Source organism: Enterobacter sp. BWH52 (genome assembly GCF_001037565.1).
GTDB lineage: Bacteria > Pseudomonadota > Gammaproteobacteria > Enterobacterales > Enterobacteriaceae > Enterobacter > Enterobacter hormaechei_C.
In genome coordinates this window covers 833,379-891,049 of sequence record NZ_KQ089854.1, presented here as the reverse complement: position 1 = coordinate 891,049, position 57,671 = coordinate 833,379, and the positions used below count along the sequence as shown (strand labels likewise).

Genomic DNA, 57,671 nt, shown 5'->3' with positions numbered 1-57,671 from the left:
TTGCGATCGTTGGTGATATACCGTGCGTTGTTCAGGTCGCTGTTCAGCACATAATCGCGGCTGGCAACGTTGAGTACACCGCCATCGGTCAGCACCATATTGTGCGTATCAACCTGACCCAGACCCAGCGCCAGCTCTGCACCGTTGTCCACGGTAATGGTGTTGGCATACAGCTCAGCTGTCTCTTCAGTCAGTGCCGCACGGCTGTAGCTATCCAGATACAGGCTATCGGTTGCTACCGCGCCGTTGTCGCCGATGTTCAGGCTAGACGCATTGGTCAGGGTGATGGAATCCGCCAGCAGGCCGGAGTTTTCAACATTGACCTGAGACTGGTTGTTCACCGTCAGCGCGTCGATGTTGGAGATCTTACGGGTATCCCACTCGGAACCGTTATCCAGCGCCACGTTGAACAGGCCGCTCTGATAAACCTCTTCACCTGCAACGTGACCGTTGCTATCAAAGGTAGAATCAGGCCAGATGCTGTTTGGAGAAAGTGCATGCCAGTCTACATTGCTGTAGCCTTCACCATACATCTGCGCCGTGCCGATGGCCTCAACGCTGGACTGCGCGGCACCCACCCATTTACTGCCGTTGGTCAGCGTGACATCCAGCTTGTCGGTATCATCCCAGCCGTTGGTAGTTGGGTTATAGATGCCGTCATCGGTGGTATCCGTTGCCGGATCGCCATTCTCGTAGAAGTTGTTATCAAAGGTGCTGGAGAAAAGGATGTCGCCGGTAATGGTAGAGTGATCGAAGGTAGCGGTGGTCTGCATAGCGTTATCAGACGCGCCAGCCACAACGATCAGCGCCGCATCATCCGCAGCCGTGGCGTTGGTTTCACCGTAGTCGCTCGGCTTCGCCGTTTGACCGTAGAAGCCGCTGGTACCCAGATCGCTGTACGCACCGGAGGTCAGCACAGAGTCTTTCACCACCAGCGTATCGGTAAAGACATTGCTGCTGTTAGCAACGCCTTCAACACCGTCGTATGGCGTGTTATCCAGATCCTGGTAACCCTGCGTCAGCGTGATACCCGCAACGTGGGAATTGTTCTGAATAACGATATCAGATTCAACGTCCAGCGTGATGGCGTTACCCAGATCATAGGTGTCCAGATAATGCGTTTCAGTGGTTTCGCCATTGACGACATCATACGCGTAATGCTCGTAGGTATCGTTGATGGTGGAGTTATCAACGGTCAGGCTAAAACGATCATACTGGGTATGAGCGGTGCCGTCAGTATCTACGCCATCTGCACACGTCGTGGTCATACACTCTGAGGTGATCATGCCATTAATGGTGCTGTTAGAAATACTCAACGCGTTCGCACGGCCATTGACACCATCATCCAGATAGTATGTCGAAATAACTCCGTTTACGGTTGATTTATTGACGACCGGATAAATGTCACCATCATGTGTGGCATCTGAATAATTCCAGTCAGCATAACCATAATACCAGGGCGTGGACGCAGTATTGTCATATCCAAAAGTATTATATGTCGTGCCGGATATATCTTTCGCATTGGCCTGAGAAGCGATAGCCAGTGTGCAGGCTAATGCAAGTTGTGATACAACCAGTTTCTTTTTCCATGTTTGCATTGGGTCATCCCTCCTCAGGGACGTAAGCAAGTTTGTCCATCAAATCATTTAGCAACATTAAATTGCGGAAGGAATTATGCAGTTTCACTTCGAAAAGGTTCAATGAATGATTCCATTAAGTCCGTATTCAGACAAATAAGCTTATAAACCCACGGCAATATCAATCATTATGAATAAATATTATAAATTCAACTGATTGCAAACTACTTTAGTTGCTTCGACACATATAATAAAAAGCAATTAATCATTTATATTTATAATCCCAAACCAATATAGAAGCCTCACCAATATTACACGCCACGCTGAACATCAGAATAAGATTTATAATATAGACTAAATACATGCAGCGTATATTAGTCGATTTCGAAAATCTAAAAGACAACTTTAGTAAAACACCGCTCCCTGCTTTCAGGTACACTATACCTCTTTGTTCCACAAACATCAGGCATACCATGACCGATTTAATTGCACGTCCCCGTCGCCTGCGCAAGTCACTCGCACTGCGCGCCATGTTTGAAGAGACAACACTGACCTTAAACGATCTGGTGTTGCCGATTTTTGTTGAAGAAGAGATCGATGACTACAAAGCCATCGACGCGATGCCGGGCGTGATGCGCATTCCTGAAAAGCATCTGGCCCGCGAGATCGAACGCATTGCGAATGCGGGCATCCGCTCGGTGATGACGTTCGGTATCTCCCACCACACTGACGCGACCGGCAGCGATGCCTGGAAAGAAGACGGCCTCGTGGCACGCATGTCGCGCATCTGCAAAGAGAGTGTGCCGGAGATGATCGTCATGTCCGATACCTGCTTCTGCGAATACACCTCTCATGGCCACTGTGGTGTGCTGTGCGATCACGGCGTGGACAACGATGCGACCCTGCTGAATCTGGGCAAGCAGGCGGTGGTTGCCGCCGCCGCGGGTGCGGATTTCATTGCGCCTTCTGCGGCAATGGATGGGCAGGTACAGGCGATTCGCCATGCGCTGGATGCCGCGGGCTTCACCGACACCGCCATCATGTCCTACTCCACCAAATTCGCCTCCTCTTTCTACGGTCCGTTCCGTGAAGCAGCGGGCACGGCGCTGAAAGGCGATCGTAAAACCTATCAGATGAACCCGCTGAACCGCCGCGAAGCGATTCGTGAATCTCTGCTTGATGAAGCCCAGGGCGCTGACTGCCTGATGGTGAAACCGGCTGGCGCGTACCTGGATATCCTGCGCGACATTCGCGAACGCACCGAACTGCCGCTGGGCGCATACCAGGTAAGCGGTGAGTACGCGATGATCAAATTCGCCGCGCAGGCGGGTGCCATCGACGAAGAGAAAGTGATCCTCGAAAGCCTGGGGGCGATCAAACGTGCGGGCGCGGATCTGATCTTCAGCTATTTCGCGCTGGATCTGGCCGAGAAGAAAATTCTGCGTTAATCCGCTTTAGCGCCGGGTGGCGACTTCGCCTTACCCGGCCTGCTCTCTGCGCTAATCTTCACCAAACTGCAATACAAACGACATCTCCTCCTTCTACTGTCTGGGCAAGACGGCAGGAGGAGTGATCAATGTTTAGTCTCGACAGCGTTCTTGATGACCTTTGGCCTCAGGCGAGGCCCGCACCCTGGCAAAAAAGTCTGTTAAAAAGACTGCTTCACGAAGACGAATTTCAGCAGTTTGCTGCCAGCCACCGTCACCTGAAAGGGCTGGATATGGTGGATCAGGTTCTGGAACACCTTGATATTCACTGCTCCGTTTCCGCCCGCGATCTCGAACAAATCCCCGAACACGGCCCACTCATTGTGATAGCGAACCACCCCACTGGCACGCTGGATGGGCTGGCGTTGCTGTACGCCGTTTCCCGCGTGCGCCGCGACGTCAGGGTTGTTACCAACAGGATGCTGTCCCACCTTGAGCCCCTCAGTTCATTGTTTATTCCCGTGGATAATATGGGCGGCAGAACCGCAAAAGCTTCGCTGATACAGATGGAGCAGCACCTGCAAAACGCCGGTGTGCTGATCTTCTTTCCGGCGGGCGAAGTTTCCCGCCCAACGCGCAAAGGCATACGCGATAAAAAATGGCATCCGGGCTTTATCAAGCTGGCTGGCAAATTACGGGTGCCGCTACTTCCGGTACATATCCAGGCGCACAACAGCCTGCTGTTTTATGCCAGTACCCTGGTCTCGCCAACGGTATCCATGCTGCTGTTGATGCAACAGATGTTTCGCCGCCGTCACAGTCAGTTGCCGATCAAAATCGGCCAGCAGATTGCCTGGAATGACCGGTTTAGTTCTACCCTTTCATCGCGTGAGATGGCCGAGCAGTGTCGTCAGCACGTGATACGTCTTGGCAAGGGATTGCCTGGCGTCTTTAAAACCCAGTGCGCCATTGCCCGCCCGGAAGACAGGGCCACGCTGAAGCGCGAACTGGCGCAGGCCGAGTGTCTGGGAAAAACGAGCGATGGTAAGGCCATCTATCTTTGGCAGCGCAACGGGCAGGAAGAGGCGCCTCTGCTGCGCGAGCTGGGGCGGCTGCGCGAGATTGCCTTTCGTGCCGTGGAGGAAGGCAGCGGGAAGCGGCGGGATACGGACAGCTACGATGATGACTATCTGCACCTCATTTTGTGGGATGACGATGACCTGGAGATTGTCGGCGCGTACCGCTTTATGCCAACGGCCATGCAGGTGGAAAAGCGCGGCGTCGAGGGGTTGTACAGCTACAGCCTGTTCCACTACGACGAAAAAATGCAGGACATACTGGAGCACGGCATTGAGCTGGGGCGTAGCTTTATACAGCCGCGCTACTGGGGGCGTCGCGGTCTGGACTATCTGTGGTCAGGTATTGGCGCCTATCTGGCACGCTATCCTCATTACCGTTACCTGTTTGGCCCGGTCTCCATCTCCGGGGGGTTACCGCCTGCCGCGCGGGATCTGCTGGTCGCCTTTTACCGCTTGTGGTTCCCGGCGACGCATCCTCTAGCCGCCTCGCGCCAGCCCTATCCCGCATCCCTGCCAGACGTGCTGGCGCAATTTGGCGGGGTGGATTACGTGGATGACCTGACAAAGCTCAAATCCCTGCTCGGCAACCTGGGCTGCGGCATCCCGCCGCTCTACAAACAGTATTCCGAGCTATGCGAACCCGGCGGCGTGCAGTTTGTCGATTTCGGCAGCGATCCGGCGTTCAATAACTGTATCGACGGGCTGGTGCTGGTGGATTTGTGTTATCTGAAGGCGAACCGCTATCAGCGGTATATAGAGGCGCACTTAATACCCTCCCCCCTGCCCTCTCCCTAAAAGGGAGAGGGTGAAAACCGCACCGGTCAGTCCCCTCGCCCCTTTGGGGAGAGGGTTAGGGTGAGGGGCTCAAACCGCACGGTAGAACGGCTTATCCCCCAAAATCGTCGCCCGCTGCATAATCCTTCGCTGCGGCAGATAATCCGCATTGGCGTAATGCTGCGTGACGCGGTTATCCCAGATCGCCAGATCGTTCTCCTGCCAGCGCCAGCGCACCTGAAACTCCGGTTTGGTGATATGCGCGAACAAGAAGCCGAGCAGCGCCTCACTCTCTTTCTCCGCTACGTCCACGATACGCGTGGTAAACCCTTCATTCACAAACAGCGCCTGCTTTCCGGTCACCGGATGCGTACGCACCACCGGGTGCAGCAGCGGGGGATGTTTTTCGACCGCATCCAGCCAGCGCTGGTGCTCCTCTTCCGTTTTACGGTACTTATATTCCTGGAATGATTTTTTGAAGTCATGCTCCGCCCGCAGGCCGCTCAGTAGGGTCTGGAGCGGCGCGGAGAGCGCCTCAAACGCTGCGATCCCGCTGGCCCACAGCGTATCGCCCCCCGTCTCAGGCAACAGCTTCGCCGCAAGAATCGCCCCGGCTGGCGGTGTGTCGATAAAGGTCACATCGGTATGCCAGTTATCGTTATCCGGCGGGTTATCGTTGTGGGTGTCGAGGACGATAATCTCCTCCACCCCTTCCGCATGCGGATAGACGGGGTGGATATGCAGGTCGCCAAAACGCAGGGCCAGCGCGCGCTGCTGATGCGGGGTAATGGCCTGTTCACGCAGGAACACCACCTGATGACGCAGCACCGCGTGGTACAGCTGCTCAAACTGGTTATCGCTCAGCGGACGGGTTACGTCCAGGCCCGACACTTGCGCGCCAATGTACGGCCCCAACGGGATAATCGTCAGACGTTCACTCATTGTATTTCTCCATGCCAGGGCGTCAGGCGACGCTGTAGCGCGCGCAGTCCCAGTTCTAATCCAAAGGCGATCGCGGCGATCACTGCGATCCCTGCCAGTACCACATCAGTCGCCAGGAACTCTCCCGCCGACTGCACCATAAACCCAAGGCCGCGTGTGGCGGCTATCAGCTCTGCCGCCACCAGCGTAGACCAGCCCACCCCAAGGCCGATGCGCAGCCCGGTCAATATCTCCGGCAGCGCGCCCGGTAAAATGACGAACAGCAGGACCTGCGCGCGGCTGGCGCCGAGCGACTGCGCCGCACGTATGCGTACCTGCTGCGCACTCTTTACGCCAGCCAGAGCCGACATCGCGACCGGCGCAAAAATCGCCAGGTATATCAGTAAGATCTTTGACGTCTCCCCGATACCAAACCAGATCACCATCAGGGGCAAGTAAGCCAGCGGCGGGACGGGACGGTAAAGCTCTATCAGCGGGTCGAGAATGCCGCGTACCGTCGGGCTCAGTCCCATCGCGATCCCCACCGGAACGCCAATAATGACCGCCGCCAGCAGCGCCACCAGAATACGCGTCAGACTGGCACCTAAATGCTGCCAGAGCGTGGCATCCATAAAGCCCTCCGGCCCGGCGATAGTAATCAGTTTTTCCAGAACCTGGCCTGGCGGGGGCAGAAACAGCGGGCTGACCCACTGCTGCGCGGCAACCGCCCACCATACCGCCAGCAACACCACCAGCGTGCTGACGCTTAAAGTGAGCTGGCGAGAGAACGGCCAGCGTAAGGCAAGGCGCGTCCGCCGCGTTTTTTCACTGAAAACAATGCTCATGAGAACGCCTCCCGTTGCTCAAACACGCGGCTTAAGACGTATTCACGCTGTTCAATAAACAGCGGATCGGATTTGATGCTGCGTACCGGTTCTCCCGCCACATAGCGCCGGGCAAACTCAAGCGGCAGGCGCTCCAGCACGCGTCCCGGCCCCGGTGAGAGCAGCACCAGCTCCGTCGCCATAAACACGGCCTCTTCGATATCGTGGGTGATTAACAGCACCTGCTTGCCGGTTTCGTGCCACAGGCGCAGCAGCAGGGTTTGCATCTGCTCGCGGGTGAAGGCGTCCAGCGCCCCGAAAGGTTCGTCCAGCAACAGCAGCTGTGGGTTAGCCGCCAGCGCACGGGCGATCCCGACGCGCTGACGCTGCCCGCCTGAAAGCTGCCAGATAAAGCGTTTTTCAGCCCCCTCCAGCCCGACCTTTTTCAGCATATCGCGCGCCGTATTCAGGCGCTGTTCACGCGCTACACCGGCCAGTTGCAGACCAAACGCAACGTTTTCCTGAACGTTTCGCCACGGGAGTAACCCTTCGTTCTGGAAAACCACGCCGCGCTCTGCGCCCGGCCCCGTGACCCGTTTCCCTTCCAGTTGGATCGAGCCGTGCTGATACGGTACAAACCCGGCGATCAGGTTCAGCAGCGTCGTTTTCCCGCAGCCGGACGGTCCCAGCACCACCAGCAGTTCACCGCTGTCCAGCGTCAGGTTGATCGCTTCCAGGGCGGGTTTGCCGCCGTAATCGGCAGACAGGTTTGTAATGTTCAGCATTGCAGCCCCCTTATTTCACAAAGCGATCGGTCACGAACTGGCTGTAATCCGCCGCCACCGCAGGCACTTTGCCCTGCTCTTTCAGGAACGTCGCAGTGTCAACAATCGCTTTGCTTACCGGCCCGTTCAGCTGCTGGACCTGCTGAGCAGGCGTCAGATAGGTGTTGCCTTTTACCAGCCCCGGCACGTCAGCTTCCGGCACGCCGCTCAGACGTGAGAGTTTCTCCAGGTTGGTGGGCTGTTTCAGCCATTCATCCGGGTTGCTGATGTATGGCTGTTGTGCGTCGATGGCGCTTTTGGCGAAGGCTTTCACCACTTCAGGGTGTTTCTCGGCAAAGTCCTTACGTACCACCCAGACATCAAGGGTTGGCGCGCCCCACTGCCCCACTTTTTCGGAGTCGGTCAGCACGGTGCCCTCTTTTTCCAGTTCGTTGACGGCGGGCGCCCAGACGTATGCTCCGTCGATGTCGCCACGCTGCCAGGCGGCAATAATGGCCGGAGGTTGCAGGTTGATGATCTGCACCTGGCCGGGCTTAATGCCCCAGTGTTTCAGCGCTGCCAGCAGGCTGTAATGCGTGGTGGAGATAAACGGCACCGCGATGCGTTTGCCGATCAAATCTTCGGGTTTCGTGATGCTTTTCTTTACCACCAGCGCTTCGGAATTTCCGAGCTGCGACGCCAGCAGGAAAACTTCAATCGGCACCTGCTGGCTGGCGGCCACCGCCAGCGGGCTGGAGCCCAGGTTGCCAATCTGCACGTCGCCCGAGGCTAACGCCCGCACAATCGCCGCGCCGCTGTCGAACTTGCGCCAGTCGACGTTCGCCCCGCTCGCTTTGGCGAAGGTGTTATCCGCCTGCGCGACTTTCGCCGGCTCAGCGGAAGTCTGATACGCGACGGTGACGTCCACCGCCTGCGCCTGAAATGCCCACAGCGCCAGTGCGCCGAGAAGTGTGATCCGCGATGAAATTGCCATAATGTCTGCTCCCTTGTTGTTATGAGAGCAGTATTTCCGGCGCGAGAATTTTGATAAAGGAATAAAAAAGAATCGCTAATGACGATTCGTTTTTAGAAAAAAAGCGGGAAAGGATAGTGAATTTTGTGCGGTTGTTTCGCCGGGTAAGGCGCAGCCGCCACCCGGCAAAGACCTCAGCGCTGAACCGTCAGCGCAGCAATATCTTTCGGCGTGGTCCGGCAACATCCCCCGATTAATTTAGCGCCAGCCGCCAGCCACTGCGGTAAATACCCCGCCAGCGTCTCGCACGCTTCACCGTGGTGATGCCAGGTTTTGCTCACCGCATCATAATGCTCGCCGGAATTCGGATAGACCACCAGCGGCAGCGATGTCAGGCTGTGCAGATGCGTCAGCGCCGAGGTGGTGTTTTCCAGCGCGATACAGTTGATCCCCAGTGCGACAACCTGCGGGTAGTTTTCCAGCGCAGAAACGACATCCCGCAGCGGCGTTCCGTCACTCAGGTGCTCGCTGTCACGCAGGGTAAATGAGAACCATGCCCGGGCGCGGGGATACGCCGTCAGCAACGCCGCCAGCGCCTTAATCTCAGTGAACGAAGGCAGCGTTTCACAGGCCAGCAAATCCGCGCCCGCATCCAATAGCGCCTCTACACGCGGGCGGTGGAAGGCGGTGAATTCTTCAGCGCTACGCACGTAATCGCCGCGATACTCGGAACCATCGGCCAGATACGCGCCGTAAGGGCCCACAGATCCCGCCACCAGCAGCGTGCCTGCATTTGCGTTCTCAGCCAGGTACGCTTCCCGCGCTTTGCGTGCCAGCTCTACGCTTTTGCCAATCAACGCCCGGGATTGCGACTCGTCCAGCCCGCGAGCGGCAAAGCCCGCGGGTGTCGCCTGATAGCTGGCGGTGATCGCCACCTGTGCCCCCGCGCGGTAGTAGTCGAGGTGTACGTCACGGATCAGCTCCGGGTTTTCCATCAGCACTTTAGCCGACCAGAGGCTGTCGGCAAGGTTACAACCGCGCGCTTCCAGCTCCGTTGCCATTGCCCCATCCAGCACGACAAACGGCTGGTTTTCAAGGAGGGCGGTAAGCGGATTATTCTGCGACATGTTCAGGCTCCTGCGTGGTCAGGTTTCGGGTCAGATAGTACGCACCATAACACAGGGCGACAAACGGAAGCCCGCAATAAAGGGCAATACGCTGGCTGGGGTCAAACCACAGGCCGACGCAGGCCACCAGGCAGAGGATAAAGCCAAGCACGGGCACCAGCGGATACCATGGCGCGCGATACTGCAACGCCGAAAGCGGTTGCCCGGACTGCACGTGACGGCGACGAAACACAAAGTGCGACGCGCAGATGCTGATCCACACTGCCACCACCGCAAAACCGGAAATGGCTGACAGCGCCACAAACACCGTATCCGGCGCGACCACGCTGGAGAACAGCGCCAGCACGCCGCCCAGCATGGAAACGGAGAGCGCCGTCAGCGGCACGCCGTTTTTGTTGACGCGGGCAAAGCAGCGCGGCAGCGTTTTCTCGTTAGACAGAGACCACAGCATACGGCCAGAGGCGTACAGGCCCGAGTTCGCCGCCGAGAGGATCGCCGTCAGGATCACGAAGTTAAAGATATCCGCCGCATACGGAATGCCGACCTTTTCAAACACCAGCACAAACGGACTTTTCTCCACGCCAGCCTGCTGCATGGGGATCAGCGCCGCCAGCACAAACACGGTGCCAATAAAGAAGATGATGAGCCGGGCGATGGTGGTGCGAATAGCAACCGGAATAACCTTGTGTGGGTTTTCCGTTTCCCCTGCCGCGATGCCGATAAGCTCTGTACCTGAGAAGGCAAAGTTGACCGCCACCATGGTCATCAGGATCGGCAGACCGCCGTGCGGGAACCAGCCTTCGGCAGTAATGTTGCTCAAGCCCGGCGCCGGTGAACCATCCTGCATCGGGATAAAACCGAAGATCGCCGCTCCGCCGAGAATAATGAAGGCGATGATGGTGATGACTTTCACCAGCGAGAACCAGAATTCCCCTTCGGCGAAGAAACGCGTGGAAATCACGTTAAGAGCAAAAATCACCACGCAAAAGACGACGCACCACGTCCAGACGGGAACCTGCGGGAACCAGTACTGCATACAGAACCCGGCTGCGGTAAAGCTCGATCCGAGCGCCACCGTCCAGGTCAACCAGTACAGCCACGCCACGGTATACCCTGTCGCCGGGCCGAGATAACGAGCGGCGTAGACGTGGAACGCCCCGGTTTCCGGCATCGCCACGGAAAGTTCCCCCAGGCATTGCATAACCAGCCAGACCACCAGCGCACCGATAAGATACGCCAGCAGCGTGCCCGCCGCGCCAGTTGTCGAAATGATGTATCCGGTATTGAAGAATAACCCTGTGCCGATAACGCCACCCAGCGAGAGCATAATCAGGTGGCGGGTTTTCATGGTGCGCTTAAGCTGCCCGTTTTGTTGTTCTGTTTGCATATTACCTTCTAAACGTATGGACATCTAAACATCCAAAGAAGGGTGTTATACCGCGATTGTTAACAAAAAGCCACCCGGCACGACTTCGGCGCAATTACTGGTAAATCCTTAAATCAGTTCTATAGTCGACACAGTTTCTTCTTCACCAGGACTCACTATGCGATTTAACGGACTGACCAAAGGTTTCTTTATTCTCATCCTGGCCCTTGTAACCTGGGCTTTCTTTGACGTGCTGTCACCCTATTTCTCGGCGATTCTGTGGGCCGCGATCCTGACCATCATTTTCAACCCGGTGAAAAACAAGCTGCGTACCGCGCTGGGCGATCGCAACGGGCTGGCTTCCCTCCTCACACTCGGCATTATCTGCCTGATCGTGTTTATTCCGTTGATGGTGATCCTTTCCTCGCTCGCGGTGGAACTGAACATGGTTTACACCAAGCTGCAACAGAACAACACGCAGTTCCCGGAAGTCATCGCCGGTATCTTCAACCGCCTGCCGGACTGGGCCAGCGGCTTCCTGGCGGATCACAACCTGACCAACGCCGCGCAGATCCAGAAAAAGCTTTCCGATGTCGCGTTACAGGGCGGACAGTATCTGGCGGGTAGCGCGTTCCTGATTGGTAAAGGGACGTTCGGCTTTGCTATTAGCTTCGGCATTATGCTGTACCTGCTGTTTTTCCTGCTCAAAGACGGGCCCTATCTGGTGCGCCAGATCCTCGACTCGCTGCCGCTGTCTGACTTCGTCAAACAGCACCTGTTCGCGAAGTTTGTCGGCGTCTCGCGAGCTACGGTAAAAGGTACGGCGGTCGTGGCGGTGGTTCAAGGTACGCTTGGCGGTATCGCCTTTGCCATCGTCGGTATTGACGGTAGCGTACTGTGGGGAGCGCTGATGGCGTTCCTCTCCCTGGTGCCCGCCGTCGGCTCGGCTATCGTCTGGGTTCCCGCCGCCATCTTCCTGTTTGCCACTCACCAGCTGTGGCAGGGTCTGTTCATTGTGGGCTTCTTTGTCATTATCGTCGGGCTGGTGGACAACCTTTTACGTCCGCTGCTGGTGGGCAAAGACACCAAAATGCCGGACTACCTGATACTGATCACCACGCTCGGCGGTATGGAGCTGTACGGCATTAACGGCTTTGTGATTGGGCCGCTGATTGCCGCCCTGTTTATCGCCTGCTGGAACCTCTTCTCCGGCCGCGACCACGCAGGCAACGCCGAGGAGCTGGACGCAGATTTTATCGAAGAAGGAAAAAATCCTCCGGATCTCTAACTAAACGCGTTTTGACAGGCGGCCCGGTGCCGCCTTTTTTTTCGCGATAAATCAGGGGTTTTCTATAATCTTTAATGAACGCTCTTCCACATTTGTCGTAGAAGGATCCAACAGGTGCGAATCGCCACGATCACAAACTGGGCCTATGGTGTCACGGTGTGCCTGACCATTGCTTCCGGTATCGTCATGCTGATGGCTTCCCATGCCGACAACGTAGAACGTCAGGCTGTTAAGCAACGACAAATTTTTGACCAGCTTACGGAAGAGATTGAAGCAGAAACCTGGATGCTCTCCGACTTAGCGCGCCTTTACGCCATCAAAAAAGAGCCCGATGTGCTGAAAACGTACCAGGCGAAAGAAGGCGAACTGAAGAATATCGAGCGCAAGCTGGGCCAGTTAAAAGATACGGGCGCAACGGGCGAAGAGCTGGCGCTGCTGTACGAAGGGCTGAAGATTGTCGATGACCTACAGGATGAACAGCAGGCAGCAATTGCCAGCGTCGCCAGGGGTGAGGAACAACAGGCCATTGCGTTACTCTTCGGCAAAATCTACGAACTTGAAATGGAACGCGCCCAAAGCAAGATTGACCATTTTCGTGTGCTTCTGGATAAGCGCATTATCGCCGATGTCCAGGCAGCGACCAACACGTCAAAAACCCTGCGTACCGCCTCTGAAATGATGGTCGGCCTGACCGCCCTGCTCTTCTTATTCGTGATGGGTTTTATTCTCAAGCACCGCGTGCTGCGCCCGGTGGTGCGCCTCAGTGATGTGGTTCACCGGCTGGCCTCACAGGATTACGCCGTCGAAACGCCAAATTTCAACCAGGTCGATGAGATAGGCGATATGGCGCAGGCCATTCGCATTTTCCGCGAGAACGGGCTGGCAAGGCAGCGGCTTGAAAAAGAACGCGACGCAGACTGGGCCATCCGCGAGCTGCTCGCGCGAATGACCCAGCGCTTGCAGGGCTGCGAGAACGTTAGCGACGTGATTGAGGTGGCAGAGCTGTTTGCTCCCAACATTGCGCCGGGTGTCGCCGGGCGTCTGTATATTCTGGATCGAAACCCGTGGGAGATGCGCTGTGCGGCGGAATGGTTATCTCCCCAGGGAGAAAAAAATGCTTTCCACCCCGATCAATGCTGGGCCATACGCCGTGGTCAGAGCCACCCACCGGTCAACGGCGAGCCGGATATCGGTTGCCAGCATCTGCCTGAATCACAAAAAGACAGTTCACTCTGCGTGCCGCTCATTGCGCAGGGGGAAGCCATTGGTTTGCTGTCGTTTCAGAACATCACGCCTGAAACGGCACCGTCCCGCGCCTATCTCGAATTAATGGCGGAAGCCCTGGGTCTGGCGCTGGCCAACCAGCGTCTGCGCGATGCCCTGCTGGAAAAAGCGCTATTCGACCCGCTCACCGGCTTGCGTAACCGCCACCACCTTGAAGATACCCTGCGCACTCAGATAGCTCAGGCGATGCGCAATGATGAACCGGTGAGCTGCATGATGATCGACATCGATCACTTCAAAAGCATTAACGATCGCTTCGGCCATGAGGCTGGCGATCATGTGATTAAGAGCGTGGCGACAATTGTTCAGCGTGCCGTGCACGATGCCGGCCTGGCCTTCCGCTTTGGTGGCGAAGAGTTTCTGGTGCTACTTACGGGTGCGGATGAGGAAGCGGCTCACGCCTGCGCAACGGAGATTTATAACGGCGTCCATACGCTGTCGCTACGTTATGGGCTTGCTGAGATTGGCCCGGTAGATGTGTCGATCGGGATCGCCAGTTACCCGCAGCACGCCCAAAGCGACGACCTGCTGCGCGCGGCAGACGTTGCGCTTTACCGGGCGAAAGAGCTGGGGCGCTCGCGGATCGTCAGTTTCAGTATGCTGGAGGCGGGTTAAGCGAAACTCAGTGCCAACGACGTCAGAGGTACGCGCACTCTCTTATTCCCTCACATTGAGGGTGCGTTATCATTCTTTGTACAAATAAATTCATCTTAACGATGCCACCATTGATAAAAAATGGGGGTGCGTAAATATATCAATAAATCAAAGCGATCATTTTTTAAACTCGGGTGGTTTATTACACTAAGTTTTTATGTTTTAAAAAACGTAAGCTTCAGCCAGCGGTCTGCAATCACGGGGCAAAATACAGCTATCATTTTGATTTTTATGATTTTAATCAAGTAGCGTTTGCAAAAAGGCGTGGCGTTCAACAAAATAGACAAACTTATAGGATAAATAACTTATAATTCTTATACTTCTGTTAAAAAGAGGAGGCCAATATGCGAATAATCCTAATGCTGTGCTGCTTTTTGGTACAAAGTTTAAGCTGGGCTGGCGAACTGCCAAAGCCTGTGGGCAAACCCATCTTAACCATTAACGGTAATATAGAAAATACGAACGAAAATGGAAATGCCGTTTTTGATATTGCCAGCCTTGAAAAACTGGGCATGGTGAGTTTCCAGACGACCTCTCCCTGGTATAATGGCCGCACGAAGTTTGAGGGTATCCCGATGCGCAAACTCATGGAGTATGTGGGTGCAAAGGGTTCTGTCCTGAATGTGATTGCACTCAATGATTACACTACCGTCATCCCTCTCAGCGACTTCCAGAAATACAACGCCATCCTGGCTTTAAAGGTCAATGGCGAATATATGCGCATCCGCGATAAAGGTCCGTCATTCATCGTCTACCCTTATGACAGTCTTCCTGAACTCAATAATCAGATTTATTACTCGCGATCGGCATGGCAGGTCAGCAAAATGAAGATTGAATAGTAGTTCAGGAGAACATAATGAACAGGATACTGGTTGGTATCATTTTTTCTCTTTTTATCACTACGGGATATATAGCATTTCTTGTTTACGATCGTCAGCAAGAGTTGCAAAAATTGACTCACTACACTGAGTCCTGGTCTGTAGCCCAACTGGTATCTGAATATTACCGATTTGAATCATGGATTGGACTGTACGCAACCGAGACTGATGACGTTACGGTAGACCAGGTTCGCATGCGCCTGGAAATCATGCTGAGCCAGAATGATTTATTGAAAGAGGGCGGCCTGGGTCGTTATATAAACAGCGAAAAAGCGCATCAGGCGCTCGCCTTACGCCTGGAAAATATACTGAACTATCTGGATGGTCATCTTGAGAAAATGAGCCGTTCAGAGTTAAAGCTCTATCTGAACAATATGCATTCACTGGATGCCCCGCTAAGCCAGCTTTCATCCACGGCTTTAACAAAAGATGTTAATACAATCAATGAAACCAACCTTAAAATACAGGTTCTGTATTATATTTACTCGGCACTTTCGCTGTTGCTGGTTATTTTAAGCTTCATACTGGGCTTTTTGATTATCTATCAAAATAAAAATATCCTGAAAGCCCATATGCAGGTGAAAACGCTGGCTGAAGAACTTCAGCTATCCAAAGAAACCCTGCAAATCCAGAATACAAAACTGGAATACGATGTTTATCATGACTCCCTTACCGGCATGAAAAACCGTCTTTTCTTTTGGGATGATCTCAATAAACTTAATCTACAGGCTGAGAAAAAACATATTTCGGTCACGGTGATGTTATTCGATTTAGACCGGTTCAAAGAGGTGAATGATACCTACGGTCATGATACCGGGGATTTACTGTTACGTGAGGTATCCACGCGCCTTAATGCTTTGGGCCGCTTTTCAGAGACATTTTATCGTTTGGGCGGCGACGAATTTGCGTTTCTCTCCAGTGGCTTAACCGAAACCGCAGCCGTCTCACGCGCGCGAGAAATCAGTGATAGCATCAGCAAGCCCTATACAATCAATAATCAACTCATAAAAATAGCCACCTGTGTAGGTATTGTTTTATCGGATAACGAACGACGTTCAGATTACCTTTATAAATTTGCCGATCTGGCGCTCTATGAAGCCAAGAAAGAAGGTTCTCAGCAAATCAAAGTATTCCGCCAGCGAATGCTACAGAAGTTGCAGGAAAGCAGAACCCTTGAAAATGATATGGCAAGAGCAATAGAGAATGATGAATTTGTTGTTTATTACCAGCCTATTGTGAATTCCGTCAGCAAGGAAATTTACGGCTATGAAGCGCTGATTCGCTGGATGCATCCTGTAAAGGGAGTGCTCTCCCCAGATAGCTTTATTTTCGCCGCTGAAAAAACAGGCATGATCAACGAGATAGGTAAAACCGTACTTAAACTGGCCTGTAGGGAAGCGGTCTCCTGGACTGTTCCGGCCAGGATCTCCGTCAACGTCTCGCCTGTTCAATTGGGCAGCAAATCATTTATTAATACGGTGCAGTCCGTTCTGGCTGAAACCGGGCTCCCGGCTAACCGTCTTGAGTTAGAGGTCACGGAGTCATCCCTCTTCAGTGACAGAAATAACCCCATTGCGATTCTGAAAAAACTCCGCGCACTGGGCGTAAGAATCTCCATTGATGATTTTGGCACGGGCTATTCGTCGCTCTCCAGACTCAGCGAACTGAATTTTGATAAAATCAAGATCGATAAATCTTTTGTCAATCCGATATCTACGCAGGAAGATGCGCTTAATATTGTGAAGCTGATTACCGGTATGGCTAAAAGCCTTAATATGGGCGTCATAGCTGAGGGCGTTGAGACCGAAGAGCAGCTTGAGCGGCTTCAGGCTCTGGGTTGCGAGCTTGTGCAGGGATATCTTTTCAGCAAACCACAGCCTCAGGTCGACAGTAAAATCAAGAGCGGCCAGGAATGAGTCCCTCTCCTCAGCCCGATACCAACCGGGATCACATTTTTCACCCTTGGGTATTCACTGACAATAAACAGGTGTTATCATTCACCCCGTAAATATCTATCAACTCAATCCGAGGCTTTGATGCTGGAGAATGTAATCATCCGATAATCAGCTTCCCGACCATTCCAGGCCGGACTGATTATCAATGCGCTGAAACCGTATGCGGACACCGCTGTGTGTTTGCACGTTTTGCCCATGATGATTAAACAGGTTTTCCAGTATGAATTTATCCCGTCAGGAACAACGTACCTTACACGTTCTCGCCAAAGGTGGCCGTATTGTGCACGTCCGCGATACCTCCGGCCGCGTCACCGCCGTTGAATGCTATAGCCGCGAAGGAATACTGCTGGCTGACTGCACGCTCGCCGTTTTCAAAAAGCTCAAAACCAAAAAGCTGATCAAATCCGTTAACGGTCAGCCCTACCGCATTAACACCACCGGGCTGAACAACGTTCGCGCTCAGCCTGATAATCGTTAAGGAGAGGATGATGGATATCCCACGTATTTTTACTGTTAGCGAAAGCGAACACCGCATTCATAACCCCTTTACGCCAGAGAAGTACGCGACGCTGGGCCGCGTGTTACGCATGAAGCCAGGCACACGCATTCTCGATCTCGGCAGCGGCTCGGGAGAGATGCTTTGTACCTGGGCACGTGATTACGGTATTACCGGTACCGGCATCGACATGAGCCCGCTCTTCACCGCGCAGGCCACACTGCGCGCAGAGGAACTTGGCGTCAGCGAACGCGTCCATTTCATTCATAACGACGCGGCCGGCTACGTCGCGAATGAAAAATGTGACGTGGCGGCCTGCGTTGGCGCAACCTGGATTGCGGGGGGCGTAGCCGGGACAATGGATCTGCTGGCAAAAAGCCTCAAGCCCGGGGGAATAATGCTCATCGGCGAACCGTACTGGCGTCAGGTACCCGCGACGGAGGAGACAGCCCAGGCCTGCGGCGTCTCGTCGATTACAGACTTTCTCACTCTGCCCGGTCTGGTTGCGTCTTTCGATCAACAGGGCTATGACCTGGTTGAAATGGTGCTGGCTGACCAGGAAGGCTGGGACAGGTACGAAGCCGCAAAATGGATGACCATGCGGCGCTGGCTGGAGGAAAACCCAGACGATGACTTCGCGCAGGAGGTTCGGGCGGAGCTGACGATAGCGCCTGAACGTCATGTGACGTACACGCGGGAGTACTTTGGCTGGGGAGTGTTTGCGTTAATGGCGCGATAACATAACGCTGGCGGTATAGCCTTTAGGGTTATGCCGCAGTTCAACAGACAGGGTTAAGCATTCAGCCAGAAAGTGCAGCATAGATGGGTTGAGTTGTTTGAAGTGGTCAACCAAAACTGGCCACGGCTTTAGAGTTTTTCCAGTATCGGTTTTCCGATTCGTTTGGGGGTAACCCACCGTTATAGTCATGCGGCCTTACCGACCTGTAATACCCGACGATATAGTCTGTGATCGCATGAGCTGCTTCGCTAAAGTTTATATAGCCTGTCACTGGCACCCACTCGTTTTTCAGACTTCTGAAGAAGCGTTCCATCGGGCTGTTATCCCAGCAGTTTCCGCGTCGGCTCATACTTTGCCTGATCCGGTAACGCCACAATAACTGCCGGATCTGCCTGCTTGTGTAGTGGCTACCCTGGTCACTGGGGAACATCACTCCCGCTGGTTTACCTCGGGTTTCCCACGCCATTTCCAGCGCTTTGATGGTTAGCTTGCTGTCCGGTGAGAATGACATTGCCCAGCCTACCGGTTTCCTGGCGAACAAATCGAGAACAATGGCGAGGTAAGCCCAGCGCCTGCCTGTCCAGATATACGTCACATCGCCGCACCACACCTGATTAGGCTCTGTCACTGCGAACTGTCGCTCAAGGTGGTTTGGGATAGCAATGTGTTCATGGCCACCACGTTTATACCGGTGGGTGGGTTGCTGACAACTAACCAGTCCCAGTTCTTTCATGAGTCTGCCGGCAAGCCAGCGTCCCATTCTGAAACCTCTCAGGGTTGCCATAATGGCGATACTCCTCGCGCCAGCAGAGCCATGGCTAATGTTATGCAGCTCCAGAACCTGGCTACGTAATACAGCCCGCTTGCCGTCTGGCTTTTCGGGGCTTTTCACCCAGTATTTGTAGCTGCTGCGATGAACCCCGAACACCTGGCAGAGTGTGACCACAGGATACTGCGCTCTGAGTTTTTCGATTAACGAGAACTGTTCAGGGAGTCTGACATCAAAAGCGCGGTAGCCTTTTTTAATATGTCGTTTTCCATTTCAATGCGTTGTAGCTTTTTCTTTAGCTCACGTATTTCAATCTGTTCCGGGGTTATAGGGGAGGCTTTAGGTATTTTACCCTGTCGTTCATCCCGTAACTGCTTTACCCATCGCGTCATGGTAGAAAGCCCCACGTCCATAGCACTGGCCGCAGCTGCAACGGTGTAGTTCTGATCAAGGACCAGTTGAGCGGATTCGCGTTTAAACTCTGCGCTGAAATTTCTTTTTTCATTGGGACACCTGTATTGTTCTGAGATGAGCATATCACCTCTGTTCAGGTGGCCAAATTCAGTAAACCACTTCACACAGCGTTGCGCTGCATGGGGCTATTCTGGTGCTGAGCCTTTCGGTGGTTCAACTTCTGTTTGTTCTCAACCATCCTCAAGCGGATGTATGGAAACAATGGTCACAATGGAATATCAATGTACTGGTGACTTGAAGAAATAAGATTTGGGGGCAGAATGCCCCCTTATTCTTTGGGATAAGAAAATTCAGCAGTGACTAAATACGCCCCTGATTTAGCAGATTGGACGTCATACGCGAAGTTATACCGCTCTCCAGGTGTAAACTTAAATCCGAATACAGGAAGACACTCACCCTTCGGTACATAAACAGGCTTGTCATCAAAAATATTGTGAAGAGAGTCGCTATTATCACTGTTGATTTGGATAGCAGTGATCCGTTCCTGTGGCTCCAGTGGTGACACCACACAAACTTGATTATCTTTGATAAATGCCGTTGTAGATTCACGATCTACCATTCGATCACCAGGCCCAGGGCATCCCGTTAAGAGGAATACAACACCCAGCAACATTTTGTTTTTCATGTTTAACGCCCCTTCCCTGTTACGATTTTCTGGTAAAGCGAAGGGACATCCTGCAATTTGTCTACGCCCCTGTACATCCCCATGCGCCCTGGTCTCTGATAGTAAGACCACTTACTGATCCCATAAACCAGCAGTAACCAGTAATCAGCTAAAATAGAGGCTTGCTGCTCAAGAGAGTAATCAGTGAGCTTTTCTTTATCCAGCCTGTAGGTATATTCAGCAGCCCAGCTAAACGCACCCCGCATTCTCACCCATTGCCCGTGCTGGTGTTGCCACACATGCCCCAATTCATGGATGAAAACATATTTATCTTCAACGAAAACTGAGTTTGCGGAAAAGTCTTCCCTGTACATCTGTTTTCTGTACCACAACTCCCCGTTGGGAGTCATCGCGTAGTTCTGTTTCTGGAGGCCGAACGGTAAATAGCTGTCGCAATGAATCCAGACACGGCTATACACTATCGAATCACCGAACACTCTGCGAGCCATTGCAATCTCGCCTAAGGTCATCCGGCGTAATGTTCCTTCCTCTGCCTGTGCGCTCATAAACTGTCCTCCTTGTATGATTTATATCAGGGTATCCAGAGAGCAGGAAATGCGCAACTAACAGATTTTGGACAATAGAAGCCAATTAGCGGCGTGTTCGGTAGTTTAAAACATGTTGTTAGCCGCTCGCGCCAACTTGATTTCCTCTCGCTCTTCCTGCTTCTTAGCAAGCCAGGCTTTCCCCTCTGGTGTTGCCAGGAATTTACGGGCGTGAATCTTACGGTTGTTGCGCTTAGTGGCTGCTGTATTCGTGGCTTTTGACATGGTATCCCCTCCGCTGAATCTGCCAGCGTTCAACGTACAGCAGAGAGACAGTACAACGAAAGTTACAATGGTGCAGATAATAGATGATCATTACGTGCCGTGTTGGGCACATAAGAAAAGGCGGCGCATAGCGCTACCGCAGGGTGTAATCCCTTCGCAGGGAGGATAAAGCCTTAGCACGTTCTCTTATCAGGTGATCGTTATACTCCGGTGATCGAAACCGTGGCAGAGCCGGATTCTTTCCCGATCCGGTTAGTCTTCCCAACATTACGCCTGTTTATTCTCTGTGACCTTTCACAAGGTGTAGCATCATTGAGCGCCGCACGAAGCGCGGAACGTATCGCTAATGGTTCAAGTGATGTGTTTAGAGAGTCCGGCAACTCTTTCAGCTTCAAGGGATGGCAAAATTTCTAATGCTGTTCGGGCTTGAGCCTGGTAACTACCCGCCAGTACGTTGTACAATCCTTGAGCCGATACAACGCAAAGGCGTTTACCAAGTGTTATCAAGGATGATAATGAAAGATACAATCCTTTAGGTTTTTGACGATAAGTGATTGATTTTCTTAGATGGTGCCGATAATAGGAGTCGAACCTACGACCTTCGCATTACGAATGCGCTGCTCTACCAACTGAGCTATATCGGCCCTGAAAGGCCGGTTACGAGCGTAACCACGGGGCAAAAGAGTAGATCTAACCGGGTGATGCGTCAATGCCCTTTTGAATCAAACGGCTATTTTTGCATCACCCGCGATTATTTACGCACGAATGGTATCATCACCAAAGCCGATCCACTTGTAGGTGGTCAGCGCTTCCAGCCCCATCGGACCGCGGGCGTGCAGCTTCTGTGTGCTCACCGCCACCTCCGCGCCCAGACCAAACTGGCCGCCATCGGTAAAGCGCGTCGAGGCATTGACGTAAACTGCAGACGAATCCACTTCATTCACAAACCGATCGGCATTGCGCAGGGTGCGCGTCAGGATCGCGTCAGAATGCTGGGTTCCGTGTTCACGAATGTGCGCAATAGCGTCATCGAGATCCGCAACTACCTTCACGTTCAGATCCAGCGACAAATACTCATCGTCGTACTGCTCCGCGTTAACCGGAACGACCTTCGCCGGACCGTCTTTCAGCAGGGCGAAAGCCTTCTCGTCCGCATGCAGCGTGACGCCACTTTCCGCCATCTGCTTGCTCAGCGCTGGCAGGAAGGTACTGGCGATGCCCTGATGCACCAGCAGCGTTTCCACCGTATTACAGGTGCTTGGACGCTGTGTTTTAGCGTTGACGATAATCTTCAGCGCAGGTTCTACCTCCGCGGTGTCATCCACCACGATATGGCATACGCCAATACCACCGGTGATCACCGGAATGGTAGATTGCTCGCGGCACAGCTTGTGCAGGCCCGCACCGCCGCGTGGGATGAGCATGTCGATGTATTTGTCCATGCGCAGCATATCGTTAACCAGAGCACGGTCGGGGCTTTCAATCGCCTGCACGGCACCCGCCGGTAAACCACACTCCTCCAGCGCCTGCTGAATGACGTTTACCGTCGCGGCGTTGGTGCGCCAGGTCTCTTTCCCGCCACGCAGGATCGCGGCGTTACCGGTCTTCAGGCACAGGGAGGCGACATCCACCGTCACGTTTGGACGCGCTTCGTAAATCACCCCAATGACGCCAAGCGGCACGCGACGACGTTCAAGGCGTAACCCGCTGTCGAGCACCCCACCGTCAATCACCTGCCCTACCGGGTCGGCGAGGTTGCACACCTGACGGACGTCGTCGGCAATACCTTTCAAACGCGCCGGGGTCAGCGCCAGACGGTCGAGCATCGCTTCGCTCAAGCCGTTGCGACGCGCTTCCAGCAGATCCTGCTCGTTGGCGAGCAAAATTTCCTGCGACTGAGATTCCAGATAATCAGCGATTTTTTCCAGCACGCGGTTTTTCTCGCGGCTGGAAAGGAGCGCCAGTTTATACGAGGCGGCTTTCGCGGCTGCGCCCATTTGTTCCAGCATGTTCTTGCTCCTTAACGAATAATCATGTCGTCGCGATGCACGGCAACCGGGCCATATTCATAGCCCAGGATAGCGTCGATCTGCTGGGAATGGTGGCCAGCAATCCGACGCAGCGCGTCGCTGTTATAACGGCTTACGCCATGAGCGATGTCGCGACCTTCAAGGTTACGGATTCGGATCACTTCACCACGCGAGAAGTTGCCTGTCACGCTTTTAATTCCTTTTGGAAGTAACGAGCTTCCTCTTTCCAGAATAGCGGCGGTCGCGCCTTCATCCACGATCAATTCGCCAGCCGGGGGCGCACCAAAGATCCAGCGTTTTCGGTTTTCCAGCGGGGACGCCTGGGCGTGGAAGCGAGTGCCCACAGAGATGCCTTCCATCACATCACCGATTACGCCCGGACGGCTGCCTGCGGCGATGATGGTGTCGATACCGGCCCGGCACGCCACGTCCGCGGCCTGTAGCTTGGTGCCCATGCCGCCTGTTCCCAGACCAGAAACGCTGTCACCCGCGATGGCGCGCAGCGCATCGTCAATGCCGTGAACGTCTTTGATCAGTTCAGCCTGTGGATTAGAGCGCGGATCAGCGGTAAACAGCCCCTGCTGATCGGTCAGAAGCAGCAGCTTATCGGCCCCTGCCAGGATCGCCGCCAGCGCAGAGAGGTTATCGTTGTCGCCCACTTTGATTTCAGCGGTGGCAACAGCGTCGTTTTCGTTAATGACCGGAACGATATGGTTATCCAGCAGCGCGCGCAGCGTATCGCGGGCATTCAGGAAACGTTCTCTGTCTTCCATATCCGCACGCGTCAGCAGCATCTGCCCGACGTGAATGCCGTAGATGGAGAACAGTTGTTCCCAGAGCTGTATGAGTCGGCTTTGTCCCACGGCGGCCAGCAGCTGTTTGGAAGCGATCGTCGCGGGGAGTTCGGGGTAACCCAGGTGTTCACGCCCGGCGGCAATCGCCCCGGATGTCACAATTACAATACGATGCCCTGCGGCATGCAACTGAGCGCACTGACGTACAAGCTCAACGATATGGGCACGATTCAGGCGGCGCGATCCGCCTGTTAACACACTGGTACCGAGTTTTACCACCAGCGTCTGGCTGTCACTCATGATTCTCTGCCGTTCAACAATAAGGGAAAATGATGTCAGTCAGACGTTTTAACAGGTGTCAGCCCCGTTGCCAACTGCCTTAGCGCATGACCCGTCACTTTGTTGCGCGGGATCAGGAAGCGTAGCGGCAGATTTTGACAATTTTATTACCGAAAAATTAAAACATACTTTTTTAGACATATTCTTACTTTGTCATAAAACTTTCACCCACGAACGATAAAACCCTTCCTGTTTTTCACGGGGTAATAAGCCGAATCTTATTACTCAGCGAATATTAGCGCGTTTTTATAAAATCAGGATTGAAAATGAAAAAGAGCACTCTGGCATTAGTGGTAATGGGCGTAGTTGCTTCCGCATCTGTTCAGGCAGCAGAAGTTTATAATAAAAACGGGAATAAACTGGACGTGTACGGCAAAGTAAAAGCAATGCACTACATCAGTGATGATGACGCTAAGGATGGTGACCAGACTTATGTTCGTTTCGGCTTTAAGGGTGAAACGCAGATTAACGATCAGCTGACGGGCTACGGACGTTGGGAAGCTGAGTTCGCGGGTAACAAAGCTGAAAGCGACTCTTCTCAAAAAACACGTCTGGCATTTGCCGGGCTGAAACTGAAAGACTTCGGCTCACTGGATTATGGCCGTAACCTGGGCGCGCTGTATGATGTCGCCGCATACACCGATATGTTCCCGGAGTTCGGCGGTGACGGCCTGGCACAGACCGATAACTTCATGACGAAACGCGCCTCCGGTCTGGCCACATACCGTAATACCGATTTCTTTGGCCTGGTTGACGGCCTGAATATGACCCTGCAATACCAGGGCAAAAATGAAAACCGCGACGTGAAGAAGCAAAACGGTGACGGCTTCGGTACCTCCCTGAGCTATGACTTCGGCGGCAGCGATTTTTCTGTGATTGGTGCGTATGCCAGCTCCGACCGCACCAACGAGCAAAACCTTCAGGCACGCGGCGAAGGTAAAAAAGCAGAAGGCTGGGCAACCGGTTTGAAATATGATGCCAATGATATTTATCTGGCCACTATCTATTCCGAAACCCGCAATATGGCCCCTATTTCCGGTGGCTTTGCAAATAAAGCGCAAAACTTCGAAGTGGTCGCGCAATATCAGTTTGACTTTGGTCTGCGTCCATCTCTGGGTTACGTGCAGTCTAAAGGCAAAGATATCGAAGGTATCGGCGATGAAGATATCGTGAAATACATCGACGTAGGTGCGACATATTATTTCAACAAAAATATGTCTGCGTTTGTTGATTATAAGATCAATCAGATTGATGACGATAATAAACTGGGCGTAAGCAGCGATGATATCGTTGCGCTGGGCATGACCTACCAGTTCTGATGTTGTGGTAATAAAAAAACCGGCGCTGAGCCGGTTTTTTTGTGCCCGGTGACGCTGTGCTTACCGGGCGTACGGGATAGTACATTTTTCAGACCGGGTAAGGCGTAGCCGCCACCCGGCGCTGGGACATCATCAGGCTCTCAGTTTCACCGCTTCGCTGGAAAAATCGTCCGCAGGCTCCAGCTTCAGATCCAATGTTGCCAGCAGGTCGCGAGCTCTGCCGTGAAATTCTTTTAGCGTATGCTCCAGGCGATCGATCACTTCCTGATCTTTGATGCTCGTCGCCTGCCAGTGCCCGTCTTTATTAAACAGGCCAAACTGATAGGTATAGGTAAAACGGTTTTCCTGCGCTTCCATTTCCATCCACCAGCCCCAGAACTCACGTTTTTCGGGTGCAGGCTTCACGTTGACGCAAACAGCCAGGCAGTCGAAAAAAAAGCGATTCTCTTCACACTGCTCTTCTCGAATATACGGGCCAAGAGCCATGAACTTCTTAATCAGTCTACTTTTCGGGTGTCCACTCGGTAACGTCATTGCGATCTCCTTTTGTGAAGCACTGTTTTACCAAACCAACGAAATTTAGCAAACTATTAACACAATCTCTGCGTGATCCAGCGTGTGATCTCTTTCAGCGCTTTGTCAAAATTCTGGTACACCGGGCTGAAGGGCACCTCCAGCAATTTACCATCAGAAGATGACGACGTGATTAAGCGTGACTCCTCTTCCGGGCTAAACGGATCGTTCTTCCAGAAACCGGACATCATCGGGGTTGGGCAGCGGCGGCCGAGTAAGCCCTGCGTTTTTAATGAATAACGATTAAGTTCAATGCGCAACGCTTCGTCTGAAGCATCATGCATGCCAAGTCGGCTCGCCAGTACGTCCAGATACATCTCAGGAACGCTACCCTGACGCGCAGGATCGCTTAACAGAGCATGCACCACCGGACCAAGACAGGCGACGGCCTTCAGGCGTGAAGATTCAAGGTAGGCAAGCCGTACCGCGACGTTAGCGCCGAAGCGGAAGCCAAACGCGCCAACCCGGGTGTGATCAACCCAGGGGATATTCTCCAGCGCTTTTAATGCATGCTGGTGCAGCAGGCTGGAGTCTTGCGTAAGTTTCCATTTGGATGAAAAACCAATGGAAGGCATATCAAGCGTCAGCATGGCGATTCCGTTTGGGGCAAAGTAGCGCTCATACAGGCTGTAATAGTCAATTTGTAACGAGTCCAGTCCACCGCACATCAGAACCGTCGGGAACGGCCCTTCCCCCTCCGGCATATGCAGGAATCCGGTCACCGGGCTGCCGCCGGGAATGGCGAACTCAATTTCACGCATCCGGCCAGGCAACCGCTGCGCAGCCTCTTCATAAGCCCGGTTTGCCAGCGCCTGCGCCTGCTCTGCCAGTTCGTCGCCTTTAAGATGCGGATATGCAGCGATGCTGTAAAGGTTTGCCGCATGCAGCCAGTGCTTGCCGCTGAGAGTGGCATCTTCTTCCTGGCTCGCTTTTTGCTGCCAGAGCATGGCCTGCTTTGACCATTCGTAGATCCAGTTTCCACCACGGTAGCCCACTACCGTATCGTAGAGATCGCTGTCGGTACGCTCGGACTCGCTCATCACGATACGCGCCTGCACGTCGAGGATTTCACGCGGATCGATGCCGCGCCAGATCCACATCAGGCGGTTAATCATTCGATACCAGTGGGGCACGTTTTTACCGTCTAACGCTGACTGAACGGCAGGCATTGTCCCCGGATTAAACCGACGCACCAGCGTCGACGTTTCAGGGTGCTTGAAACGGGGTTTGAAGAGAGTTTCGGTGAGATTCGCCTGCGTCATTGCGTTGCCTCCATGGATACGTCATATGAAGACCATTGTAACGCGTGGCAGGGTAAAAAGAACAACGCCCGGCATAACCGGGCGTGTAAAGTTACGTACTGAAATTAACGGCCAGAGATAGGCGGTACGAAGACCACGCCCATATCCCATGGCTGTTCAATCCAGGTATCCTGCGGGATATCAATGACGTAATCATCAACCAGTGGGCGACCCGCTGGTTTCGCGAAGATAGTGACGAAGTGCGCTTTTGGATACATTTCGCGGATAGCCACCGCAGTACCGCCGGTATCCACCAGATCGTCGATAACGATAAAGCCTTCACCGTCGCCTTCCGCGCGTTTCAGCACTTTCAGTTCGCGCTGGTTGTCGTGATCGTAGCTGGAGATACATACGGTATCGACATGACGAATACCCAGCTCACGTGCCAGCAGCGCCCCCGGTACCAGACCGCCACGGCTGACGGCAATAATGCCTTTCCACTGTTCGGAAGGCATCAGACGCGCAGCCAGTTTGCGTGCGTGAATCTGCAACATGTCCCAGGTGACGACGTATTTTTCGCTCATGTGAAGTGTCCCAGCCTGTTTATATACGGCTTAAAAAAAATGAGGGTGAACCAGGTTGCGCGAGATTATAGAGATCTGACGCACTAAAAACCAGTGTTACGCGCCATGAGCCTGAGTTTTTACATGCTTAATGCTACCAGCCACGGGAGAAAGTGGTATTCTCAGTTGCATCTCGCAAGCCTGACTTGTGGTAATAATCAACCTGCTAACCCTGTGACCTGCAACATTGTTTTGCAGCGCATCGACAAGGAGACCTATCGTGTCTGAACTGTCTCAATTATCTCCACAGCCGCTGTGGGATATTTTTGCCAAAATCTGCTCCATTCCGCACCCTTCCTATCACGAAGAACAGCTTGCCGAACATATTATGGGCTGGGCAAAGGAAAAAGGTCTGCACGCTGAACGCGACCAGGTTGGCAATATTCTTATCCGCAAACCTGCCACCGCAGGTATGGAAAACCGTAAGCCAGTGGTATTGCAGGCGCACCTGGACATGGTACCGCAGAAAAACAACGACACCGTTCACGACTTCACAAAAGACCCGATTCAGCCGTACATCGACGGCGAGTGGGTGAAGGCGCGCGGCACGACCCTGGGCGCAGATAACGGTATTGGTATGGCTTCCGCGCTGGCCGTGCTGGCTGACGACAGCGTTGAACACGGTCCGCTGGAAGTGCTGCTGACCATGACTGAAGAAGCGGGCATGGATGGCGCGTTCGGTCTCCAGGCAAACTGGCTGCAAGCGGACATTCTGATCAACACCGACTCCGAAGAAGAAGGTGAGATCTACATGGGCTGCGCGGGCGGGATCGATTTCATCTCTACCCTGCCGCTGTCCCGCGAAGCGATCCCTGCTGGATTCGAGACCTTTAAGCTGACGCTGAAAGGGCTGAAAGGCGGTCACTCCGGCGGTGATATTCACCTGGGCCTGGGCAACGCCAACAAACTGCTGGCGCGTTTCCTGGCGGGCCATGCCGCTGAACTGGATCTGCGTCTGGTGGACTTCAACGGCGGTACTCTGCGTAACGCGATCCCTCGCGAAGCCTTCGCTACCTTGGCAGTGCCTGCGTCGAAAGCGGACGAGCTGAAAAACCTCTCCAGCGTGTATCTGGAGATCCTGAAAAACGAACTGTCTGCAAAAGAGAAAAACCTGACGGTGGTGCTGGAGTCCGTTACGACGGATAAAGCCGCGCTGACCGCACAGTCTCGTGACACGTTCGTCCAGCTGCTGAACGCAACGCCAAACGGCGTTATTCGCAACTCTGACGTGGCGAAAGGCGTGGTGGAAACCTCCCTGAACGTGGGCGTGGTGACCATGGGTGACGACAGCGCAGAGATCATCTGCCTGATCCGTTCCCTGATCGACAGCGGTAAAGAGTACGTTGTGAGCATGCTGGAATCTCTGGGTACCCTGGCGGGCGCGAAAACGTCTGCAAAAGGCAGCTACCCGGGCTGGCAGCCGGATGCAAGTTCTCCGGTCATGGCACTGGTGCGTGAAACTTATCAGCGACTGTTCAACAGCACCCCGAACATTCAGGTTATTCACGCGGGTCTGGAGTGTGGTCTGTTCAAGAAACCGTATCCGGATATGGACATGGTCTCCATTGGGCCGACCATCACGGGTCCACACTCCCCGGATGAACAGGTTCATATTGAAAGCGTCGGTCACTACTGGACGCTGCTGACTGAGCTGCTGAAAGCAATCCCTGCGAAGTAATTCGTCGTCTGTTGCCCGGTGGCGCTACGCTTACCGGGCCTACAATTAGCGTAATCTACAGTCCCAACACCAGCTGACGCTCCAGCTGCGGATCCAGCAAGGTGACGTGCAGCCCCACCAGCCTCACCCCTCGCCCGCCCCGCCGTTCTTCCCATGCCTTTTTTGCCGTCGCGATAAGATCCTCTTTGTTGAGGCGTGGCCAGACGTGTTCCTGCGTCGTTTGCTGAAAATCGTTAAATTTCAGTTTGATGCCCTGCCGGGCAATAAGCAGATCCGGTTTGACCTTCAGTAAGCGTCGTTCAAGTTCAGGATAGAGTTGTTCCGTAATAATGGTTTCACATTCGGTCCAGTCATGGATATCTTCACTCAGCGTGCGTTCAACGCCGACCGATTTACGCAGCCGTTCGTTGTTCACATCCCGGTCATCAATGCCCTGACTGCGTTCCCACAGTACGCGGCCAAACTTGCCAAAACGCTTAAGCAGCAGCGCCAGATCGCTGCGCTGAACGTCTTCGCAGGTGCGTAGCCCCATACTTTCCAGCTTCGCGGCGGAGACTTTGCCCACTCCGGGGATTTTGCTGAGCGGCAGCGTCTTTAAAAACGCCGAAACCTCTTCCGGAGTGATAACGTACTGGCCGTTGGGCTTATTTAAATCGGAGGCGATTTTGGCGAGAAATTTGACCGGCGCGACACCCGCCGATGCCGTCAGGTTCAGCTCGTTGAAAATAGTCTGGCGGATCTCCTGCGCCATCAGGGTGGCGGAGCCGTGGCAGTGCACGCTGTGGGTGACATCCAGATAGGCTTCATCCAGCGATAACGGTTCAATCAGTGAGGTGTAGCGGGAAAAGATCTCCCGAATGTGGCTCGATGCTTCTTTATAGGCATCAAAACGTCCGGGCAAAAGAGTGAGATGCGGGCACAGTTTCAGCGCCATCGCTGTCGGCATGGCGCTGCGCACGCCGTATTTGCGAGCAGGATAGTTGGCGGTGCTGATGACACCGCGCTGTACCCGGCTGCCGCCAATGGCAATGGGAATATCCCGCAGCGCCGGGTTGTCACGCATCTCCACTGCGGCAAAAAAGCAGTCCATATCGACGTGGATTATTTTGCGCATAGTAAGCCCTCACTCGTTACTGGATAAGTATACAGTAAACAAATGAGGGTTGAGAAGTGTGCATGGAAATTGTCGGGTGGCGGCGTTGCCTTACCCGACCAGGAAGACTAAATAATGCGTTGCTGCTCGCGAGCCATCCGCTTTTTCCGCGCATCGCACGGTTCCGGACAATCGCACACTTTTTCCATTCCGATGGAAGAGATGCCTCCGCAACTGCCCTGAATGCTTTTACGCTTGATGATCCAGCCTAAGGACATGCCGAAGATCACCAGCACAAACACCGCAAAGGTCGCCAGAAAGGTCAGCATAATCAGCCTCCGAAATCATCGAGCATGATGTTCTCATCTTCCACGCCAAGATCTTTTAGCATCTTAATCACGGCCGCGTTCATCATTGGTGGACCACACATATAGAACTCGCAGTCTTCCGGTGCCGGGTGCTGTTTGAGGTAATTTTCATACAGCACGTTGTGGATGAAGCCCGTATAGCCTGTCCAGTTATCTTCCGGCTGCGGATCGGATAACGCCACATGGAAGGTAAAGTTAGGGTTATCACGTGCCAGTTGTTCAAACTCATCGTCATAGAACATTTCGCGCAGTGAACGCGCTCCGTACCAGAAGCTGATCTTGCGCTTGCTGCCAAGTCGTTTGAGCTGGTCAAAGATATGCGAACGCATCGGCGCCATACCCGCTCCGCCGCCGATAAAGACCATCTCCGCGTCAGTATCTTTGGCAAAGAATTCGCCGAACGGGCCGGAAATCGTCACTTTGTCGCCAGGCTTGAGGGACCAGATATAGGATGACATGACGCCAGGGGGGGCATCAGGCACATTCGGTGGCGGCGTGGCGATACGCACGTTGAGCATAATAATGCCCTTCTCTTCCGGGTAGTTAGCCATGGAATAGGCGCGGAGCGCGGGCTCTTTTACCTCGGAAACAAAGCGGAAGAGGTTAAATTTATCCCAGTCGGCCCGGTACTCTTCGGGCACGTCGAAGTCAGCATACGCGACGGTGTGTGCCGGACATTCAATCTGGATATACCCACCCGCACGGAACGGGACGCTCTCCCCTTCAGGGACACGCAGCTTGAGCTCTTTAATGAACGTGGCTTTGTTATCGTTAGAGATAACTTCGCACTCCCATTTTTTCACGCCGAAGATCTCCTCCGGCAGCTCAATCTTCATGTTCTGGCGCACAGCGACCTGACACGCCAGACGGCATCCCTCTTTCGCTTCACGCTTCGTAATATGCGACAGTTCCGTTGGCAGAATATCACCGCCGCCCTCTTTCACCGTCACACGGCACTGGCCACAGGAGCCACCGCCGCCACAGGCAGACGAGACAAAAATCCCGTTGCCGGAGAGCGTGTTAAGCAGCTTATCCCCTGCCGGGGTACGGATCTGATTCTGCGGATCGTCATTGATATCAATGATCACATCCCCGGAATTGACCAGCTTCGCACGCGCCGCCAGGATCAGCCCTGACAGCACCAGTACTATCAGCGTGAACATCACCACGCCAAGAATAATTTCCATTTGTTAGCCCTTATAGCTGCACACCGGAGAAGGACATAAAGCCCAACGCCATCAGGCCGGTGGTGATAAAGGTGATCCCTAAGCCACGAAGCCCCGCAGGTACGTTGGCATATTTCATTTTTTCACGGATCCCCGCCATGGTAACAATCGCCAGCATCCAGCCGATACCGGAACCGAAGCCATACACAACCGATTCACTGAAGTTGTAATCACGCTGAACCATAAAGGAAACACCGCCAAAAATGGCGCAGTTCACGGCGATCAGCGGCAGGAAGATCCCCAGCGCGTTGTACAGCGACGGGAAGTATTTATCGAGGATCATCTCCAGGATCTGAACAAGCGCCGCAATCACTCCGATAAAGGTGATGAAGTTCAGGAAGCTAAGATCAACCCCCTCCACCAGCGCGCCATCGCGCAGCACGAAGTTGAATACCAGGTTGTTAATCGGAACGGAAAGCCCCAGCACAACGGTAACTGCCACGCCCAGACCAAATGCCGTCGATACCTTTTTAGAAACGGCAAGGAACGTACACATGCCCAGGAAGAAAGCGAGCGCCATGTTTTCAACAAACACCGCGCGCACAAATAAACTCAGGTAATGAGCCATTGTCGGTTACTCCTTTTCCTGCTGTTCAGGCTTCAACGTACGAATCAGCCAGATCAGCAAACCGATAATGAAAAATGCGCTTGGGGCCAGCAGGAACAGGCCGTTCGGCAGATACCAGCCGCCGTTCTGTACCGTATCCAGCACCGGAATGCCAAACAGCTTGCCGCTGCCAATAAGTTCGCGCAGGAAACCAACCGTCAACAGGATTACGCCGTAACCCAGGCCGTTGCCGATACCGTCCATAAAGCTCGCCAGCGGCGGCATTTTCATCGCATAGGCTTCAGCACGCCCCATCACGATACAGTTGGTGATAATCAGGCCGACAAACACCGAAAGCTGCTTCGAGGTTTCATAGGCGAAGGCGCGCAGGAGCTGATCGACCACGATCACCAGCGAGGCGATGATCGCCATCTGCACGATGATCCTTACGCTGTTGGGTATGTGGTGGCGGATCATTGAGATAAACATGCTGGAAAAAGCTGTCACCAGCGTTACCGCCAGCGTCATGACCACCGCCGTTTCCAGCTTGGTGGTGACCGCCAGCGCCGAGCACACCCCCAACACCTGAAGCGTTATCGGGTTATTGGCTAACAGCGGGCCAATCAGCACCTTTTTAACTTCTTTCAGTTCACCCGTATCAGCCATTATTCAGCGCTCCTTCATGTACATTCTTCAGGAAGGGACCAAAGCCCAGTTCACCCATCCAGAAATCAAAGCTGTGCTGCACACCGTTTGAGGTGAGCGTGGCGCCGGAAAGGCCATCAACGGCAAATTCATCGCCGGGACGCGCGCCCCCTTTTACCACCTTCAGCGCAGGCTGGCCGTTGTCGTCGAGCACTTTTTTACCAACAAACTGTGCCCGCCAGTTAGGGTTCTCAACTTCGCCCCCCAGCCCCGGCGTTTCGCCCTGATCGTAATAAGTAATGCCTTTAACCGTACGGCCGTCGGTATCCAGCGCCACAAAGGCGTACATCATTGACCATAAACCGTTGCCATAGATGGGCAACACGATTTTCTGAATGCGTTTTTGCTCGTCACGGACGAGGTAAATCTCCGCGACATTGCTGCGGCGCTTAATGCCTGCCGGATCCTGCGAGGCGTCAAGCGTGGTGCTCATTTGCGGATCTTTTAGCGCCAGCGCCTGGTTGTATTTCGCCGGGTCTTTATCCATTAACTCCCCGGTTTTTAAATCCACCAGCCGTGCGGTAATACGTTCGGCAAACACCGCTGCGACGTCATCCTTCGTCATGCCTTCCTGCATCAGCCCGGCAACGGCCAGGATGTTACGCTGTTTATCCAGCGCACGTTGCTCCTGCTGTAGCGGTTTCAACCCTACGGCAGAACCGGCCACGACAATGGAACAAACCAGACACAGTACCAGCACCACCAGCAGCGTTTTGCTGATGCTGTCGTTATTTTTGATCTCAGCCACGCGCCTTCCTCCGCTTAATGTTGGCGCGCACGACCAGGTAGTCGAACAGCGGCGCAAACAGATTGGCAAACAGAATGGCCAACATCATCCCTTCCGGATAAGCCGGGTTGACCACGCGAATCAGTACACACATCACCCCAATGAGCGCGCCGTAACACCATTTACCTCTGTCGGTAAACGAAGCCGAGACCGGATCGGTGGCCATGAACATCATGCCAAACGCAAAGCCTCCCAGCACAAGGTGCCAGTACCACGGCATGGAGAACATCGGGTTTGTGTCTGAACCAATGAAGTTGAAAAGCGTGGCGGTGAGTACCATCCCGAGCATGACGCCAGCGACAATGCGCCAGGACGCCACGCGGCCAAAGAGGATGATAGCCCCGCCGATCAAAATCATCAGGGTAGACACTTCACCGATGGAGCCTGGAATATTGCCGATAAACGCATCAAACCAGGTGACAGGCTGTCCGGTTGCATTATTGACCAGCGTTTCGCCGCCGCCAGCCGCCCACTGTGAAAGTGGCGTCGCGCCGGAGAATCCGTCTGCTGCCGTCCACACCAGGTCGCCCGAGATTTGCGCCGGATAAGCAAAGAACAGGAACGCGCGTCCTGCCAGCGCCGGGTTGAGGAAGTTGCGTCCGGTCCCGCCGAAGATCTCCTTGGCAATCACCACGCCAAAGCTGATCCCCATCGCCGCCTGCCAGAGCGGCAGCGTTGGCGGAACAATCAGCGCAAACAGAATAGAGGTAACAAAGAAGCCCTCGTTGATCTCATGTTTGCGAATAATGGCGAACAGCACCTCCCAGAAACCGCCCACGATAAAGACAGTCATATAGATGGGGAGGAAGAAGACAGCGCCCAGCGTCATCATGCTGATCCAGCCGGCATCTGCCGCAAAGCTCACCCCCAGCGACTGTGCCAGACGATAGTGCCAGTCAGACTGAATCACCTGCGCCAGCTGCTCTGCATCATACATATGGTGCAGCGCCGGAATAGTTTGCAACCCAACGTTATACATCCCCCAGAACATGGCCGGGAAGACCGCAAACCAGACCAGAATCATCATTCGCTTGAGGTCGATGGCGTCGCGAACGTGCGCCGCGCCTTTCGTTACCAGACCCGGCGTGTAGAAAATGGTCGTTGTCGCTTCATACAGCGGGTAGTACTTTTTGAGCTTCCCTTCGGTAAAGTGCGGCTCAATTTTTTCAAAGAGGTGTTTTAAGCCCATGTTTATCCTTCCTGCTCAATGCGGGTTAACACCTCGCGCAATACGGGTCCATATTCGTATTTACCTGGACACACATAGGTACACAGCGCCAGATCTTCTTCGTCCAGCTCCAGACAGCCCAGCGCCTGGGCACCGTCGGTATCACCGGCCAGGAGATCCCGCAGCAGCACGGTGGGCAGAATATCCAGCGGCATCACGCGTTCGTAGTTGCCAATCGGAACCATGGCGCGCTCACCGCCGTTGGTGCTGGTGGAGAAGTTAAACAGCTTATGACGCAGGAAGTGGCCGAGCGTGGTGCGGGTTACCGAGTATTTTTCTGCGCCAGGCAGTACCCAGCCGAACAGCTCTTTATCGCGTCCTTCAAGCACCACACTCACCTGAAGATGGAAACGACCCAGCCAGGCCATCGGGCCTGTCGCGTGCCTGCCGCTCAGCACCGAACCGGAAATAATACGGTTTTCACCCTCTTTCGTTTCGCCAGCCAACAGCGCCGTCAGGTCAGCCCCAAGCAGCGTGCGAACCAGACGCGGTTGGGTTGCCTGAGGGCCGCCGATGGCAATAATGCGTTCTGCGCACAGCTCACCCGTGGTGAACAGCTTACCGATAGCGATCACGTCCTGATAATTAAGATGCCAGACCTGTTTCGTCAGGCTTACCGGCTCCAGGAAATGAATATGCGTTCCCACCAGCCCCGCCGGATGCGGGCCGGCAAATTCATTAAAGGCCACCTGCCCTTGCGGATGACCGCCCAGCTTACCGCCGCTGGCCTGGCAGACATGCACTTTGCCCGGCGTCAGGCGTGTTAACACGGTGAGGCCGGCATCGAAAGCTTTTCGTTCCGCCAGGATAAGAGGCTGCGGATCTGCGCTGAGCGGGTTGGTGTCGATGGCCGTAACGAAGATAGCGGCCGGCACAGTGCCTGGCACGGGCGTTTTGCTATAGGGCCGCGTGCGAAGCGCCGTCCACAGTCCCGACTCCAGCAGTTGCGTCTGCACCACGTCGTGGCTGAGGGTGGCGAGATCGGCGGCGTCAAAACGCGCAAATTCGCGTTTCTCATCACCTTCAATTTGAATAACAACCGATTGCAGGACGCGACGCTCACCACGATGGATGGCAACAACGGTGCCGCTGGCTGGGGCTGTAAACATAACGCCAGGATTTTTTTTATCCTCGAAGAGTGCCTGGCCTTTTATTACGCGATCGCCTTCCTGTACCAGCATCGCAGGACGCATGCCCACGTAATCATCACCTACAATGGCGACATGATGAATACTGGCGCCGGTGGTAACGTGCTGTTCAGGCACGCCAGAGATTGGCAGATCGAGTCCTTTTCTGATTCTAAACATGTGGTTAGCAGGTATCCATGAACAACAATCCAGAGAGGCCGGAGTGTACCATTTTAGGCCCTGCCAGGGGCAGCAAATCCGCCGTCTGGCGCGCCGAAATGCGAGCTATTGCGCAAAGTTCCTGGAGTCAGGACAATGTGAATGGGTTATAAAGTAAAACTAATTTGTAAACGCAAAGGTTGGCTCTTGCGAAAATCTCCATCGGTGCTAATGTGAGCGCTCCTGTCCAGATTAGTCTGATTTCGGGTGTCTTTTGCCGTTCTGGCAAGTTGGTCATTGTTTTATCAAGGAACCAGTAGTATGCGTAAAATCGCATTGTTCATTGCGATGCTTCTGATACCGTGCATGTCGTTTGCCGGGCTGCTTGGCAGTAATAGTTCAACGACGCCGATCAGTAAAGAGTATAAACAGCAGTTGATGGGATCCCCGGTTTATATTCAAATCTTCAAGGAAGAGCGCACACTCGATCTGTTTGTCAAAATGGGCGAGACGTATCAGCTGCTCGATAGCTACAAAATCTGTAACTATTCTGGCGGGCTGGGGCCGAAACAGCGGCAGGGTGACTTCAAAAGTCCGGAAGGGTTTTACAACGTTCAGCGTAACCAGCTAAAACCGGACAGCCGCTTCTATAAAGCGATTAACATCGGTTTCCCCAATGCCTTCGACCGTGCGCACGGTTACGAAGGGAAATACCTGATGATCCACGGCGCCTGCGTGTCTGTCGGCTGTTATGCGATGACGGATTCCGGCATTGATGAAATCTTCCAGTTTGTCACGGGCGCACTGGTCTTCGGTCAGCCGAATGTTCAGGTCAGCATCTATCCGTTCCGTATGACGGATGCGAACATGGCACGCCATAAGTACTCTGTTTACACAGATTTCTGGAAACAGCTAAAACCGGGCTATGACTACTTCGAGCAGACCCATAAGCCGCCGGTGGTGTCCATCGTCAATGGCCGTTATGTGGTGAGTAAACCGCTCAGCCATGAAGTGGTTCAGCCGCAGCTGGCGTCAAATTACGCGGTCCCCGAGACAAAATAGCGCCCACTCGCCTGGCATGATCTTTTGCCAGGTTTCGTTGCCCGTCAGTGGCTGCGTTGCAATGACAGTGACCACATCGTTCGGTGTGGTCTCCTTCTGAAAATCAATTTCCACATCCTGATCGAGCAGCGTGGCGACACCAAACGGCGCACGTCGGGTGATCCAGAACAGATTTGTCGAGCAGAACGCCATCACGTAGCGCCCGTCAGACAGCAGCATATTAAAGACGCCTTTCGCGCGTAACTCAGACGCCAGTGACGCTATGTACTTAAAAACGGCGGTCATGTTGCCGGGCGTACGGGGATAGCGCTCGGTCAGCTTGTGCAGCAGCCAGCAAAATGCTTTTTCGCTGTCCGTTTCACCGACAGGACGAAAATTGCCGGTTTCCAGTGATTTATAGCCCGAGAGCTGCCCGTTGTGCGCATAGGTCCAGTTACGGCCCCACAGTTCACGGGTAAACGGATGGGTATTTTCCAGCGCCACTTCGCCGCGATTGGCCTGGCGGATATGGGCGATCACCGAACAGGATTTAATAGGATAGTCCTGCACCAGTCTGGCAATGGGTGAGTTAAAGCTGGGCTGTGGATCTTTAAACGTGCGGCATCCTTTGCCTTCGTAGAAGGTAATGCCCCAGCCGTCTTTATGCGGCCCGGTTCCTCCACCGCGCTGAACCAGCCCGGTAAAACTAAAGCAGATATCGGTTGGCACATTGGCGCTCATCCCGAGCAGTTCGCACATAGATCACCTCCACAACAGCGGGGGGCACCGGCGCCCCCCAGCGAAGTCTTACTTAACCATCTCTTTTTCGATCAATTGGATCAGGATGTGGATCACTTTGATGTGAATTTCCTGAACGCGATCGGCATAACCGAAGTGTGGAACGCGGATTTCAATGTCCGCTGTACCGTCCATCTTACCGCCATCTTTCCCGGTCAGGGTGATCACTTTCATGCCCTTCTCACGCGCGGCGGCGATCGCTTTGATCACGTTAGCGGAGTTACCGGACGTGGAGATACCGAGAAGCACATCGCCTTCACGGCCTACGGCTTCAACGTAGCGGGAAAAGATGTGGTCGTAACCAAAGTCGTTGCCTACACAGGAGATGTGGCTCACGTCGGAAATCGCAATCGCCGGGTAGCCCGGACGGTTTTCGCGATAGCGTCCGGTCAGCTCCTCGGCGAAGTGCATGGCGTCACAGTGGGAACCGCCGTTACCGCAGGAGAGCACTTTACCGCCGGCTTTGAAGCTGTCGGCAAGCAGGACCGCCGCGCGCTGAATAGCGTGAATATTGGCATCATCTTTCAGAAAGTTCGCCAGCGTTTCCGCCGCTTCGTTCAGTTCGTTACGAATAAGATCCTGGTACATGAGGATAATCCTTCAGTATTGATGAAATAACACAGTGGAGTGTACCGGATAGCAGTAAAAGCGAGAAGCTAAAGCCATGCGAATCGTCCGGCGTTTTGATTTTTTGTGCCGGCTAAAACGCGAACAATGTGAACCAGGTTGTAATTATTTTGTAAACACATTGCTAAAGGAAATGACATCAACTACAACCATATCATCACAAGTGGTCAGACCTCCTACAAGCAAGGGAGCTTTTCTTTATGATGATTTTGAGCATTCTCGCAACCGTTGTACTGCTCGGTGTGTTGTTCTATCACCGTGTCAGTTTATTCCTGAGTAGCCTGATTCTTCTGGCCTGGACGGCTGCACTTGGCGTCGCTGGCCTGTGGAATATCTGGGTTCTTGTTCCCCTGGCCATCATTTTACTGCCGTTTAACCTGACGCCGATGCGTAAGTCGATGATCTCTGTGCCGGTGTTCAGGGGATTCCGTAAAGTGATGCCGCCGATGTCGCGTACAGAGAAAGAAGCGATTGACGCCGGTACGACCTGGTGGGAAGGCGATCTGTTCCAGGGCAACCCGGACTGGAAAAAGCTTCACAACTATCCACAGCCGCGTCTGACCGCCGAAGAACAGGCCTTTATTGATGGTCCGGTAGAAGAAGCGTGCCGCATGGCAAACGACTTTGCCATCACTCACGAAATGGCCGACCTGCCGCCTGAGCTGTGGGCATACCTGAAAGAGCATCGCTTCTTCGCGATGATCATTAAGAAAGAGTATGGCGGTCTGGAATTCTCCGCTTACGCTCAGGCTCGCGTGCTGCAAAAACTGGCGGGTGTCTCCGGGATCCTGGCGATTACCGTTGGCGTGCCAAACTCCTTAGGCCCGGGCGAGCTGTTACAGCATTACGGTACAGAAGAGCAGAAAGATCACTACCTGCCGCGTCTGGCGCGTGGCCAGGAAATTCCGTGCTTCGCGCTGACCAGCCCGGAGGCGGGCTCTGATGCCGGCGCGATCCCCGATACCGGCGTGGTTTGCATGGGCGAGTGGCAGGGCCAGCAGGTGCTGGGCATGCGCCTGACCTGGAACAAACGTTATATCACCCTCGCGCCTATCGCCACGGTGCTGGGCCTGGCGTTCAAACTCTCTGACCCGGAAAAACTGCTGGGCGGTGAAGAAGATCTGGGCATTACCTGTGCGCTGATCCCAACCTCGACCCCAGGTGTTGAGATTGGTCGCCGTCACTTCCCGCTGAACGTACCGTTCCAGAACGGTCCTACCCGCGGTCAGGATATCTTTGTCCCGATTGATTACATCATCGGTGGCCCGAAAATGGCCGGTCAGGGCTGGCGTATGCTGGTAGAATGTCTGTCTGTGGGCCGCGGCATTACCCTGCCGTCGAACTCAACCGGCGGTCTGAAATCGGTGGCGATGGGGATTGGGGCTTACGCGCATATCCGCCGTCAGTTCAAAATCTCCATCGGCAAGATGGAAGGTATCGAAGAGCCGCTGGCGCGTATTGCGGGCAATGCCTACGTGATGGACGCCGCAGCCTCGCTGATTACCTACGGAATTATGCTGGGCGAAAAACCCGCCGTGCTGTCGGCAATTGTGAAATACCACTGTACCCACCGTGCACAGCAGTCAATTATTGATGCAATGGATATCGCAGGCGGTAAAGGGATCATGCTCGGTGAAGGCAACTTCCTGGCACGCAGCTATCAGGGCGCTCCGATTGCCATCACCGTTGAAGGGGCAAACATCCTGACCCGCAGCATGATGATCTTCGGTCAGGGCGCCATTCGCTGCCATCCGTACGTGCTGGAAGAGATGGCCGCCGCGCAGAATAACGACGTGGATGCCTTCGACAAGCTGCTGTTCAAACATATCGGTCACGTCGGCAGTAACAAGGTGCGCAGCTTCTGGCTGGGCCTGACGCGCGGGCTGACCAGCGCGACGCCGACCAGCGATGCGACTAAACGTTATTACCAGCACCTGAACCGCCTGAGCGCTAACCTGGCCCTGCTGTCTGACGTCTCGATGGCCGTTCTTGGCGGAAGCCTGAAGCGTCGCGAGCGCATCTCTGCCCGTCTGGGCGACGTGCTGAGCCAGATCTTCCTGGCCTCTGCGGTTCTAAAACGTTACGACGATGAAGGCCGTCAGGAAGCGGATCTGCCGCTGGTGCACTGGGGCGTGCAGGATGCGATGTATCAGGCCGAACAGGCAATTGACGATCTGCTGGCGAACTTCCCGAACCGCTTCGTGGCAGGTGCCCTGCGCGTCGTGATCTTCCCGACCGGTCGTCATCACCTGGCGCCGTCCGACAAGCTGGATCACAAGGTAGCGAAGATCCTTCAGGTTCCGAGCGCAACCCGCTCTCGTATTGGTCGGGGTCAATATCTGGCACCTACCCCGCATAACCCGGTAGGTTTGCTGGAAGAGGCGCTGCTTGACGTGATGGCCGCCGACCCGATTCACCAGAAGATCTGCAAACAGCTGGGCAAAAACCTGCCGTTTACACGACTGGATGAGCTGGCAAAACAGGCGCTGGCGGGTGGCATCATCGACAACAGCGAAGCCGCACTCCTGGTGAAAGCCGAAGAGAGCCGTCTGCGCAGTATTAACGTGGATGATTTCGAACCAGAAGAGCTGGCGACACAGCCGGTAAAGCTGCCGGAGAAGCACCGCAAACCTGAAGCCGCATAAGACGTTCAGCGTCCATCAACCCCGCTCCGTGCGGGGTTTTTTAATGCCACATTTTCTCGTAATGACGTGCTACAGTGTCAAAAAGCGATCTTTTAAGGAGTCGGTATCGTGCCTGGTTTGAAGATTTCTGTTTTGCAGCAGCCTTTAGTTTGGATGGACGGCCCCGCCAACCTTCGCCATTTCGATCGCCAGCTCGAAGAGATTAGCGGTCGCGATGTGATTGTCCTGCCGGAGATGTTCACCACGGGTTTTGCGATGGAGGCTGCAAAACAGTCGATGCCGCAGGACGAGGTTGTGGCCTGGATGCACGCCAAAGCGCAGGAGACAAACGCGCTGGTTGCCGGTAGCGTCGCCCTCCAGACCGAACGCGGGCCGGTTAACCGCTTCCTGCTGGTCGAGCCAGAGGGAAAGGTGCATTTCTACGATAAGCGCCACCTGTTCCGCATGGCGGATGAACATCAACATTATGAAGCCGGAAGCGAACGCGTGGTATTTGAATGGCGTGGCTGGCGTATTCTGCCGCTGGTCTGCTATGACCTGCGCTTCCCGGTGTGGTCGCGCAACCGCAACGATTATGACCTGGCGTTGTACGTCGCCAACTGGCCCGCCCCACGCTCCCTGCACTGGCAGGCTTTACTGACCGCGCGCGCGATTGAAAATCAGGCTTATGTCGTTGGCTGTAACCGCGTAGGAACGGACGGCAACGGGCATCACTATCGCGGTGACAGCCGGGTGATCAGTCCGCAGGGTGAGATTATTGCCACCGCCGAGCCGCATCAGGCAACACGAATTGACGCTGAGATCTCGTTAACGGCGTTAAAGGAGTATCGGGAGAAGTTTCCGGCCTGGCAGGATGCAGATCAGTTTACGATCGGATAAACGCAACCCGCGATGTTACCCTGGCTTATCGCCTTGCGTAACATCAGGGAAAAGCAGAAATGAAAAAGGCCCACGTTATAAATAACGTGGGCCTGAATAGTGGCGGAACGGACGGGACTCGAACCCGCGACCCCCTGCGTGACAGGCAGGTATTCTAACCGACTGAACTACCGCTCCACTGTTCCCGTTTGGGGAACGAGGCGAATATTACGGTTTGCCTCTGAACTCGTCAACGCTTTTTCTCAGGTTTTGAATCGTTTGCTGCAAAATTCACCCAAACGGTGATTTAACAAACGTTTCGGCACATTTTCACGTGCGCCACAAACAGCTTCCGCCCTTCTTCTGCACTAAATCGAGACGAGATTCATGGTTCATCAGTTCTTCATCACTGGCTAAAACAACCCGCAGGCGATTCGCCTGACGCACAATGCGCTGAATTCCCCCTTCATCCCGCGTTTGCTGGGATTCATTTTCCATACTGAATTTCATCGACGTTTGACCGCCGGTCATGGTCAGGTAGACATCGGCCAGGATCTGGGCATCGAGCAACGCGCCGTGCAGCGTTCGCTTGGTGTTGTCTATCTCATAGCGAGAGCACAGGGCATCAAGGCTGTTACGCTTGCCGGGGAACATCTTCCTTGCCAGCGCCAGGCTATCCGTGACTTTACAGAACGTATTCGTCTTCGGAATATCACGGTTGAGCTTGCTGAACTCATAGTCCATAAAGCCGATATCGAACGACGCGTTATGAATGACAAGTTCCGCACCTCTGATGTAGTCGAGAAATTCATCTGCGACGTCGGCAAAGGTGGGCTTATCCAGCAAAAACTCGTCGGCAATTCCGTGAACGCCGAACGCTTCCGGGTCCACCAGCCGATCGGGTTTGAGGTAAACGTGGAAGTTGTTGCCCGTAAGGCGACGGTTCACCACTTCAACGGCACCAATCTCAATGATTTTATGCCCTTCGTAGTGGGCGCCAATCTGGTTCATACCGGTGGTTTCGGTATCGAGAACAATCTGGCGAGTAATTGCAGTGCTCATAGCGGTCATTTATGTCAGACTTATCGTTTTACTGAACGTTTCAAATACAGGAAGTCTACCAGAGATGCGTAAACAGGTAGAAATTTTCACCGATGGATCTTGTCTCGGTAACCCAGGGCCCGGCGGCTATGGTGCCATTATGCGCTATCGCCAGCATGAAAAAACCTTTAGTGAAGGCTATTTCCTGACCACCAACAACCGCATGGAGTTGATGGCGGCCATCGTGGCGCTGGAAGCGTTAAAAGAACATTGCGACGTGGTGCTGAGTACCGACAGCCAGTATGTCCGCCAGGGCATTACCCAATGGATCCACAACTGGAAAAAACGCGGCTGGAAAACGGCAGAGAAAAAACCGGTCAAGAATGTCGATCTCTGGAAGCGTCTTGATGCCGCCCTCGGTCAGCACGAAATCAAATGGGAGTGGGTAAAGGGGCACGCCGGTCATCCTGAAAACGAACGCTGTGACGAGCTGGCTCGCGCGGCGGCATCCAACCCAACCCATGAGGATGCAGGTTATCAACCTGAATCCTGATCACGGTTTTTTGTATTGCCGCGTGGCCCCCACGGTCTGGCGGATCCGCGTTTTTGATTTGCTTTGCTTCATTGGGTTTAGCGTAAGGGGGATCGTCCTCTTACGCGCGACAATAAATTGCATGCAGCCCAGCGCGGGTAAATGGGTGCTTAATAAAACCCCGCCTTTACGCGTCCAGGGGATGACCTGAAAACCCCCATAGCTCAGCACTTCGAAATTTAACAGTGAAAGCCAGTCCAGCTGGCGCATCATGGTAAACATCCTGCTGTTATAGGGCGGCGTGCGGCGCAGAACGGGCGTCAGTTTACGTAGCCCCATCAGACTCAGCGGATTAAAACCGCTCAGGATCAGCCAGCCGTCATCAATCAAAACGCGGTCGGCTTCCCGCAGCAGACGATGGGGATCGCTGCACCAGGGCAGCGTATGGGCGAGCAGACAGGCATCAATGGATTTTTCCGCAAACGGCAAATGCAGCGGATCCGCTTTCACCTGAACCGGGGAGCCATTAAGCGATACGCTAACCTGATGCGAGATAGCGCAGCTTTCGGTATTGATTTCTGCGCTCAGATTGCCAATCTTAAGCAGGTGAAAACCATACATTTTCGCGAGCCAGGGTTTAAGCTGAAGTTCTAAGGCCTCGCGATAATATTCACCCCAGGGCAACTCTGCCCAACGTTCCGGTGGTGCGACAGTCTGAGGTATCCTTGCCGGTTTCATCAAAACACCCGCCACGCTATAAGAGGTAATGCATGAATCTTATCAGTATTTCCGCCTTTCAGGACAATTACATCTGGGTTTTAGTCGACGACGATCGCAGATGCATCATTGTTGATCCAGGCGAATCCGCACCGATCCTGCACGCGATAAAAGAAAACGGCTGGCAGCCTGAAGCGATCCTACTTACCCATCACCATCACGATCATGTCGGCGGTGTTCCCGATCTCCTTGCGCGCTATCCTCATCTTCCCGTCTACGGACCGGCAGAGACACAGGATAAGGGTACGACGCAAGTTGTCGAAGAAGGCGAAAGTATCCTCATCCTCGGGTGGGAGTTTTCCGTATTTGCTACGCCAGGTCACACTTCCGGTCATCTCTGTTTCTACAGCAAACCTTATCTGTTTTGTGGCGACACGCTGTTTTCTGGCGGCTGTGGAAGGCTGTTTGAAGGCACGCCAGAACAGATGTATCAATCTTTACAAAAAATTAATGCGCTTCCAGCCGACACCGTAATTTGTTGCGCACATGAGTATACATTAGGGAATATGAAGTTTGCTGCAAGCGTGCTGCCTGAGGATCGGGCGATTCAGGATTATTACCTGAAAGTGAAGGAGTTACGTGCAAAAAACCAAAAAACACTCCCCGTAATTCTGAAAAATGAACGACAAATTAATTTATTTTTAAGAACTGATGATGTTGATTTAATTAATAAAATTAATCAAGAAACAAATTTGTTACAACCTGAAGCGCGATTTGCATGGTTAAGGTCAAAGAAAGATAACTTCAGATAATTGCGGGTTGCCTTTTCAAAATTTCGCCGTTATCATCGCTCGTCTTTTAAGCAACTATTGACACACACATGAAGGCAAAAGCGATATTACTCGCCTCTGTCCTGCTTGTAGGTTGCCAGTCACAAAACGGCAGCAACGTACAACAGCACGCACAGAGCCTTTCTGCGGCTGGTCAAGGGGAAGCAGGGAAGTTTACGAGTCAGGCGCGATGGTTGGACGATGGGACATCCTTCGCGCAGGAACAAGACTTGTGGGCCTCTATTGGCGACGAGCTAAAGATGGGAATTCCGGAAAACAGCCGGATTCGCGAACAGAAACAGAAGTATTTGAGAAATAAGAGCTATCTCCACGATGTAACATTACGGGCAGAGCCGTATATGTACTGGATAGCCGGGCAAGTTAAGAAACGTAACATGCCTATGGAACTGGTACTACTACCCATAGTGGAGAGCGCTTTTGACCCGCACGCGACGTCTGGCGCCAATGCAGCAGGCATCTGGCAGATCATTCCGAGCACAGGGCGAAATTATGGTTTAAAGCAGACCCGCAACTACGATGCGCGTCGTGATGTTGTCGCTTCAACGACAGCCGCTCTCGACATGATGCAACGTCTGAACAAGATGTTTGACGGCGACTGGTTATTGACTGTCGCGGCGTATAACAGTGGTGAAGGTCGTGTACTGAAGGCAATGAAAGCGAATAAAGCGCGTGGAAAATCCACAGACTTCTGGTCGCTCTCACTGCCACAGGAAACAAAGATTTACGTACCGAAAATGCTGGCACTGAGTGACATTCTCAAGAACAGCAAACGTTACGGTGTACAACTGCCAACACCAGACGAAAGTCGTGCACTGGCGCGTGTCCGCCTCAGCAGCCCGGTTGATATTCAACAGGTTGCCGATATGACGGGTATGTCGGTAAGTAAGCTTAAAACCTTTAATGCAGGTGTTAAAGGCTCCACGCTGGGTGCTAGTGGCCCACGCTATGTGATGGTTCCGCAGAAACATGCGGAACAGTTACGAGAGTCTTTAGCTTCGGGTGAAATCGCAGCCGTTCAGTCCACGCTGATCGCTGATACGTCGCCTGTAAGCAGCCGCAGCTATAAGGTGCGTTCAGGTGATACGCTTTCAGGTATTGCATCACGTCTTGGCGTGAATGCGAAAGATCTCCAGCAGTGGAATAATCTGCGCGGATCTGGTCTGAAAGTGGGTCAAACGCTGAACGTAGGTGCAGGTAGCAGCGCACAGCGTCTCGCTAAAAACAGCGATAGCATTACCTATCGCGTACGTAAAGGCGACTCGCTGTCCAGTATTGCTAAGCGTCACGGCGTAAACATCAAAGATGTGATGCGCTGGAACAACGATACTGACAACCTGCAACCTGGCGACCAGCTGACGTTGTTTGTGAAAAACAGCGCTACGCCAGATTCCTGATAGTACGTTCGCTTGTTAAAAAGGCACCGATTCCCCTCGGTGCCTTTTTTGTTTATCCTGCTTTTTGCGCTTCAGCCATAATGGTGTCGCTAGTAAACGAACCATCGTCATGCAGCTCAAAGTACGCCTTCACATCAGCAGAGGCGCTCTCCTGGTACAATCGGATCGCCTGAGTTAATGCCTCGGGGGTGCGCATCCGCGCAATCCATGACGCAAACTCCAGCGGCAAACGGTCGGTTATCAATGAGCGTGAAATCAAGCCGGCTTCGGTGATAAACGTAAGCCACTCTCCACTGGAGTAGTTTTGCACGTGCGAGGTATCACGCAGCGCTTCAACCGTCTGGAGCCAGATATTTCGTACCGGATGTCCGGGAGACATCACGTCCATGATGATGAAGATTCCGCCCGGTTTGAGTACGCGTTTCACTTCCCGTAATGCCTGCCCCACATCATGCCAGTGGTGTGCAGAGTAACGGCTAATCACAACCTCAAACGATGCATCCTCAAAGGGTAATGATTCAGCGTAGCCCTGGCGCGTCGTGACGTTATTCAGTCCTTTCGCTTTCGCCGCTTCAGCGACCACATCGAGCATCTGGCTCGATAAGTCATACGCCGTCACCTGAGCAACCTGCTCTGCGGCGGTAAAACTGGCATGCCCTGCCCCGCAGCCTAAGTCCAGCACGTGCGCGTCAGGAAACGCGGCGAGCCGCTCGCCGAGACGCACCAGGTCGCGGCCAGAGGCGTGCACGGCGCTGCTCAGGTAGGCACTTGCCTGCGAACCAAACTGTTTTTCGACGTTGTCATGATGGGAGTGTGTTGTTGTCATGTTGCTGTCCTTTTATGGGTTAAAAAATAAAGGGCAGCACCCGCACAGGCCTGCCCCACGGCAGACCTGACGCACCATTATTTATCAGGTTTGCCGGGACTGAATTCAACTAGTAGAGGATTATGATCGGAGGCGCGCGTCACCAGAACGGAGGCGTCGTGCACGCTTAAACCCCGATAGAAGACAAAATCGAGAGGACGACCAAACGCTTTCTTGCGCTGGTCATCGTTAAAACGAACTTCACGCAGCGACATTTCACGCGCGAAGCGGTACAACGCGTTCATACGCGGACGGCTCCAGGCATTGAAGTCCCCTGCCATAATGATCGGCCCACTGTGATGAGCAATCTGATCGCCAATGGGAAGTAACTGCTTACTGTACACATCAACACCGAGGCTGAAGTTCACCGCATGAATGTTTACCACCATCAGCAGACGGGTGTCGGGCAACGGATAGACTGTGACCAGCGCCGATTTTGCCAGACGCAGGATCGGCTCACGTTCACGCAGCGGGCAGCAATAGACCGGATGTGCGGCTGAAAGGGTCATCACCCCAGAAGGATGCTGTGGCAGAACAAAGGCAGGCACCTGATCGGCTGCAAGATAGTTTGTCGTTGCAAACCTGACCAGCTCAGGCGTGGTTTGCGCCTCCTGTAACAGAACCAGATGCGCATCTTTACCAAAATTTTGAAGTACGGATAACCACTCCGCACGCTGTTGTTTAAAGATGTTCCACACCAGTACGCGAATTTTTTCGTCACTGCTTAATGGCGTGCCCGCTGGTAATGCCTGACCCAGGCTCGCAAACGACCCCGGAGGCAAGATCCTCTCCGCGGGCATTCCGGCAACATAACGCATGGCATAGGTATTTTTTCGCACTTTTGGAAACGACCTCTGTAACATGAACCAGCCCGGAAAACGGACTGGTTCTAATGTTATAGGGATTTTAGGTCACACTTTCAACGCAATTACTGAGAAACCGCTTTCCAGTTTTGTAAGCAAGCACTTACTGATACTTATCCAAGCGCTACGCGAGCGGGTTTATCAAGCCGTCCACTCAGACCAATAAGGAGGAAAGCGACAAGCACAATTACCGCACCAATCCATGGCGTTTGGGTTAATCCAACGTGTTCAACCGTCTGCCCACCGATAACCGATCCGAGTGCGATACCGATATTGAATGCGGCGATATTCAGGCCGGATGCGACATCCACCGCATTGGGCGTATAGCGTTCGGCTTTCTGTACAACATACACCTGCAATCCCGGTACGTTCCCAAACGCGAATATTCCCATAACCAACACTGTTACCAGCGCGGCGTATTGTATCGACGCGGTGAACTGGAAAATCATCAGCAGGACAACCAGCGCGGCGAAGATGAATTTCAGCGCCGGTACCGCACCATGCTTATCCGCAAGTTTGCCGCCCCAGATATTGCCGATTGCGACGGAGATACCGTAGCCCAGTAAAATCCAGCTCACTGCGCCCGGAGAAAAACCAGCCAGCTCCTGCATCATCGGTGCAAGGAAGGTGAACGCAGTGAACACACCTCCATAACCCAGAGCCGTAACGGCATAGATCAGCAGCAGGCGCGGGTGTGTGAGAACCTTAACCTGATCGCTCAGGCTGGCGCTCGCGCGCCCCGGAATACTGGAGGGTACCAGCAGCAGGCTGGCTACCAGAGCAATCACGCCCAACAACGATACCGCGAGGAAGGTTTCTCGCCAGCCAAAATGTTGCCCAATAAACGTTCCTAACGGCACGCCGGTGACCAGCGCAACGGTTAAGCCGCCAAACATAATCGCAATGGCTGACGCCGCTTTCTCTTTTGGCACCAGGCTGGTTGCAATCGTGGAACCGATGGAGAAGAAGACACCGTGCGCGAGGCCAGTCAGCAAACGGGCGATGACCAGAGTGGTGTAGTCCGGAGCCTGCCACGCCAGAATATTGCCGGCGGTGAAGAGCACCATCAGGGCAACTAACAGTTTTTTACGCGCAAAGCGCCCAGTCAGTGCGGTCAGCACAGGCGCTCCAACAGCGACGCCTAACGCGTAAATAGATACCAGCAGCCCGGCAGAAGGCAGCGAAATGGCGAGTTGTTCAGCAATGGTGGGAACAAGTCCTACAATAACAAATTCGGTCGTGCCAATTGCGAAGGCACTGATCGTCAGGGCAAGAAGCGCCAGTGGCATAAATACTCCGTCTCTTCAGGATTAAGATGACAGGCAGTATGCGCCAGTGTTTAAATAACAAAAATGGTTAGAATCTCAATAGAATTTTGCGGATGATGCAATAATGAAAGCCACATCGGAAGAACTGACTATCTTTGTTGCCGTTGTTGAAAGCGGCAGCTTCAGCCGTGCGGCCGAACAGCTCGGGCAGGCGAACTCCGCCATTAGCCGCTCGGTGAAAAAGCTGGAGATGAAGCTCGGGGTGAGTCTGCTTAATAGGACAACGCGGCAGCTCAGCCTGACGGAAGAAGGTGAACGTTATTTTCGACGCGTGCAGTCCGTTTTGCAGGAGATGGCGGCGGCAGAAACGGAAATAATGGAATCGCGCAGCACCCCGCGCGGATTGCTGCGCATCGATGCGGCTACGCCGGTCGTGCTTCATTTTTTGATGCCGCTGATTAAGCCCTTTCGTGAGCGCTACCCGGAGATGACCCTGTCTCTGGTCTCCTCGGAAACGTTTATCAATCTTATTGAGCGTAAAGTGGATGTGGCGATCCGCGCCGGAACCCTGACGGATTCAAGCTTACGCGCTCGCCCTCTGTTCACCAGCTACCGCAAAATTATCGCGTCACCGCAATATATTGCAGAGCATGGTAAACCGGAGACGGTTGAGGAGTTAAGGCAGCATCTGTGTCTGGGCTTTACGGAACCCGTCTCGCTGAACACCTGGCCCGTGGCCTGTCATGACGGACAACTTCATGAGATCACCTGCGGACTTTCGTCTAATAGCGGAGAAACGCTGAAACAGCTTTGTCTTGAAGGAAATGGGATCGCCTGTTTATCAGACTATATGATTGATAAGGAAATAGCTGCGGGTCAGCTTGTAGAACTGATGGCTGACAAACGCTTACCTGTAGAGATGCCTTTTAGCGCAGTGTATTACAGTGACAGAGCGGTAAGTACGCGCATACGCGCTTTTATCGACTTCCTTAGCGAACATATAAAAACAGCTCCCGGAGGAGCTGTGTGAGGGTTTAAAGGTACAGAGGGAGGATTTTTATTAATCCCAGTCTGGTGCTAACCCTTCCGGGCTGACAAGACGATCGTTGCATTCCAGTGCAGCGATCGCGTTTTTATCTTCATCATCAAGCTGGAGATCCCGCGCTAACAGGTTACTTGCCAGGTTTTCACGTTTGGTTGAAGACGGGATCACGGCATAGCCCTCACCCATCGCCCATGCCAGGATCACCTGTGCGGCTGTCGCATTGTGTTTCTCAGCGATGCGCGCAATCACTTCATCTTTCAGCGCCTTACCATATGCCAGCGTCATGTACGAGGTGATGTGAATACTATGCTGTTTCGCCCAGTCCACGACTTTGCGGTTTTGCAGGTAAGGAGAGAGTTCAATTTGGTTGGTAGCAATATTCTCTTTACCCACTGCGGCGATGGCCCTTTCCATCAACGGGATGGTGAAGTTAGAGATGCCAATTTCACGCGTTAAGCCTTGCTCTTTTGCTTCCAGCAGCGCCTGCATAAACTCTTCCACAGAGACGGCATCATCAGGAGATGGCCAGTGGATCAGCGTCAGATCAACATAGTCAGTACGCAGCTTTTTCAGACTTTCCTTCAGGCTTGGGATCAGCTTGTCTTTGCTGAGATTCTCAATCCAGATTTTAGTGGTGACGAAAAGTTCGTCGCGCGGTACGCCACTCTCTTCGATGGCCTGGCCTACGGCAGCTTCGTTATCATAAATCTGCGCCGTATCAATAGCACGATAGCCCAACTCGAGTGCGGTTTTAACAGATGCAATAACAACATCGTCTTTCAGGCGAAAAGTGCCCAGACCCAGTGCAGGGATAGTCATATGATTCCTCAATCGTTATGTTCGTAAACTGAGGAAGATTATCGCTGTAGTTGTTATGACGAAAAAGATCGTAAAACGCAGAGGATTTTTGCTAATTTCGCAACAATCAAACGACAGATAAGAAAAAAGCCCTGAGCGTTAGCTCAGGGCTTTTAATAAGTGGCGGAACGGACGGGACTCGAACCCGCGACCCCCTGCGTGACAGGCAGGTATTCTAACCGACTGAACTACCGCTCCACCGAATACTTCTGTAACCACCGGATTAATGCACCGGCTTACTACTTAATTTGATGCCTGGCAGTTCCCTACTCTCACATGGGGAGACCCCACACTACCATCGGCGCTACGGCGTTTCACTTCTGAGTTCGGCATGGGGTCAGGTGGGACCACCGCGCTAAAGCCGCCAGGCAAATTCTGTTTAATCTGTATCAGGCTGAAAATCGTGTCTGTCTCTTCGCCAAAACACCTTCGGCGTTGTAAGGTTAAGCCTCACGGTTCATTAGTATCGGTTAGCTCAACGCATCGCTGCGCTTACACACCCGACCTATCAACGTCGTCGTCTTCAACGTTCCTTCAGGAGACTCAAGGTCTCAGGGAGAACTCATCTCGGGGCAAGTTTCGTGCTTAGATGCTTTCAGCACTTATCTCTTCCGCATTTAGCTACCGGGCAGTGCCATTGGCATGACAACCCGAACACCAGTGATGCGTCCACTCCGGTCCTCTCGTACTAGGAGCAGCCCCCCTCAATTCTCCAGCGCCCACGGCAGATAGGGACCGAACTGTCTCACGACGTTCTAAACCCAGCTCGCGTACCACTTTAAATGGCGAACAGCCATACCCTTGGGACCTACTTCAGCCCCAGGATGTGATGAGCCGACATCGAGGTGCCAAACACCGCCGTCGATATGAACTCTTGGGCGGTATCAGCCTGTTATCCCCGGAGTACCTTTTATCCGTTGAGCGATGGCCCTTCCATTCAGAACCACCGGATCACTATGACCTGCTTTCGCACCTGCTCGCGCCGTCACGCTCGCAGTCAAGCTGGCTTATGCCATTACACTAACCTCCTGATGTCCGACCAGGATTAGCCAACCTTCGTGCTCCTCCGTTACTCTTTGGGAGGAGACCGCCCCAGTCAAACTACCCACCAGACACTGTCCGCAACCCGGATCACGGGTCTACGTTAGAACACCAGCCATTAAAGGGTGGTATTTCAAGGATGGCTCCACGCAGACTGGCGTCCACGCTTCAAAGCCTCCCACCTATCCTACACATCAAGGACCAGTGTTCAGTGTCAAGCTATAGTAAAGGTTCACGGGGTCTTTCCGTCTTGCCGCGGGTACACTGCATCTTCACAGCGAGTTCAATTTCACTGAGTCTCGGGTGGAGACAGCCTGGCCATCATTACGCCATTCGTGCAGGTCGGAACTTACCCGACAAGGAATTTCGCTACCTTAGGACCGTTATAGTTACGGCCGCCGTTTACCGGGGCTTCGATCAAGAGCTTCGCGTTGCCGCTAACCCCATCAATTAACCTTCCGGCACCGGGCAGGCGTCACACCGTATACGTCCACTTTCGTGTTTGCACAGTGCTGTGTTTTTAATAAACAGTTGCAGCCAGCTGGTATCTTCGACTGATTTCAGCTCCGCCCGCAGGGGCTTCACCTACACATCAGCGTGCCTTCTCCCGAAGTTACGGCACCATTTTGCCTAGTTCCTTCACCCGAGTTCTCTCAAGCGCCTTGGTATTCTCTACCTGACCACCTGTGTCGGTTTGGGGTACGATTTCGTGTTACCTGATGCTTAGAGGCTTTTCCTGGAAGCAGGGCATTTATCACTTCAGCACCGTAGTGCCTCGTCATCACACCTCAGCGTTAAAAGGTACCGGATTTACCTGGAACCTCCGCCTACATGCTTAAACCGGGACAACCGTCGCCCGGCTGACATAGCCTTCTCCGTCCCCCCTTCGCAGTAACACCAAGTACAGGAATATTAACCTGTTTCCCATCGACTACGCCTTTCGGCCTCGCCTTAGGGGTCGACTCACCCTGCCCCGATTAACGTTGGACAGGAACCCTTGGTCTTCCGGCGAGCGGGCTTTTCACCCGCTTTATCGTTACTTATGTCAGCATTCGCACTTCTGATACCTCCAGCATGCCTCACAGCACACCTTCAACGGCTTACAGAACGCTCCCCTACCCAACAACACATAGTGTCGCTGCCGCAGCTTCGGTGCATGGTTTAGCCCCGTTACATCTTCCGCGCAGGCCGACTCGACCAGTGAGCTATTACGCTTTCTTTAAATGATGGCTGCTTCTAAGCCAACATCCTGGCTGTCTGTGCCTTCCCACATCGTTTCCCACTTAACCATGACTTTGGGACCTTAGCTGGCGGTCTGGGTTGTTTCCCTCTTCACGACGGACGTTAGCACCCGCCGTGTGTCTCCCGTGATAACATTCTTCGGTATTCGTAGTTTGCATCGGGTTGGTAAGCCGGGATGGCCCCCTAGCCGAAACAGTGCTCTACCCCCGAAGATGAGTTCACGAGGCGCTACCTAAATAGCTTTCGGGGAGAACCAGCTATCTCCCGGTTTGATTGGCCTTTCACCCCCAGCCACAGGTCATCCGCTAATTTTTCAACATTAGTCGGTTCGGTCCTCCAGTTAGTGTTACCCAACCTTCAACCTGCCCATGGCTAGATCACCGGGTTTCGGGTCTATACCCTGCAACTTAACGCCCAGTTAAGACTCGGTTTCCCTTCGGCTCCCCTATACGGTTAACCTTGCTACAGAATATAAGTCGCTGACCCATTATACAAAAGGTACGCAGTCACCCCATAAAGAGGCTCCCACTGCTTGTACGTACACGGTTTCAGGTTCTTTTTCACTCCCCTCGCCGGGGTTCTTTTCGCCTTTCCCTCACGGTACTGGTTCACTATCGGTCAGTCAGGAGTATTTAGCCTTGGAGGATGGTCCCCCCATATTCAGACAGGATACCACGTGTCCCGCCCTACTCTTCGAGTTCACAGCATGTGCATTTTCGTGTACGGGACTATCACCCTGTACCGTCGGACTTTCCAGACCGTTCCACTAACACACAAGCTGATTCAGACTCCGGGCTGCTCCCCGTTCGCTCGCCGCTACTGGGGGAATCTCGGTTGATTTCTTTTCCTCGGGGTACTTAGATGTTTCAGTTCCCCCGGTTCGCCTCGTTAACCTATGTATTCAGTTAACGATAGTGNGGCTCCACGCAGACTGGCGTCCACGCTTCAAAGCCTCCCACCTATCCTACACATCAAGGACCAGTGTTCAGTGTCAAGCTATAGTAAAGGTTCACGGGGTCTTTCCGTCTTGCCGCGGGTACACTGCATCTTCACAGCGAGTTCAATTTCACTGAGTCTCGGGTGGAGACAGCCTGGCCATCATTACGCCATTCGTGCAGGTCGGAACTTACCCGACAAGGAATTTCGCTACCTTAGGACCGTTATAGTTACGGCCGCCGTTTACCGGGGCTTCGATCAAGAGCTTCGCGTTGCCGCTAACCCCATCAATTAACCTTCCGGCACCGGGCAGGCGTCACACCGTATACGTCCACTTTCGTGTTTGCACAGTGCTGTGTTTTTAATAAACAGTTGCAGCCAGCTGGTATCTTCGACTGATTTCAGCTCCGCCCGCAGGGGCTTCACCTACATATCAGCGTGCCTTCTCCCGAAGTTACGGCACCATTTTGCCTAGTTCCTTCACCCGAGTTCTCTCAAGCGCCTTGGTATTCTCTACCTGACCACCTGTGTCGGTTTGGGGTACGATTTCGTGTTACCTGATGCTTAGAGGCTTTTCCTGGAAGCAGGGCATTTATCACTTCAGCACCGTAGTGCCTCGTCATCACACCTCAGCGTTAACAAGGTACCGGATTTACCTGGAACCTCCGCCTACATGCTTAAACCGGGACAACCGTCGCCCGGCTGACATAGCCTTCTCCGTCCCCCCTTCGCAGTAACACCAAGTACAGGAATATTAACCTGTTTCCCATCGACTACGCCTTTCGGCCTCGCCTTAGGGGTCGACTCACCCTGCCCCGATTAACGTTGGACAGGAACCCTTGGTCTTCCGGCGAGCGGGCTTTTCACCCGCTTTATCGTTACTTATGTCAGCATTCGCACTTCTGATACCTCCAGCATGCCTCACAGCACACCTTCAACGGCTTACAGAACGCTCCCCTACCCAACAACGCATAAGCGTCGCTGCCGCAGCTTCGGTGCATGGTTTAGCCCCGTTACATCTTCCGCGCAGGCCGACTCGACCAGTGAGCTATTACGCTTTCTTTAAATGATGGCTGCTTCTAAGCCAACATCCTGGCTGTCTGTGCCTTCCCACATCGTTTCCCACTTAACCATGACTTTGGGACCTTAGCTGGCGGTCTGGGTTGTTTCCCTCTTCACGACGGACGTTAGCACCCGCCGTGTGTCTCCCGTGATAACATTCTTCGGTATTCGTAGTTTGCATCGGGTTGGTAAGCCGGGATGGCCCCCTAGCCGAAACAGTGCTCTACCCCCGAAGATGAGTTCACGAGGCGCTACCTAAATAGCTTTCGGGGAGAACCAGCTATCTCCCGGTTTGATTGGCCTTTCACCCCCAGCCACAGGTCATCCGCTAATTTTTCAACATTAGTCGGTTCGGTCCTCCAGTTAGTGTTACCCAACCTTCAACCTGCCCATGGCTAGATCACCGGGTTTCGGGTCTATACCCTGCAACTTAACGCCCAGTTAAGACTCGGTTTCCCTTCGGCTCCCCTATACGGTTAACCTTGCTACAGAATATAAGTCGCTGACCCATTATACAAAAGGTACGCAGTCACCCCACGAAGGTGCTCCCACTGCTTGTACGTACACGGTTTCAGGTTCTTTTTCACTCCCCTCGCCGGGGTTCTTTTCGCCTTTCCCTCACGGTACTGGTTCACTATCGGTCAGTCAGGAGTATTTAGCCTTGGAGGATGGTCCCCCCATATTCAGACAGGATACCACGTGTCCCGCCCTACTCTTCGAGTTCACAGCAAGTGTGCTTTCGTGTACGGGACTATCACCCTGTACCGTCGGACTTTCCAGACCGTTCCACTAACACACAAGCTGATTCAGACTCCGGGCTGCTCCCCGTTCGCTCGCCGCTACTGGGGGAATCTCGGTTGATTTCTTTTCCTCGGGGTACTTAGATGTTTCAGTTCCCCCGGTTCGCCTCGTTAACCTATGTATTCAGTTAACGATAGTGCAACGAATTGCACTGGGTTTCCCCATTCGGACATCGCCGGGTCAAGGGTTCATATCACCTCGCCGGCGCTTTTCGCAGATTAGCACGTCCTTCATCGCCTCTGACTGCCAGGGCATCCACCGTGTACGCTTAGTCGCTTAACCTCACAACCCGAAGATGTTTCTTTCGATTCATCATCGACTTGCGAAAATTTGAGAGACTCGAACACACATGAGCTGTGTGTCGTTTCAATTTTCAGCTTGATCCAGATTTTTAAAGAGCAAAACTTCGCAGTGCACCTTTTCAGGTTCACTCTGAAGTTTTCTTGTGTTCGCAGTAAAAGATGGTGGAGCTATGCGGGATCGAACCGCAGACCTCCTGCGTGCAAGGCAGGCGCTCTCCCAGCTGAGCTATAGCCCCATCGTAGT

50 protein-coding genes, 4 tRNA genes, 2 rRNA genes and 2 other annotated features (1 of these 58 only partly in view) are annotated in these 57,671 nt (G+C 53.6%); of the genes, 18 read left to right on the top strand and 38 right to left on the bottom strand.

Annotated elements, in window-relative coordinates:
* On the bottom strand, window positions 1-1,598 hold the 5' portion of the coding sequence (locus SK47_RS04175) for an autotransporter outer membrane beta-barrel domain-containing protein (protein ID WP_032608624.1). The gene continues 1,177 nt to the left of window position 1, outside the view; only the first 1,598 of its 2,775 coding nucleotides appear in the window; its start codon is at window positions 1,596-1,598; the stop codon falls past the left edge of the window.
* 452 nt (window positions 1,599-2,050) lie between these two features.
* On the opposite strand from SK47_RS04175, the gene hemB reads away from it, so the two are divergent.
* Both hemB and SK47_RS04160 read left to right on the top strand, forming a co-directional pair.
* Window positions 2,051-3,025 carry a porphobilinogen synthase gene (gene hemB, locus SK47_RS04165; RefSeq protein ID WP_045332047.1) on the top strand — a complete coding sequence of 325 codons (975 nt, stop codon included), beginning with the start codon at window positions 2,051-2,053 and terminating at the stop codon, window positions 3,023-3,025.
* Between the two features lie 128 nt (window positions 3,026-3,153).
* Window positions 3,154-4,878 carry a bifunctional ornithine lipid synthase OlsF gene (locus SK47_RS04160; protein WP_023324213.1) on the top strand — a complete coding sequence of 575 codons (1,725 nt, stop codon included), beginning with the start codon at window positions 3,154-3,156 and terminating at the stop codon, window positions 4,876-4,878.
* Between the two features lie 69 nt (window positions 4,879-4,947).
* Here SK47_RS04160 and tauD read toward each other — a convergent pair whose 3' ends face one another.
* From tauD to mmuP, 6 genes are all read right to left on the bottom strand, one after another.
* A complete protein-coding gene (tauD, locus tag SK47_RS04155) occupies window positions 4,948-5,799 on the bottom strand; it encodes a taurine dioxygenase (RefSeq protein WP_003863169.1) in 852 nt (283 codons plus the stop codon).
* Complete coding sequence (gene tauC, locus SK47_RS04150; protein WP_032608620.1) at window positions 5,796-6,623, bottom strand: taurine ABC transporter permease TauC; 828 nt, start codon at window positions 6,621-6,623, stop codon at window positions 5,796-5,798. Before tauC ends, tauD begins: the two co-directional genes overlap by 4 nt.
* Window positions 6,620-7,387, bottom strand: coding sequence for a taurine ABC transporter ATP-binding subunit (gene tauB / locus SK47_RS04145; protein ID WP_003863171.1), 768 nt, complete (start codon window positions 7,385-7,387; stop codon window positions 6,620-6,622). The genes tauC and tauB overlap by 4 nt, the downstream gene beginning before the upstream one ends.
* A 10-nt stretch (window positions 7,388-7,397) precedes the next feature.
* On the bottom strand, window positions 7,398-8,360 hold the full coding sequence (gene tauA, locus SK47_RS04140) for a taurine ABC transporter substrate-binding protein (protein WP_003863172.1): 963 nt from the start codon (window positions 8,358-8,360) through the stop codon (window positions 7,398-7,400).
* A gap of 173 nt (window positions 8,361-8,533) precedes the next feature.
* Complete coding sequence (gene mmuM / locus SK47_RS04135) at window positions 8,534-9,466, bottom strand: homocysteine S-methyltransferase (protein WP_022650442.1); 933 nt, start codon at window positions 9,464-9,466, stop codon at window positions 8,534-8,536.
* On the bottom strand, window positions 9,453-10,853 hold the full coding sequence (mmuP, locus tag SK47_RS04130) for an S-methylmethionine permease (RefSeq protein WP_017383140.1): 1,401 nt from the start codon (window positions 10,851-10,853) through the stop codon (window positions 9,453-9,455). Before mmuP ends, mmuM begins: the two co-directional genes overlap by 14 nt.
* A 157-nt stretch (window positions 10,854-11,010) precedes the next feature.
* Here mmuP and SK47_RS04125 point away from each other — a divergent pair, with 157 nt between their 5' ends.
* The 6 genes from SK47_RS04125 (at window position 11,011) to SK47_RS04100 (ending at window position 18,126) form a co-directional block, all read left to right on the top strand.
* Window positions 11,011-12,120 (top strand): AI-2E family transporter, encoded by a 1,110-nt coding sequence (locus SK47_RS04125; RefSeq protein ID WP_003863175.1) that lies wholly within the window; start codon window positions 11,011-11,013, stop codon window positions 12,118-12,120.
* 114 nt (window positions 12,121-12,234) lie between these two features.
* On the top strand, window positions 12,235-14,019 hold the full coding sequence (locus SK47_RS04120; RefSeq protein ID WP_032608617.1) for a diguanylate cyclase: 1,785 nt from the start codon (window positions 12,235-12,237) through the stop codon (window positions 14,017-14,019).
* Between the two features lie 383 nt (window positions 14,020-14,402).
* Window positions 14,403-14,897, top strand: a complete 495-nt coding sequence (locus SK47_RS04115; protein WP_032608616.1) for a putative pterin-binding protein — start codon at window positions 14,403-14,405, stop codon at window positions 14,895-14,897.
* 17 nt (window positions 14,898-14,914) lie between these two features.
* Window positions 14,915-16,852 (top strand): putative bifunctional diguanylate cyclase/phosphodiesterase, encoded by a 1,938-nt coding sequence (locus tag SK47_RS04110; protein ID WP_045337345.1) that lies wholly within the window; start codon window positions 14,915-14,917, stop codon window positions 16,850-16,852.
* Window positions 16,853-17,111: 259 nt separating this feature from the next.
* Window positions 17,112-17,369 (top strand): YjhX family toxin, encoded by a 258-nt coding sequence (locus tag SK47_RS04105; protein ID WP_023324207.1) that lies wholly within the window; start codon window positions 17,112-17,114, stop codon window positions 17,367-17,369.
* Between the two features lie 10 nt (window positions 17,370-17,379).
* Entirely contained in the window at window positions 17,380-18,126 is a 747-nt protein-coding gene (locus tag SK47_RS04100; protein ID WP_045332032.1) for an SAM-dependent methyltransferase, read from the top strand.
* Window positions 18,127-18,232: 106 nt separating this feature from the next.
* Here the strand turns inward: SK47_RS04100 and SK47_RS04095 are convergent.
* Window positions 18,233-19,431, bottom strand: a protein-coding gene (locus tag SK47_RS04095) for an IS3 family transposase (RefSeq protein WP_120783731.1) whose coding sequence is annotated in 2 segments (ribosomal slippage) — window positions 18,233-19,152 and window positions 19,152-19,431 — 1,200 coding nt in all. Because the reading frame shifts where the segments join, the coding sequence is not laid out codon by codon here.
* Between SK47_RS04095 and yecR the strand changes: the two genes are divergently transcribed.
* Complete coding sequence (gene yecR, locus SK47_RS22900; protein ID WP_071785715.1) at window positions 19,424-19,615, top strand: YecR family lipoprotein; 192 nt, start codon at window positions 19,424-19,426, stop codon at window positions 19,613-19,615. The two genes, SK47_RS04095 and yecR, sit on opposite strands and share 8 nt — an antisense overlap.
* Window positions 19,616-19,637: 22 nt before the next feature.
* Here yecR and SK47_RS04085 read toward each other — a convergent pair whose 3' ends face one another.
* The 6 genes from SK47_RS04085 to proB form a co-directional block, all read right to left on the bottom strand.
* Window positions 19,638-19,994: a putative T6SS immunity periplasmic lipoprotein gene (locus tag SK47_RS04085; protein WP_032608610.1), complete on the bottom strand. Its 357-nt coding sequence runs from the start codon at window positions 19,992-19,994 to the stop codon at window positions 19,638-19,640.
* A 2-nt stretch (window positions 19,995-19,996) separates the two neighbouring features.
* On the bottom strand, window positions 19,997-20,539 hold the full coding sequence (locus SK47_RS04080; RefSeq protein WP_032608608.1) for a type IV secretion protein Rhs: 543 nt from the start codon (window positions 20,537-20,539) through the stop codon (window positions 19,997-19,999).
* Window positions 20,540-20,644: 105 nt separating this feature from the next.
* Complete coding sequence (locus SK47_RS24055; RefSeq protein WP_023315491.1) at window positions 20,645-20,803, bottom strand: hypothetical protein; 159 nt, start codon at window positions 20,801-20,803, stop codon at window positions 20,645-20,647.
* A 568-nt stretch (window positions 20,804-21,371) separates the two neighbouring features.
* Window positions 21,372-21,447, bottom strand: a tRNA-Thr gene (locus SK47_RS04075).
* 111 nt (window positions 21,448-21,558) lie between these two features.
* The gene (gene proA, locus SK47_RS04070; RefSeq protein ID WP_048243528.1) at window positions 21,559-22,812 is read right to left on the bottom strand and encodes a glutamate-5-semialdehyde dehydrogenase; all 1,254 of its coding nucleotides are present in this window, start codon (window positions 22,810-22,812) and stop codon (window positions 21,559-21,561) included.
* 11 nt (window positions 22,813-22,823) lie between these two features.
* Window positions 22,824-23,927 carry a glutamate 5-kinase gene (gene proB / locus SK47_RS04065; protein ID WP_045347084.1) on the bottom strand — a complete coding sequence of 368 codons (1,104 nt, stop codon included), beginning with the start codon at window positions 23,925-23,927 and terminating at the stop codon, window positions 22,824-22,826.
* 305 nt (window positions 23,928-24,232) lie between these two features.
* Between proB and phoE the strand changes: the two genes are divergently transcribed.
* A complete protein-coding gene (gene phoE / locus SK47_RS04060; RefSeq protein ID WP_003863199.1) occupies window positions 24,233-25,285 on the top strand; it encodes a phosphoporin PhoE in 1,053 nt (350 codons plus the stop codon).
* A 132-nt stretch (window positions 25,286-25,417) separates the two neighbouring features.
* Here phoE and crl read toward each other — a convergent pair whose 3' ends face one another.
* From crl to gpt, 3 genes are all read right to left on the bottom strand, one after another.
* Window positions 25,418-25,819 carry a sigma factor-binding protein Crl gene (crl, locus tag SK47_RS04055; RefSeq protein WP_003863201.1) on the bottom strand — a complete coding sequence of 134 codons (402 nt, stop codon included), beginning with the start codon at window positions 25,817-25,819 and terminating at the stop codon, window positions 25,418-25,420.
* Window positions 25,820-25,875: 56 nt separating this feature from the next.
* Window positions 25,876-27,120, bottom strand: coding sequence for an esterase FrsA (gene frsA / locus SK47_RS04050; RefSeq protein WP_023295967.1), 1,245 nt, complete (start codon window positions 27,118-27,120; stop codon window positions 25,876-25,878).
* A gap of 104 nt (window positions 27,121-27,224) precedes the next feature.
* Entirely contained in the window at window positions 27,225-27,683 is a 459-nt protein-coding gene (gpt, locus tag SK47_RS04045; protein ID WP_003863205.1) for a xanthine phosphoribosyltransferase, read from the bottom strand.
* 259 nt (window positions 27,684-27,942) lie between these two features.
* Here gpt and pepD point away from each other — a divergent pair, with 259 nt between their 5' ends.
* Entirely contained in the window at window positions 27,943-29,400 is a 1,458-nt protein-coding gene (pepD, locus tag SK47_RS04040; protein WP_045347082.1) for a cytosol nonspecific dipeptidase, read from the top strand.
* Window positions 29,401-29,455: 55 nt separating this feature from the next.
* On the opposite strand, the gene dinB is transcribed toward pepD, so the two are convergent.
* From dinB to SK47_RS04000, 8 genes are all read right to left on the bottom strand, one after another.
* Entirely contained in the window at window positions 29,456-30,514 is a 1,059-nt protein-coding gene (dinB, locus tag SK47_RS04035) for a DNA polymerase IV (protein WP_003863209.1), read from the bottom strand.
* 107 nt (window positions 30,515-30,621) lie between these two features.
* Complete coding sequence (gene nqrM / locus SK47_RS04030) at window positions 30,622-30,822, bottom strand: (Na+)-NQR maturation NqrM (protein WP_003863212.1); 201 nt, start codon at window positions 30,820-30,822, stop codon at window positions 30,622-30,624.
* 2 nt (window positions 30,823-30,824) lie between these two features.
* Window positions 30,825-32,048, bottom strand: coding sequence for an NADH:ubiquinone reductase (Na(+)-transporting) subunit F (gene nqrF, locus SK47_RS04025; protein ID WP_023315477.1), 1,224 nt, complete (start codon window positions 32,046-32,048; stop codon window positions 30,825-30,827).
* A 10-nt stretch (window positions 32,049-32,058) separates the two neighbouring features.
* Window positions 32,059-32,655 (bottom strand): NADH:ubiquinone reductase (Na(+)-transporting) subunit E, encoded by a 597-nt coding sequence (nqrE, locus tag SK47_RS04020; RefSeq protein ID WP_003863217.1) that lies wholly within the window; start codon window positions 32,653-32,655, stop codon window positions 32,059-32,061.
* Between the two features lie 6 nt (window positions 32,656-32,661).
* Entirely contained in the window at window positions 32,662-33,300 is a 639-nt protein-coding gene (locus SK47_RS04015; RefSeq protein ID WP_003863219.1) for an NADH:ubiquinone reductase (Na(+)-transporting) subunit D, read from the bottom strand.
* The gene (locus tag SK47_RS04010; protein ID WP_048243527.1) at window positions 33,293-34,087 is read right to left on the bottom strand and encodes a Na(+)-translocating NADH-quinone reductase subunit C; all 795 of its coding nucleotides are present in this window, start codon (window positions 34,085-34,087) and stop codon (window positions 33,293-33,295) included. Before SK47_RS04010 ends, SK47_RS04015 begins: the two co-directional genes overlap by 8 nt.
* Window positions 34,080-35,315 (bottom strand): NADH:ubiquinone reductase (Na(+)-transporting) subunit B, encoded by a 1,236-nt coding sequence (locus SK47_RS04005; protein ID WP_022647143.1) that lies wholly within the window; start codon window positions 35,313-35,315, stop codon window positions 34,080-34,082. Before SK47_RS04005 ends, SK47_RS04010 begins: the two co-directional genes overlap by 8 nt.
* 2 nt (window positions 35,316-35,317) lie before the next feature.
* On the bottom strand, window positions 35,318-36,661 hold the full coding sequence (locus SK47_RS04000) for a Na(+)-translocating NADH-quinone reductase subunit A (protein WP_023315474.1): 1,344 nt from the start codon (window positions 36,659-36,661) through the stop codon (window positions 35,318-35,320).
* Window positions 36,662-36,961: 300 nt separating this feature from the next.
* Between SK47_RS04000 and dpaA the strand changes: the two genes are divergently transcribed.
* Window positions 36,962-37,702, top strand: a complete 741-nt coding sequence (gene dpaA / locus SK47_RS03995) for a peptidoglycan meso-diaminopimelic acid protein amidase (protein ID WP_023315473.1) — start codon at window positions 36,962-36,964, stop codon at window positions 37,700-37,702.
* Here dpaA and SK47_RS03990 read toward each other — a convergent pair.
* Window positions 37,673-38,440, bottom strand: coding sequence for a class II glutamine amidotransferase (locus SK47_RS03990; protein WP_003863229.1), 768 nt, complete (start codon window positions 38,438-38,440; stop codon window positions 37,673-37,675). The two genes, dpaA and SK47_RS03990, sit on opposite strands and share 30 nt — an antisense overlap.
* 48 nt (window positions 38,441-38,488) lie before the next feature.
* On the bottom strand, window positions 38,489-39,067 hold the full coding sequence (lpcA, locus tag SK47_RS03985; protein ID WP_003863232.1) for a D-sedoheptulose 7-phosphate isomerase: 579 nt from the start codon (window positions 39,065-39,067) through the stop codon (window positions 38,489-38,491).
* 239 nt (window positions 39,068-39,306) lie between these two features.
* Here lpcA and fadE point away from each other — a divergent pair, with 239 nt between their 5' ends.
* Together fadE and SK47_RS03975 are read left to right on the top strand one after the other, a co-directional pair.
* Window positions 39,307-41,751 carry an acyl-CoA dehydrogenase FadE gene (fadE, locus tag SK47_RS03980; RefSeq protein WP_048243526.1) on the top strand — a complete coding sequence of 815 codons (2,445 nt, stop codon included), beginning with the start codon at window positions 39,307-39,309 and terminating at the stop codon, window positions 41,749-41,751.
* Window positions 41,752-41,859: 108 nt separating this feature from the next.
* Entirely contained in the window at window positions 41,860-42,630 is a 771-nt protein-coding gene (locus SK47_RS03975) for an amidohydrolase (RefSeq protein ID WP_045337373.1), read from the top strand.
* 100 nt (window positions 42,631-42,730) lie between these two features.
* Here the strand turns inward: SK47_RS03975 and SK47_RS03970 are convergent.
* Window positions 42,731-42,807: transfer RNA gene (locus tag SK47_RS03970), tRNA-Asp, on the bottom strand.
* A gap of 132 nt (window positions 42,808-42,939) precedes the next feature.
* On the bottom strand, window positions 42,940-43,671 hold the full coding sequence (gene dnaQ / locus SK47_RS03965) for a DNA polymerase III subunit epsilon (protein ID WP_003863237.1): 732 nt from the start codon (window positions 43,669-43,671) through the stop codon (window positions 42,940-42,942).
* Here dnaQ and rnhA point away from each other — a divergent pair.
* Window positions 43,625-44,203, top strand: a complete 579-nt coding sequence (rnhA, locus tag SK47_RS03960; protein WP_160840538.1) for a ribonuclease HI — start codon at window positions 43,625-43,627, stop codon at window positions 44,201-44,203. The genes dnaQ and rnhA overlap by 47 nt on opposite strands.
* Here rnhA and SK47_RS03955 read toward each other — a convergent pair whose 3' ends face one another.
* The gene (locus SK47_RS03955) at window positions 44,204-44,920 is read right to left on the bottom strand and encodes a class I SAM-dependent methyltransferase (protein WP_017383714.1); all 717 of its coding nucleotides are present in this window, start codon (window positions 44,918-44,920) and stop codon (window positions 44,204-44,206) included.
* 32 nt (window positions 44,921-44,952) lie between these two features.
* On the opposite strand from SK47_RS03955, the gene gloB reads away from it, so the two are divergent.
* Both gloB and mltD read left to right on the top strand, forming a co-directional pair.
* Complete coding sequence (gene gloB, locus SK47_RS03950) at window positions 44,953-45,711, top strand: hydroxyacylglutathione hydrolase (protein WP_022650425.1); 759 nt, start codon at window positions 44,953-44,955, stop codon at window positions 45,709-45,711.
* A 68-nt stretch (window positions 45,712-45,779) separates the two neighbouring features.
* Entirely contained in the window at window positions 45,780-47,144 is a 1,365-nt protein-coding gene (gene mltD / locus SK47_RS03945) for a murein transglycosylase D (RefSeq protein WP_022650424.1), read from the top strand.
* A gap of 52 nt (window positions 47,145-47,196) precedes the next feature.
* On the opposite strand, the gene SK47_RS03940 is transcribed toward mltD, so the two are convergent.
* The 3 genes from SK47_RS03940 to SK47_RS03930 form a co-directional block, all read right to left on the bottom strand.
* A complete protein-coding gene (locus tag SK47_RS03940; protein WP_003863245.1) occupies window positions 47,197-47,970 on the bottom strand; it encodes a class I SAM-dependent methyltransferase in 774 nt (257 codons plus the stop codon).
* A gap of 77 nt (window positions 47,971-48,047) precedes the next feature.
* Window positions 48,048-48,848, bottom strand: a complete 801-nt coding sequence (locus tag SK47_RS03935; RefSeq protein ID WP_003863247.1) for an endonuclease/exonuclease/phosphatase family protein — start codon at window positions 48,846-48,848, stop codon at window positions 48,048-48,050.
* A 137-nt stretch (window positions 48,849-48,985) separates the two neighbouring features.
* Window positions 48,986-50,161 carry an MFS transporter gene (locus SK47_RS03930; protein WP_003863248.1) on the bottom strand — a complete coding sequence of 392 codons (1,176 nt, stop codon included), beginning with the start codon at window positions 50,159-50,161 and terminating at the stop codon, window positions 48,986-48,988.
* A gap of 103 nt (window positions 50,162-50,264) precedes the next feature.
* On the opposite strand from SK47_RS03930, the gene yafC reads away from it, so the two are divergent.
* On the top strand, window positions 50,265-51,170 hold the full coding sequence (gene yafC, locus SK47_RS03925; RefSeq protein ID WP_003863251.1) for a DNA-binding transcriptional regulator YafC: 906 nt from the start codon (window positions 50,265-50,267) through the stop codon (window positions 51,168-51,170).
* 30 nt (window positions 51,171-51,200) lie between these two features.
* Here yafC and dkgB read toward each other — a convergent pair whose 3' ends face one another.
* The 5 genes from dkgB to SK47_RS03900 form a co-directional block, all read right to left on the bottom strand.
* Window positions 51,201-52,004 carry a 2,5-didehydrogluconate reductase DkgB gene (gene dkgB, locus SK47_RS03920; protein ID WP_023315437.1) on the bottom strand — a complete coding sequence of 268 codons (804 nt, stop codon included), beginning with the start codon at window positions 52,002-52,004 and terminating at the stop codon, window positions 51,201-51,203.
* 160 nt (window positions 52,005-52,164) lie between these two features.
* Window positions 52,165-52,241 (bottom strand) — tRNA-Asp (locus tag SK47_RS03915).
* A 55-nt stretch (window positions 52,242-52,296) separates the two neighbouring features.
* Window positions 52,297-52,412, bottom strand: a 5S ribosomal RNA gene (gene rrf / locus SK47_RS03910).
* A gap of 83 nt (window positions 52,413-52,495) precedes the next feature.
* Window positions 52,496-54,862 (bottom strand) — a sequence feature (most likely nonfunctional fraction of RNA operon).
* 95 nt (window positions 54,863-54,957) lie between these two features.
* Window positions 54,958-55,156, bottom strand: a sequence feature (23S ribosomal RNA rRNA prediction is too short).
* Between the two features lie 231 nt (window positions 55,157-55,387).
* Window positions 55,388-57,393 (bottom strand): 23S ribosomal RNA (locus SK47_RS24190).
* Window positions 57,394-57,587: 194 nt separating this feature from the next.
* Window positions 57,588-57,663 (bottom strand) — tRNA-Ala (locus SK47_RS03900).
* Window positions 57,664-57,671: the final 8 nt, after the last annotated feature.

What these genes read in the sequence shown, in the direction of transcription:
- hemB (WP_045332047.1), top strand. Translation starts at nt 2,051, where the DNA reads ATGACCGATTTAATTGCACGTCCCCGTCGCCTGCGCAAGTCACTCGCA.
- SK47_RS04160 (WP_023324213.1), top strand. Translation starts at nt 3,154, where the DNA reads ATGTTTAGTCTCGACAGCGTTCTTGATGACCTTTGGCCTCAGGCGAGG.
- tauD (WP_003863169.1), bottom strand. Translation starts at nt 5,799, where the DNA reads ATGAGTGAACGTCTGACGATTATCCCGTTGGGGCCGTACATTGGCGCG.
- tauC (WP_032608620.1), bottom strand. Translation starts at nt 6,623, where the DNA reads ATGAGCATTGTTTTCAGTGAAAAAACGCGGCGGACGCGCCTTGCCTTA.
- tauB (WP_003863171.1), bottom strand. Translation starts at nt 7,387, where the DNA reads ATGCTGAACATTACAAACCTGTCTGCCGATTACGGCGGCAAACCCGCC.
- tauA (WP_003863172.1), bottom strand. Translation starts at nt 8,360, where the DNA reads ATGGCAATTTCATCGCGGATCACACTTCTCGGCGCACTGGCGCTGTGG.
- mmuM (WP_022650442.1), bottom strand. Translation starts at nt 9,466, where the DNA reads ATGTCGCAGAATAATCCGCTTACCGCCCTCCTTGAAAACCAGCCGTTT.
- mmuP (WP_017383140.1), bottom strand. Translation starts at nt 10,853, where the DNA reads ATGCAAACAGAACAACAAAACGGGCAGCTTAAGCGCACCATGAAAACC.
- SK47_RS04125 (WP_003863175.1), top strand. Translation starts at nt 11,011, where the DNA reads ATGCGATTTAACGGACTGACCAAAGGTTTCTTTATTCTCATCCTGGCC.
- SK47_RS04115 (WP_032608616.1), top strand. Translation starts at nt 14,403, where the DNA reads ATGCGAATAATCCTAATGCTGTGCTGCTTTTTGGTACAAAGTTTAAGC.
- SK47_RS04110 (WP_045337345.1), top strand. Translation starts at nt 14,915, where the DNA reads ATGAACAGGATACTGGTTGGTATCATTTTTTCTCTTTTTATCACTACG.
- SK47_RS04105 (WP_023324207.1), top strand. Translation starts at nt 17,112, where the DNA reads ATGAATTTATCCCGTCAGGAACAACGTACCTTACACGTTCTCGCCAAA.
- SK47_RS04100 (WP_045332032.1), top strand. Translation starts at nt 17,380, where the DNA reads ATGGATATCCCACGTATTTTTACTGTTAGCGAAAGCGAACACCGCATT.
- yecR (WP_071785715.1), top strand. Translation starts at nt 19,424, where the DNA reads ATGAGCATATCACCTCTGTTCAGGTGGCCAAATTCAGTAAACCACTTC.
- SK47_RS04085 (WP_032608610.1), bottom strand. Translation starts at nt 19,994, where the DNA reads ATGAAAAACAAAATGTTGCTGGGTGTTGTATTCCTCTTAACGGGATGC.
- SK47_RS04080 (WP_032608608.1), bottom strand. Translation starts at nt 20,539, where the DNA reads ATGAGCGCACAGGCAGAGGAAGGAACATTACGCCGGATGACCTTAGGC.
- SK47_RS24055 (WP_023315491.1), bottom strand. Translation starts at nt 20,803, where the DNA reads ATGTCAAAAGCCACGAATACAGCAGCCACTAAGCGCAACAACCGTAAG.
- proA (WP_048243528.1), bottom strand. Translation starts at nt 22,812, where the DNA reads ATGCTGGAACAAATGGGCGCAGCCGCGAAAGCCGCCTCGTATAAACTG.
- proB (WP_045347084.1), bottom strand. Translation starts at nt 23,927, where the DNA reads ATGAGTGACAGCCAGACGCTGGTGGTAAAACTCGGTACCAGTGTGTTA.
- phoE (WP_003863199.1), top strand. Translation starts at nt 24,233, where the DNA reads ATGAAAAAGAGCACTCTGGCATTAGTGGTAATGGGCGTAGTTGCTTCC.
- crl (WP_003863201.1), bottom strand. Translation starts at nt 25,819, where the DNA reads ATGACGTTACCGAGTGGACACCCGAAAAGTAGACTGATTAAGAAGTTC.
- frsA (WP_023295967.1), bottom strand. Translation starts at nt 27,120, where the DNA reads ATGACGCAGGCGAATCTCACCGAAACTCTCTTCAAACCCCGTTTCAAG.
- gpt (WP_003863205.1), bottom strand. Translation starts at nt 27,683, where the DNA reads ATGAGCGAAAAATACGTCGTCACCTGGGACATGTTGCAGATTCACGCA.
- dinB (WP_003863209.1), bottom strand. Translation starts at nt 30,514, where the DNA reads ATGCGCAAAATAATCCACGTCGATATGGACTGCTTTTTTGCCGCAGTG.
- nqrM (WP_003863212.1), bottom strand. Translation starts at nt 30,822, where the DNA reads ATGCTGACCTTTCTGGCGACCTTTGCGGTGTTTGTGCTGGTGATCTTC.
- nqrF (WP_023315477.1), bottom strand. Translation starts at nt 32,048, where the DNA reads ATGGAAATTATTCTTGGCGTGGTGATGTTCACGCTGATAGTACTGGTG.
- nqrE (WP_003863217.1), bottom strand. Translation starts at nt 32,655, where the DNA reads ATGGCTCATTACCTGAGTTTATTTGTGCGCGCGGTGTTTGTTGAAAAC.
- SK47_RS04015 (WP_003863219.1), bottom strand. Translation starts at nt 33,300, where the DNA reads ATGGCTGATACGGGTGAACTGAAAGAAGTTAAAAAGGTGCTGATTGGC.
- SK47_RS04005 (WP_022647143.1), bottom strand. Translation starts at nt 35,315, where the DNA reads ATGGGCTTAAAACACCTCTTTGAAAAAATTGAGCCGCACTTTACCGAA.
- SK47_RS04000 (WP_023315474.1), bottom strand. Translation starts at nt 36,661, where the DNA reads ATGTTTAGAATCAGAAAAGGACTCGATCTGCCAATCTCTGGCGTGCCT.
- dpaA (WP_023315473.1), top strand. Translation starts at nt 36,962, where the DNA reads ATGCGTAAAATCGCATTGTTCATTGCGATGCTTCTGATACCGTGCATG.
- SK47_RS03990 (WP_003863229.1), bottom strand. Translation starts at nt 38,440, where the DNA reads ATGTGCGAACTGCTCGGGATGAGCGCCAATGTGCCAACCGATATCTGC.
- lpcA (WP_003863232.1), bottom strand. Translation starts at nt 39,067, where the DNA reads ATGTACCAGGATCTTATTCGTAACGAACTGAACGAAGCGGCGGAAACG.
- fadE (WP_048243526.1), top strand. Translation starts at nt 39,307, where the DNA reads ATGATGATTTTGAGCATTCTCGCAACCGTTGTACTGCTCGGTGTGTTG.
- dnaQ (WP_003863237.1), bottom strand. Translation starts at nt 43,671, where the DNA reads ATGAGCACTGCAATTACTCGCCAGATTGTTCTCGATACCGAAACCACC.
- SK47_RS03955 (WP_017383714.1), bottom strand. Translation starts at nt 44,920, where the DNA reads ATGAAACCGGCAAGGATACCTCAGACTGTCGCACCACCGGAACGTTGG.
- gloB (WP_022650425.1), top strand. Translation starts at nt 44,953, where the DNA reads ATGAATCTTATCAGTATTTCCGCCTTTCAGGACAATTACATCTGGGTT.
- mltD (WP_022650424.1), top strand. Translation starts at nt 45,780, where the DNA reads ATGAAGGCAAAAGCGATATTACTCGCCTCTGTCCTGCTTGTAGGTTGC.
- SK47_RS03940 (WP_003863245.1), bottom strand. Translation starts at nt 47,970, where the DNA reads ATGACAACAACACACTCCCATCATGACAACGTCGAAAAACAGTTTGGT.
- SK47_RS03930 (WP_003863248.1), bottom strand. Translation starts at nt 50,161, where the DNA reads ATGCCACTGGCGCTTCTTGCCCTGACGATCAGTGCCTTCGCAATTGGC.
- yafC (WP_003863251.1), top strand. Translation starts at nt 50,265, where the DNA reads ATGAAAGCCACATCGGAAGAACTGACTATCTTTGTTGCCGTTGTTGAA.
- dkgB (WP_023315437.1), bottom strand. Translation starts at nt 52,004, where the DNA reads ATGACTATCCCTGCACTGGGTCTGGGCACTTTTCGCCTGAAAGACGAT.